The following is a 54,451-nucleotide window of genomic DNA, read 5'->3' on the forward strand; positions in this document are numbered from 1 at the left end:
CCATCACGATCAGCACGAACACCAGCACGACGAGCGTGAACTTGACCAGTTCCTTGCGGGTCGGGGTGACGACCTTGCGCAGTTCGCTGATCACCTGGCGGAAGAACAGGGCGATGCGGCCGAAGAAGCCGAGCTTCGAGTCGCGCAGGGCTCCTGCCCCGGCCGTGACGACCTCGCCGCGCGCTTCGTCCTGATCCATCCTGCGTGTACCTTTCGTGAGTCAGCATCGCGCTGACGCGCAGGGCGGACAGGAATCGAACCTGCAACCTGCGGTTTTGGAGACCGCTGCTCTGCCAATTGAGCTACCGCCCTAGAGATCCGTCGGATCCCTGGGTCCTCATCCTCCTCGCGACCGGATCCCGGGCACGGCGAAAGTATCGGACAACTGCCTGTCCAGTGTACGCCATGCGCACCCCCGCTCCGAACCGAGGCGGCTCCGCGCGCGTTCGCTCTCCGCGTGACGATGCCCAGGCGTGATCCGGATGCCGCGACGCGACGGCGGATGGGCACGGCGGAGCATCGCGCGGTGCCCGCCGCACCTTGACGGTGCGCGGGAACGCCGGAGGGGGCGGATGCCGCGCGGCATCCGCCCCCTCCGGTCCGATCTCACGCCTTGCGGATGAGCTTCTTGTTCACGAACTCGTCGGCGGCCAGCAGACCCAGCTCCCGCGAGGTGCCGCTGCGCTTGACGCCGCCGAACGGCAGCTCGGGGCTGTCGGCGAGGACGAGGTTGACGTAGACCATGCCCGCCTCGATGCTGTTGGCGACGCGCTCGGCCTGCTCCTCATCCGTGGTGAACACGTACGAGCCCAGCCCGAACGGCGTGTCGTTGGCGAGCTTGACGGCCTCCGTCTCGTCGGCGACGCGGTACACGACCCCGGCCGGGCCGAACAGCTCCTCACGGTACACGTCCATCTCCGGCGTGACGTCGGCGAGCACGGTGGGGGCGAAGAACGCCCCGTCGCGGGTGCCGCCGGTGAGCACCGTCGCGCCCTGCGCCACGGCGCGGTCGATCTGCTCCTGCAGGCGCTCGGCGGCGGCGAGCGACGACAGCGGGCCGAGGACGGTGTCCTCCTGGGTCGGGTCCTCCGCCTTCACCGCCGAGAGCGAGGCGACGAACTTCTCCACGAACGCGTCGTACAGCTCGTCGACGACGATGAAGCGCTTCGCGCCGTTGCAGGACTGACCATTGTTGTCCAGGCGGGCGTCGACGGCGGCCTGCACGGTCGCGTCGAGGTCGTTCGTGGAGAGCACGATGAACGGGTCGGAGCCGCCGAGCTCGAGCGCCACCTTCTTCAGGTTGCGGCCAGCCACCTCGGCGACGGCCGCACCGGCGCGCTCGGAGCCGGTGACCGAGACGCCGTGCACGCGCGGGTCGGCGATGATGGCCGCGGCCTGCTCGTTCGTGGCGTACACGTTCACGTAGCCGCCGTCCGGCAGGCCGGCGTCGGAGTAGATGGCCTCGAGGGCGGCCGCGGACTCCGGGCACTGCGGGGCGTGCTTCAGGATGATCGTGTTGCCCACCGCGAGGTTCGGCGCGGCGAAGCGCGCGACCTGGTAGGCCGGGAAGTTCCACGGCATGATGCCCAGCAGTGCGCCCAGCGGCGCACGGCGGATCACCGCGGTCCCCTCGCCGAGGATGTCGAGGGGCTGGTCGCCGGTGATCTTGTCGATGTTGTCCGCGTAGAACTCGACGATGTCGGCGGCGAAGTCCACCTCGCCCAGGGCCGCCGCGATCGGCTTGCCCATCTCGCGGACCATGATCGCGGCGAGCTCCTCGCGGCGCTCCCGGTGCAGCTCCGCGATGCGGCGGATCACCGCAGCGCGCTCGGCGGGGACGGTGGCGCCCCAGGTCGCCGCGGCGGCCGCGGCCCGGGCGACGGCGTCGTCGATCTGGGCGTCGGTGAAGGTGTCGTAGGTCGCCACGGTCTCGCCGGTGGCGGGATTGACGACGGCGTAGTCGGTCATTTTCTCTCCTGTGGTGTGCGTTTCGTCTCGGTCGCTGCGCTCCCTCGCTCAACGACCGGGGGATGGTGTGCGTTTCGTCTCGGTCGCTGCGCTCCCTCGCTCAACGACCGGGGGATGATGTGCGATTCGTCTCGGTCGCCGGTGTCAGCCGCTCCGCGACCGGGACCGCCGCCCGCGACGGAGTCAGCTGTTGGGGATGAGCGTGTACTTGGTGGACAGGTACTCGTGGATTCCCTCGAACCCGCCCTCGCGGCCGATGCCGGACTGCTTGACGCCGCCGAACGGCGCGGCCGCGTTGGACACGACGCCCACGTTGAGACCCATCATGCCGGTCTCCAGCGCGTCGATCATGCGGTGACCGCGGGCGAGGTCCTCGGTGTAGACGTACGAGACCAGCCCGTACTCGGTGTCGTTCGCCAGGCGCACGGCCTCGGCCTCGTCGGTGAACGTGGCGATCGCCAGCACCGGGCCGAAGATCTCCTCGCGCAGGATCGCGCTGCCGGCGACCACGTCGGTGAGCACGGTGGGCTGGTAGAAGGTGCCCTCGCCCTCGAGCGCCTTGCCGCCGGTGAGCAGGGTCGCCCCGCGCTCGACGGCGTCGCCGACCAGCTCGGACGCCTTGGCGACGGCATCCGCGTCGATGAGCGGGCCGATGGCGACGCCCTCCTCGGTGCCGCGGCCGACCTTCATCGCCTGCACGCGCTCGGTGACCTTGCGCGCGAACTCCTCTGCGACGTCCTTGTGCACGATGAAGCGGTTCGCCGCGGTGCACGCCTGGCCGATGTTGCGGAACTTCGCCGCGAGGGCGCCGTCCACGGCCTTGTCCAGGTCGGCGTCCTCGAACACGACGAACGGGGCGTTGCCGCCGAGCTCCATCGACACCCGCAGCACGCCCTCGGCGGCCTGCGAGATGAGCTTGCGGCCCACCTCGGTGGAGCCGGTGAACGACAGCTTGCGCAGGCGCGGGTCGGCGATGATCGGGCCGGACAGCGCGCTGGAGCGCGAGGTCTGCACCACGTTCACGACGCCGGCGGGCAGGCCCGCCTCCTCCAGCAGCGTGGTGAAGTACATCGTGGTCAGCGGGGTCAGCGCCGGGGGCTTGATGACGACCGTGCATCCGGCGGCGAGGGCCGGCGCGATCTTGCGGGTGGCCATCGCGAACGGGAAGTTCCACGGCGTGATGAAGAACGACGGGCCGACCGGTCGCTGCGAGACGACCATCCGGCCGGTGCCCTCCGGGTTCAGGCCGTAACGACCGGTGATCCGGACCGCCTCCTCGCTGAACCAGCGCAGGAACTCGCCGCCGTAGATGACCTCGCCGCGCGCCTCGGCGAGCGGCTTGCCCATCTCCAGCGTCATCAGCAGCGCCAGGTCCTCCTTGCGCTCCTGCACCAGGTCGAAGGCGCGACGCAGGATGTCGCTGCGGGTGCGGGGGGCGGTCGCCGCCCACGCCTCCTGCGCGGCCACGGCGGCGTCGAGGGCGCGGATGCCGTCGGCCGGGGTGGCGTCGGCGATGGAACGGATCACGGCGCCGGTCGACGGGTCGTGCACGTCGAAGGTGCGCCCCTCCTCGGCGTCGATCCACTCCCCTCCGATGAAGAGGCCGGTGGGCACGCGGCTGAGGAGGTCCTGTTCAGTCGATGCAAGTGCAGTGCTCATAATCGTCTCGATTCTGTGGGGATGAGGGTCAGCGGCGGGTGAGGCTGGGCGGCGCTTCCTTGCTCAGCGTCTCACCGCGGAAGAAGGCCGGGCGGCGGACCGCCTGCCAGAACATGATCGCGACGCCCGCCAGGATGATCCCGACACCGAGCACGAACACGAGGCCGACGCCGCCGATGCTGGATCCGCTGCCGTAGGCGGGATCCATCGAGTCGATCAGCGTGGTCACGAACAGCACGGCGAGGATGCCGCCGCCGACGAGCGGGAACAGGAACGTGAAGAAGAAGCTCCGCGCCGAGTCGAACCACTGCCGGCGGAAGTACCACACGCAGGCGAACGCGGTGAGCCCGTAGTAGAAGCAGATCATCATGCCGAGCGACAGGATCGTGTCGGTGAGGACGCTCTCGCTGAGCAGGCGCATCACGGCGTAGAAGACGGATGCCACGACCGCCGACACGATGGTGGCGTAGCCAGGGGTGAAGAACCGCGGGCTCACCTTCGCGAACTTCGGCGGCAGCGCGCCGTAGTAGCCCATCGCCAGCAGCGTGCGGGCCGGGCCCACGGCGGTGGACTGCAGCGAGGCGGCCGAGCTGGACAGCACGGCGAGCGACACCAGGAACGCCAGCGGGCCGAGCACCGGGTCGGACAGCGCGAAGAACACGTTGGCCGAGATGTCCTCGTTCGCCAGCCCCAATGCGCCGGTGCCGACCCCGGCGAACATGATCAGGCCGATCGACAGCAGCAGGTAGAGGCTCACCACGACGACCACGGTCAGCATCGCGGCCCGGCCCGGGGTCTTCTCGGGGTTCTTCGTCTCCTCGTTCATGGTGAGCACGACGTCCCAGCCCCAGAAGATGAAGATGGACAGCGAGAGGCCGGCGGCGAGGGCGCTGAACGTGGGCACCTCGAACGGGTTGAACCACGACCACGAGAACGCGGTCGGCTCCGGCGCCTCGCCGTTGACCACCTTCACGATCGCGACGATCGCGAACAGCACGAGCACGGCGACCTGGAAGCCGACGAGCACGTACTGCACCTTCTGGGTGGTCTGCATGTCGCGGTACGTCACCAGCGTGGCGCCGAGCATGAACAGCAGGCAGACGGACACGTTGATGAGCGGGTTGAAGGCGAGGTCCGCGATGCCGGGGTTGCCGCTGAGCTGGGCGATCAGCAGGAAGAGGAACTCCACCGCGATGCCGGCCAGGTTGGACAGCACGATCACTGTGGCCGCGACCAGGCCCCAGCCGGTCATCCAGCCGATCCACGGGCCGAAGGCCCGCACGCCCCACGTGAACGAGGTGCCGGAGTCGGGCATGACGCGGTTGAGCTCGCGGTATCCGAACGCGGTCAGCAGCATCGGGATGAAGCCGACCAGGATGATGGCGGGCACCTGGGTGCCGACCACCGCGACCGTCGGGCCGAGCGACGCGGTGAGGGTGTAGGCGGGGGCGATGGTGGAGACGCCGATGACCACGGCGCCGAGCACGCCGACCGCCCCGGCGCGCAGGCCCTTCTGCGAGATGCCGGTGGTGACCGGGTCGGACACGTCGTTGTGCGTGAACTGGGACATGGGAAGGTTCAAGCCTCTCCGGCCGCCCGCGTGCGCGGGACGACGATCATGGGTACGGGCAGCTCGTGCAGCATCTTCGCGGCGGTCGAGCCGAGGAAGAGACGACGGGGCTGGGCCAGGCGGCTGGAGCCGACCAGCAGCACCTCGCCGGGCTGCCAGGGCAGGTGGGCGATGGCGACCTCGACGCTCTCGCCCGCGGCGCGCTCGAGCTCAGCGGTGATGCCCTCGGGCAGGGCCTCCCGCGCCTGGGTGAGCACGTCGTCACCGTGCGCGCCCTGCACCAGGGTGATGGTCCCGGTGTCGAGACCGGCGGGCACGTCGAACGGGACGAGGGAGATGAGACGCAGCGAGCCGCCGCTGGCCGTGGTCAGCGCGGCGGCCTCCTCGAGCAGCACGTCGGCGCCGGCTCGGGTGCCCACGGCCGCCGTGACGCGCGAGATCGGGGTGGTCACGTCGGTGTCGCGCGCCGAGCCGGCCGGGGCGAGGGCCACCGGGATCGGCGAGGAGTGCACCAGCTCGGAGGCGACCGAACCCAGGCGATGACGCCCGAACGCGCTGCCGTTGGCGGCGCCGACGACGATCAGCCGGGCGTCGAACTCCTCACCGGCCTGGATCAGCCCCTCGGCGAACGAGTCGCCGAAGCGGACGTGGCCGGTGACGGCCACGTCGTCGGGGACGGATGCCGCGGCGTCCCGCAGCCACTGCTGGGCCTGCCCTCGCACGTGATCCTCGTAGGCGCGCTCGGGCGGCACGGCGGCGCTGCGGGTCCCCTCGGCGGGCAGCACGATCACCAGGTCGAGCGCCATGCCCAGGCCGCGCGCCAGGCGCGCGCCGAGGGCGAGGGCGTCCGCCCCGGCATCCGTCGCCGTGTAGCCGACGACGATCGAGGAGGTCACCGCTCGGCGCTCCCCGCCGCCGCGAGCTGCTCGGCGTCGCCGTTGGCGCGGCTGGCCTCGACGATGTTCGAGGCCACGAGGCGACCCATCCGGATCGCGCCGTCGACGTGCTGGTAGCCGGCGCCGGCCATGTCGCTGCAGGCGAAGTGGATCGGGCCGACCGGGGTGCGCAGGTCCGCGCCGTAGCGGTGCAGACCGCCCAGGTCGAAGCTCGCCGCATACGCGCCGCGGGTCCACTCCTCGCTGCCCCAGTCGCTCTCGTAGTACACGACCGGGTTCTTCGCCTCAGGGCCGTAGTAGTGCGACAGCGACTCGAGGATGCGCTCCTTGCGCTCCTCGGCGGACAGCTGGAACACGCCGTCGGCGTTCTTGTCCGAGACGAAGCCGACCAGGGTGCCGCGCTCGTCGCCGTGGTTGGTGTTGTCGTACGCCTCGTGCGCGAGCTCGTACGGGCTGAACGCGGTGCCGGAGAGGCCGTTGTCGCGCCAGAACGGGCGGTCGTAGACGGCGTGCACCTTGATCACGAAGCCCATCGACAGGTGCTGGTGCAGCTGGTGCTGGCGACGCGGCAGGGCGGGCACGAAGGAGATGCGGTTGTACAGCACCGGGGCGTGCGCGAGGATCGCGAACCGGGCCCGGACGGTGGTGTCGTCGGTGCGGGCGACGACACCGGACGCCGAGCCGGTCGACGGGTCGCCCCACTCCAGGGTGCGCACCGGCTGGTTCAGCAGCACGTCGTCGCCGAGGCGCTCGGCCAGGCGCAGCGGCACCTGCTGCAGGCCGCCCACGACGCGCTCGTCGAGGATGAAGTCCGCGTCGACCAGGTGCGTGAAGCTGCCCGCGGATGCCGCCATCAGCAGCGCCTGCAGGGTGGAGAACGAGTGCGCCGGCTTCGTGAGCATGGCGGGGCCGATGAACAGCGCGATGTTGTCGCGCGCCTCCTGGTCCTCGGTCTCGTTCGCGAGCCACTGCTCGAAGGAGATCGTGTCGAGCGCTTCCGCGTCCGGTGTCTCCCACGGGCGGTCCGGGTCGACCTGCGCGACCATGGCGTCGAGCTTGTCGATCAGGCGGACGAGCTCCTTCTCGGTCTCGGGTGCGACCGGGAAGATGTCCCCGGTGAACCGGGTGAGCTTCCCGTCGCGGCCGATGTAGACGCTGTCGCCCTCGCGGTACCGGGAGTAGGTCTCCAGGCCCAGGTCGGCGAGCGTCTCCTTCAGCGCGTCCTGATCCGGCGAGACCCACTGGCCGCCGATCTCGAGGGTGGCGCCGTCGATGACGTCCGTCCAGAGGCGTCCGCCCACGCGGTCGCGCGCCTCGAGCACGGCCACGGAGAGGCCGGCCTTGCGCAGCTCGTTCGCCGCGGTGAGACCGGCGGCACCGGCACCGACGACGACGACGTCGCGGCTGAGTTCAGTCATGCTGGCTCCTTGGATGCGGAGGATATGGGGGAACAGATGTAACCGGCCGCAACCCGGAATCCCCCGACCCGGGTCGCGGCCGGCGGTCTCAGGCCGAGGCGAGGGCGTCGGCGATGACGTCGAGGCCCTCGTTCAGCAGCTCGTCGCCGACGGACAGCGGCGGCAGGAAGCGGATGACGTTGCCGAAGGTGCCGCAGGTGAGCACGATGACGCCCTGGGCGATCGCGGCCTTGGCGACGGCGGCGGTGAGCGCAGCGTCCGGCTCCCCCGTCTCCGGGTCGACGAACTCGGCGGCGATCATCGCACCGCGGCCGCGGACGTCGCCGATGCGGGCGTCCTTCTCGCGGATCGCGTTCAGACGGCCGACGAGGATCTCGCCGATCTGCTGGGCGCGCTCGAGGAGCCCGTCGTTCTCGAAGGCGTCGATCGCGGCGAGCGCAGCGGCGCAGGCGATCGGGTTGCCGCCGTAGGTGCCGCCCAGGCCGCCGGCGTGCGCGGAGTCCATGATCTCGGCGCGGCCGGTGACGCCGGCCAGCGGCAGGCCGCCGGCGATGCCCTTGGCGGTGGTGATCAGGTCGGGCTCGATGCCGAACAGCTCGCTGGCGAACATCGCGCCGGTGCGGGCGAAGCCGGTCTGCACCTCGTCGGCGATGAAGACGACGCCGTTCTCACGGCACCAGGCGACCACGGCCTCGAGGAAGCCGTCGGCCGGGACGATGAAGCCGCCCTCGCCCTGGAGCGGCTCGATGATGACGGCGGCGAGGTTGCCGGCGCCGATCTGCTTCTCGATCAGGGTGATCGCGCGCTTGGCGGCCTCGGCGCCGGTGAGCCCGTCGCGGAACGGGTACGAGCCGGGCACGCGGTACACCTCCGGCGCGAACGGACCGAAGCCGCTCTTGTAGGGCATCGACTTCGCCGTGAGCGCCATGGTGAGGTTGGTGCGGCCGTGGTAGCCGTGGTCGAAGGCGACGACGGCCTGGCGGCCGGTGTGCTTGCGGGCGATCTTGATCGCGTTCTCCACCGCCTCGGCGCCGGAGTTGAACAGGGCGCTCTTCTTCGCGAAGTCGCCCGGGGTGAGGCGGTTCAGCGCCTCGGCGACGTCGACGTACGACTCGTACGGCGAGATCATGAAGCAGGTGTGCGTGAACTGCGCCGCCTGCGCCGCGACGGCCTCCGCGACCTTCGGGTGCGCGTTGCCGACCGTGGTCACGGCGATGCCGCTGCCGAGGTCGATCAGGGAGTTGCCGTCGGCGTCGACGACGACGCCGCCGCCGGCCGCGACGGTCGCGATGGGCATGGAGTGCGCCACGCCGGATGCCACGGCATCCGCCTTGCGCGCGAGGATCTCGGCCGAGCGGGGGCCGGGGAGCTCGGTGACGAGGCGACGCTCCTGGGGGAGCCCGGGGCCGCCGGAGGGAAGCGAGGTCGTAGCCGCGTCGATGAGGGTCATGCCCCGAGGCTACGTCGACTCCGGCCGGGATGCATTCGCCGGACTGTACAATCGAGACGGCCCTTTCGCCGCACCGTACATCCTGGAGCACCGATGGAACAGCCCACCCTCCGCTCGCTGCTGCGGCGCCGCGATCTGGGCCTGCGGCTGGTGGCGGACGAGTCCGCCCTCGCCGAGGCGGCGCTCGACCACCCGCTGCGCTGGGTGCACAGCTCGGATCTCGCCGATCCCACCCCGTTCCTGGCCGAGGACCTCGTGCTGCTCACGACCGGCACCCAGTTCGCCGACGACGACCCGGCAGGCGTGGACGCGTACGTCGCGCGACTGGCCGGACACGGCGTGCTCGGGCTGGGCTTCGGCACCGAGGTGCACCGCTCCGGCATCCCGGAGGAGCTCGCCGCGGCGTGCGCGGCCCGCGGGATGCCGCTGTTCGAGGTGCCGTACGGCACGCCGTTCATCGCGATCGCGCGCGCACACGCGGAGGCGATCGCGGCACAGGCGTACGCGCGGCGCACGTGGGCGCTGGAGACCCAGCGCGCCCTGGCGATCGCGGCGCTGCGACCGCGGGGCCTGGACGCGACCCTGACCGAGCTGTCCCGCCGGCTGGACGCGTGGGTGGGCATGTTCGACGCCACCGGGGCGCTGGTGCACGAGCATCCGTCCCTCGCGGCCGAGGCCGCACCCGAGCTCTCCGCGCGGGTCGCCGAGCTGCTCGCCCGCGGCGGGCAGGCCAGCCAGTCCCTGGTCGCCGGGGACGCGGTGTTCTCGCTGTTCACGCTCGGGCGCGGCGGCCACCTGCGCGGCGTGATCGCGATCGCCGTGGGAACCCTGGACCCGGAGGCGCGGGCCGTGGTGACCTCGGTGATCGCGATGGCCGGCCTCGCGCTGGAGCAGAACGAGCAGCTGGAGCGGGCCCGGCGCCGACTGCGCAGCCAGGTGCTCGCCTCGCTCCTGCTCGACGACCCGTCGCTGGCCCGGCAGGTGCTCGGCTCGGTGCCGCACGCGCCGGTGGTGGTGGCGGTGGCGGAGCCGGATGCCCCCGTCCCGGCGATCCTGGAGTGGTGGGACCGCCGTCGCACGGACGACGGGGTGGCGGTGTTCGCCGCGGAGTCCGAGGACGGGCTCACGATGTGCGTGAACGCCGACGACGAGCCGCTGCTGGCCGAGCTCGCGGAACGGTTCGGGGTGCGCCTGGGCGTCTCGGAGCCCGAGGGATACGCGGCCTTCTCCCGCGCGCACGCGCAGGCGCTCGCCGCCCTGCGCCGCCGCCGGCCCGGGCTGTCCCGGTACGCGGATGCGGCGACCTCGTTCCTGCTGACGGCGCTCGGCTCGGACGAGGCGCGGCTCGCGGCCGAGGCGCGCCTGGCGCCGCTGCGCCGTCACGACGAGGCGGCGGGAACGGACCTGGAGGGGGCACTGCGCGCGTGGTTGGAGCACGACGCGCGCCTGGAGCCGGCCGCCGCGGCGCTCGGCGTGCACCGGCACACCCTGCGGTCGTGGATCGCGCAGGCCTCGGGCATCCTGTCGGCCGACCTGTCCGGCTTCCCGGCGCGTGCCGAGCTGTGGGCGGCGCTGCAGACCGCCGGCACGCGAGGCGCGACGCGCTGAGGTCCCGCCCGCGTGTTCAGCCCAGCGCGGCGCTCACCTCGAGCAGCAGGGCCGTCTGCCGGTCGTGCCAGGCATCCGTGTCGGGCTCGGGCCACGTCGAGAACTTCACGATCACGCTGTCGGTGACCGGGTCCAGCCACAGGTTCTGCCCGTGGATGCCGATGCCGCTGACGTTGCCGCGGTCGTTGCCGAAGCACCACCACTGGTCGGTGTACGAGCCGCCCGGGAACGTCTCCGCGAACCCGGAGCCGCGCATCGCGGCCGGGTCGCCGCCGCCAAGCACCCGCTGCACCCACTCCTCCGGCACCACCCGGCCGCCCGGCGCGGCGCCGCCGTCGAGCATCACGCGGCCGACCCGGGCGAGGTCGCGGGCCGTGCAGGAGATGCCGCCGTTGGCGAAGCCGAAGCCGGACGGGTCGACGGTGATCACGGCATCCCGGTCGGCGTCGATCTTCTGCCACAGCAGCGCCGACAGCGCCTCGCTGTAGCGCAGCCCGGTGACGCGCTCGACCAGCCAGGCCAGCACGTCGGTGTTCGCGGAGCAGTACTGGAACGCACCGGTCTCGCCGCTCCCGCGCAGGGTGGCGAGGAAGGCGCAGGTGTCCCGCGGATCCCCCGCGCGTCGCGTGCGCCAGCCCGTCGACCGGTCGTGGGTCTGCACCTCGGATGCCGGGTCGAGGTAGTCCTCGCGGTAGTCGATCGCGATCTGCATGTCGAGCACGTGCTGCACCGACGGTCCGTCGTACACCGAGCCGGCGAGTTCGGGCAGGTAGTGCACCACCGGGCGGACCCGGTCGATCGCGCCGTCCGCCGCGAGGGCTGCCACCACGATGCCGCACAGCGACTTCGAGACGCTCATCAGCAGGTGCCGGTCGTCCCGCGCGCAGCCCTCCCGGTGGTACTCGGCGACGACCGATCCGCCCGAGGGCAGGAGGCCCTCGACCGCGACCGCCTCGTGGCCCTCATCGAGGAGGGCGTGCAGTCCGGGGACTTCCGCACCGACGATCCGTTCGCCGCGTGCGTGCGGATCTTCATCGCGATCGACGGCATCGGCGCGTACGCGAACAACCGCAACGCCTTCCCCGAGGGGTCGTACGTGCATTTCGTCGCCGACGTGGCCGAGTGGACCCTCGGCTTGGAGCCGGGCGTGCTGCGCGCCGAGGCGGCGGCCGTCGCCGGCTGACCCCGATCGGCTCAGCGAGGGGCGTGCGCCTCGAGGAACTCGTACACGTCCGTCGTGTCCACGCCCGGGAACGCCCCGGTCGGCAGGGTCGCCAGCAGCGTGCGCGGCGTGCGCACGTTCGGCCACGCCTTGTCGCGCCAGCGCTCCTCGAGCTCGGCCGGGGCCCGCCGGCAGCACACCTCGACGGAGTGCTTCGACACACCGCGGTTGGGGGTGTCGCGCCCGACGAACCACTTCGTGTCGTCGAAGCGCACGCCGACGCTCACCGAGTGCAGCCCCTCGCTGGAGGGCTCGACCCGGGCGGTGCACCAGTAGGTGCCGTTGCCGGTGTCGGTGTACTGGTAGTACGGGTTGAACCGGTCCTCGACGTCGAACACCACCCGGCTGGTCCACCGCCGACAGCACATCTGCCCCTCGATGGCGCCGAGCCGGTCGGTCGGGAAGTTCACGTCGTCGTTCTCGTACGCCTTCGTGATCGTGCCCGACTCGTGCACCTTCAGGAAGTGCACCGGGATGCCCAGGTGCCGGGTCGCGAGGTTGGTGAAGCGGTGCGCGGCGGTCTCGTACGACACCGAGTAGGCGTCGCGGAGGTCCTCGATCGAGATCGCCCGGCGCTGCTTGGCGTCCTGCAGCACCGGGACGAGGTGCGCCTCCGGCATCAGCAGCGCCCCGGTGAGGTAGTTCGTCTCCACCCGCTGCCGCAGGAACTCGGCGTAGCTGCGCGGCTCGGCGTGCCCGAGGATGCGGCTGGACAGCGCCTGCAGCACCGGCGCGCGGGCATCCCCCTTCTCCTGCACGTGGCGGGAGAGGTAGAGCCGGCCGTTCTCGAGGTCGGCGACGCTGCGCGTGGTCTGCGGGAGGTCGGCGGCGTAGTGCAGCGTGAAGCCGAGGTGCGCGGCGATCTCCGAGGCGGTGCGCTGGGTGAGCGGCCCGCCCGGGTGCTTCACGGCGGCGAGGATGTCGGAGGCCGTGCGCTCGAGGTCCTCGAAGTAGTTGTCCTGACGGCGCATCAGGTGCCGCAGCTCGACGTTGGCACGCCTGGCCTCCTCCGGCGTCGCGGCCCGCTCGTCGCGGAGCCGCTCGATCTCCCCGTGCAGGGCGAGCATCGCGGCGAGCGCCTCGGAGGGGATCTGCTTGCCGATGCGGAACGGGGAGATCCCGAGCGCCTGGAACGTCTGCCCCTTCATGGCGCGTTCGAGCGCGATCTCCATGGCGCTGCGCTCATCGAGCGGCTCCCCCTCCAGCAGAGCGTCGATCGTGGCGCCGAGGGCGCGGGCGATGGCCTGCAGCATGCTCAGCTTCGGCTCGCGCTTGCCGGTCTCGAACATGGACATCTGGCTCGGCGCGCGGCCGACCGCGGCGGCGAGCTCCTCGAGCGTCATCCCGCGCGCGGTGCGCAGCCGGCGGATGCGGCGCCCGATGGTCAGCGCGTCGGCCTCGTCCACGTCGTCGATAGTGGTCATGGCCACCAGTCTCTCACAGAAACAGAATTTCGCCTGAACTTCTCCCCGGAATCGGTCTTCGCAGCCGCATGATTTCATGGAAAGTGGATGCAACGCCCCGCCGCATCCGCGGCTCACACCTCACGGAGGAGAGATCGATGACGAACACCGAGAACCGTGCCACCGCCTCGGGCCTGCGCGCCGGGGACCAGGTCCAGACCGCCGCCGAGCTCCGGGAGAGCTGGGAGACCGACCCCCGCTGGGACGGCGTGGAGCGCACCTACACGGCCGAGGACGTCATCCGCATCCGCGGCTCGGTCCGCGAGGAGAACACGCTGGCCCGCCGCGGCGCGGAGAACCTGTGGAATCTGCTGCACGTCGCTGGTGCCGACGGTGAGGAGGACTACGTCCGCGCCCTCGGCGCCTACACCGGCGGCCAGGCGGTGCAGCAGGTGCGCGCCGGGCTGAAGGCCATCTACCTGTCCGGCTGGCAGGTCGCCGCCGACGGCAACCTCGCCGGGCAGACCTACCCCGACCAGTCGCTGTACCCGGCCAACTCGGTCCCCGCCGTGGTCCGCCGCATCAACAACGCCCTGCTGCGGCAGGACCAGCTCGAGCACGCCGAGGGGAACGTCACCCGCGACTGGCTGGCCCCGATCGTCGCCGACGCCGAGGCCGGCTTCGGCGGCCCCCTGAACGCGTACGAACTGGCCCAGTCGCTCATCCAGGCCGGCGCGGCCGGCATCCACTGGGAGGACCAGCTGGCCAGCGAGAAGAAGTGCGGCCACCTGGGCGGCAAGGTGCTGGTGCCGACGCAGCAGCACATCCGCACCCTCAATGCCGCTCGTCTGGCGGCGGACGTGGCCGGCGTCCCGACCGTGATCATCGCCCGCACCGACGCGCTCGCCGCCGATCTGCTCACCAGCGACATCGACGAGCGCGACCGCGCCTTCACCACCGGCGAGCGCACCAGCGAGGGCTTCTACCGCATCCGTCCCGGCATCGAGTCCGTGATCAGCCGCGGTCTGGCCTTCGCCCCGTACGCCGACCTGCTCTGGGTGGAGACCGGAGAGCCGGACATCGCGCTGGCCCGCGAGTTCGCGAACGCGATCCACGCCGAATTCCCGGGCAAGCTGCTCGCGTACAACTGCTCGCCGAGCTTCAACTGGAAGCGTCACCTCTCGGATGCCGAGATCGCCACCTTCCAGCAGGAGCTGGCCGACCTGGGCTACAAGTTCCAGTTCATCACCCTGGCGGGCTTCCACGCCCTGAACTACTCCATGTTCGATCTCGCCCGCGGGTATGCCGAGCGCGCCATGAGCGCCTACGTCGACCTGCAGGAGGCCGAGTTCGCCGCGGAGGCATCCGGCTACACCGCCACGCGCCACCAGCGCGAGGCGGGCACCGGCTACTTCGACGTCATCTCCACCGCGCTCAACCCCGACAGCGCCACCCTCGCCCTCGCCGGCTCCACCGAGACGGCCCAGTTCCACTGAGCCCCCACCCCCATCCCCTTCACTTCCCGGGTTTGGGGCGGATTCTCACCCTTGGGGCGGCGGACACCCGCCCCGAACGCAGGAATCCGCCCCAAAACCGGTTTCAGACAAGGACCGCGATCATGACCACTCCCACCGCACCCCCGACCACCCCGATCGAGACCACCCGGCAGGGGCCGGCGATCACGATCACCGGCCCGATGCGCGACCGCTACGACGAGATCCTCACGCCGGAGGCGATCGCCTTCCTCACCGAGCTGCACCACCGCTTCGCGCACCGCCGGCACGACCGGCTCGCCGACCGGATGCGGCGCCGCTTCGAGATCGGGAACGGCCACGACCCCCGCTTCCGCGACGACACCGCGCACATCCGGCAGGACCCGCACTGGCGGGTCGCCGGCGCCGGGCCCGGCCTGGAGGACCGGCGGGTGGAGATCACCGGGCCGACCGACCCGAAGATGACCATCAACGCCCTCAACTCCGGCGCCCGGGTCTGGCTCGCCGACCAGGAGGACGCCACCAGCCCGACCTGGCAGAACGTGATCGGCGGGCAGCTGTCGCTGCGCGACGCCATCCGCGGCGAGCTGACCTACACCAGCCCGGACGGCAAGGAGTACCGCGTCACCGCCGAGCGCACGCCGACGATCGTGATGCGCCCGCGCGGCTGGCATCTGGTCGAGAAGCACCTGGAGTTCACCGACCGGAGCGGCCGCACCATGGCGGCATCCGGGTCGCTGGTCGACTTCGGGCTCTACTTCCTGCACAACGCCCAGGCGCTCATCGACGCGGGCCGCGGCCCGTACTTCTACATCGCCAAGCTCGAGTCGAGCGAGGAGGCGAAGCTGTGGGACGACGTGTTCACCTTCGCCGAGGAGTACGTCGGCATCCCCCGCGGCACCATCCGCGCGACGGTGCTCATCGAGACGCTGCCCGCCGCGTTCGAGATGGAGGAGATCCTGTACGAGCTGCGCGACCACTGCGCCGGCCTGAACGCCGGGCGCTGGGACTACATCTTCTCGATCATCAAGAACTACCGCGGCCGCGGCGCCCGATTCGTGCTGCCCGACCGCAGCGAGGTGACCATGACTGTGCCGTTCATGCGGGCCTACACCGAGCTGCTGGTGAAGACGTGCCACAAGCGCGGCGCCTACGCGATCGGCGGCATGAGCGCGTTCATCCCGAACCGGCGCGACCCGGAGGTGACGGCGCGGGCGCTGGAGAAGGTCGCCGCGGACAAGAAGCGCGAGGCGGGAGACGGCTTCGACGGCACCTGGGTGGCGCACCCCGACCTGATCCCGGCCGCCCAGGCCGAGTTCGACGCCGTGCTCGGCGACCGGCCGAACCAGCTGGACCGGCAGCGCGACGACGTCCACGTGCGCGCGGAGGACCTGATCGATCTGCACATCGGGCGCCCGATCACGGCTCAGGGAGTGCACGACAACGTCTCGGTCGCGATCCGCTACATCGAGGCGTGGCTGCGCGGCCTGGGCGCCGTCGCGATCGACAACCTGATGGAGGACGCGGCCACCGCCGAGATCAGCCGCTCGCAGGTGTGGCAGTGGATCCACCAGGACCGCACCACCGAGGACGGCACCCCGATCACGGTCGAGTACGTCGAGAATCTCATCGCCGACGTGCTGGCATCCGTCCCGCGCTCCGACGGCGACCGCTTCGACGACGCCGCCGAGGTGTTCCGCGAGGTGGCGCTGCGCGAGGAATTCCCGGCGTTCCTCACCACCGGCGCGTACAGCCGTCACCTCGTCGAGACCGACTGAGCGAGAACCCGCCCGGAAGCCGCCGACCCCGGCCTGGTGTCGGCGCATTCGCCGACCGGCCGGCACCCCCATCCGGGGCCCGCACCACACGCGGGCCCCGGATGCGCGGCGTTACGGCGATGTTTCGCCGTCCTCTCAACCGCGCGCCGCGGCGGTGAAGAACATGTCACCTCGCCGCAACGTCTTCGCCGCATGCCCGGAACATGCCCTGCTTAGCGTGACCGATACGCGCCCCCGCGCGCCGCATCACCCTGAGGAGGCCCGGCATGACGACATCGACCGCCCCCGTACGCACCAGTGGACAGGGAACCGCCGCCCTCAGCGAGCGGCCCGGCCGCTGGCTGGACGGCTGGGACGCCGAGAACGCCGCGCAGTGGGAGTCGCAGGGTCGGCCATCGCGAAGCGGAACCTGGTCTGGTCGATCTTCGCCGAGTTCCTCGGCTTCGTGGTCTGGCAGCTGTGGAGCGTCGTGGTCGTGCTGCTCCCGGCTGCCGGGTTCGTACTCACCACCGGCGAGCAGTTCTGGCTCATCTCGCTGCCGACGCTCGTCGGCGCCACCCTGCGCATCCCGTACACCTTCGCGGTCGCCGCGCTCGGCGGCGTCGGCGGCGGGAACTTCGCCAGCTCCATGGCGAACATCACCTATTACTTCCCGCAGCGCGAGAAGGGCTGGGCGCTCGGCCTGAACGCCGCCGGCGGCAACCTGGGGGCGGCCGTGGCGCAGTTCACCGTGCCCGTGGTGGTCACGCTGGGGGCCGCCGGCACCCTGAATCCGAGCCTCGCGGGATGGGTGTGGGTGCCCCTGATCCTCGTCGCCGCCTGGGGCGCCTGGCGGTTCATGAACAACCTGTCCGCCGCCCGGTCGGACTTCGCCGGGGTGGCCGCGGCGCTGCGCGAGCGGCACCTCTGGATCATGGCGCTGCTGTACATCGGCACCTTCGGCTCGTTCATCGGCTTCGCCGGCGTCTTCCCCAAGCTGATCGCCGACCAGTTCCCGGAGTTCTCCACGCTCGCGGTGGGCGGCGCCACGGTGTCGCTGGCCTTCCTCGGCGCCCTCACCGGCTCCCTGGCCCGCCCGTTCGGCGGCCGCCTCGCCGACCGGATCGGCGGCGCCCGCGTCACCGTCCTCGCGTTCGCCGCCATGACGGCGGTGACCGTGGCGGTGAACCTCACCCTCCCCCTGGCCGGATTCTGGCTGTTCCTCGGACTGTTCCTGCTGCTCTTCCTCGCCTGCGGCGTGGGCAACGGCTCGACCTATCGGATGATCCCGCTGATCTTCGCGGCCCGCGGCGCCGCGCAGGCCGGGGCGGAGCACACCGTCTCGGCGCAGCGGCAGGCGGCCGCGGCCGTCGGCATCATCTCCGCCATCGGCGGATTCGGCGGATTCGTGATCCCGCAGGTGCTGAACGCGTCCCACGGCGCCACCGGCGGCTACGACGCCGCGTTCTGGGGCTTCGCCGCCGGCTACGCGCTGATGGCCGCGCTCACCGCGGCGATCTACCTCGTGCCGCGGGCCGCGCTCGACCGCCGGATCGTCTGAGGCGGCGCCCGTGTCCCCGCACCGAGTGGTCCTGGTCGGCTTCGGCCCGGTCGGCGCGCGCTTCGCGGAGGAGCTGCTGCCTGCCGCCCGGGACGGCCGGGTGGACCTGACGATCGTCGGCGCCGAGAGCCACGATCCGTACAACCGCATCATGATCGCCGAATACGCGGCCGGGCAGATCGACCGGCAGGCGCTGACCACGGCCGTCGCGGAGGACTTCGCCGCCGCGGGCGCGTCGGTGCTCACCGGCCGGCGGGTGGTGCGGATCGACCGCCCGAGGTCGGCCGTCGAGCTGGACGACGGCGAGCGCGTCGCGTTCGACCGGCTCGTGCGGGCCCGGCAGCCGGAGCCCCCGCGCGGCGCGGATCTGAACCTCATCACCGGGCGGATCCTGACCCAGTACCAGTCCGGGGCGCAGACCCGGCGCATCCCCGAACTCCACGCCGCCGCACCCCGGCCGGTCGCGCTGCTGCATCCGGTGACCGCGATGGACCGCGGCATCCGCACGGGCTCGCGGGTGCGCCTGACCAACGCGCGGGGCACGGTCGAGGCGGACGTCGAGCTCACCGACGACATCCGCCCGGACACCGTGTTCCTGCCCTTCCACTACCCGGGCGCGGAGAGCGCGAACCTGCTCACGAGCGCCGCGACCGACCCGCACAGCTCGATGCCGGAGTTCAAGCGCACAGTGGTCGCCGTGGAGCCGATCCCGGACCCGGCGGGTCCCTGACCGGCCGGTGCATGCTCCCCGGTGCATACTCGAAGAACGCGCGCGCCCGTCGCCGGGCCGCCGGATGCACCGAAGGAGCGATCATGACCAGCACCGCCGACCTCTACGACCAGCACGGCGACGACCTGCAGTCGCTGCCGCTGCAGCTGCGCTCCTTCGGCGGGCACCCGGCGTTCGAGGGGCCGATCCGCACGGTCCGCTGCTTCCAGGACAACGCCCTGGTCAAGGAGCTGCTGGCCACCCCTGGCGACGGCGCGGTGCTCGTGATCGACGGCGACGGGTCGCTCGGCACCGCGCTGATGGGCGACATGATCGCGCAGAGCGCGGTGGACAACGGCTGGGCGGGCGTGGTCATCCACGGCGCGGTCCGTGACAGCGTGGCGATCGGCGCGCTGCCGCTGGGCGTGAAGGCGCTCGGGACGAATCCCCGCAAGAGCGGCAAGACCGGCCGGGGCGAGGTGGACGTCGTCGTCGAGTTCGGCGGCGTGAGCTTCCGCCCGGGGGCGCGGCTCTACGCCGACGAGGACGGCATCCTCGTCGAGCGCTGAGCGTCGCGCGGTCGGCGCTCGAGCGGTGAGCGGATGCCGGCCCCGCCGGGCCTTCCCGGGGCGTAGCCTGAGACCATGAGCGACGTGTGGGACGGCGTGGCCGAGGAGTTCCTCCACCTCTACCGTCGGGGCGGGCGGCTGCTCGCGGTGGCCGGGGCGGATGCCGAGCGCTCGCGCACGGCGGCCGATGCCCTCGCCGACGCCCTTGAGGCCCGCGGCGAGAGGGTGACCAGGGTGCATGCGGACACGGCGGATGCCGCCGCGCTGCGCACGGAGATCGTCGCCCCGTTCCGCGAGGACCGGGCATCCGACCGCGTGCTCCTCGTCTCCGGCCCGGCCGGGCTGCTCGACGGCGAGGCGCGCGGGCTGTGGAACTTCACGGTGTGGCAGCTGGCCGGAGCAGAGCGGCCGCATACCGCGGCATCCGCTCTCGTCGATCTCACCGATCCCGGGCATCCGTCCCGCCGGTTCGCGGACTACTGCGCCCTGCCTTCGGCGTACCGCGCCTGAGGCGACATGCGTCGCAGCGCCCGGGCGCGCCCGGGTACTCTCGTATCGTGACCGAACGCGCCCCTCTCTCCCGCAAGCTGTCCGCCATCGCCGAGTCCGCCACCCTGAAGGTGGATGCCAAGGCCAAAGCCCTCAAGGCCGAGGGCAAGCCGGTGATCTCCTACGCCGCCGGCGAGCCCGACTTCGCGACGCCGCAGTTCATCGTGGACGCCGCCGCCGAGGCCCTCGCCGACCCGGCCAGCTACCGCTACACCCCCGCCCCCGGCCTTCCCGCGCTGCGCGAGGCCATCGTCGCGAAGACGCTGCGCGACTCCGGCCTGGAGGTCTCGCCGAGCCAGGTGATCGTGACCAACGGCGGCAAGCAGGCCGTCTACCAGGCGTTCCAGGCGGTCGTGAACCCCGGCGACGAGGTGCTGCTGCCCGCGCCGTACTGGACCACCTACCCGGAGGCGATCCGCCTCGCCGACGGCACCCCGGTCGAGGTGTTCGCCGGCGCCGACCAGGACTACAAGGTCACCGTCGAGCAGCTCGAGGAGGCGCGCACCGACCGCACCACGGCGCTCGTGTTCGTGTCGCCGTCGAACCCGACCGGCTCGGTGTACACCGCCGAGGAGACCGCGGCGATCGCCGAGTGGGCGCTCGAGTACGGCATCTGGATCATCACCGACGAGATCTACCAGAACCTCACCTACGAGGGCGTCAAGGCGACCTCGATCGTCGAGGCCGTCCCCGAGGTCGCGAACCAGACCATCCTCGTGAACGGCGTGGCGAAGACCTACGCGATGACCGGCTGGCGGGTCGGCTGGATGGTGGGACCTGCGGATGCCATCAAGATCGCCGGCAACCTGCAGTCGCACCTGACCAGCAACGTGAACAACGTCGCGCAGAAGGCCGCGATCGCCGCCCTCAACGGGCCGCAGACCGAGGCCCAGCAGATGCGCGAGGCCTTCGACCGGCGACGCCGCCTGATCGTGTCCGAGCTGTCGAAGATCGACGGGATGCGGGTGCCGAACCCGCTGGGCGCCTTCTACGTCTACCCCGACGTCACCGGCCTGCTCGGCCGGACGTGGGACGGCGTGACCCCGACCACCTCGCTCGAGCTGGCCGACCTGATCCTCGACAAGGCCGAGGTCGCGGTCGTGCCGGGTGAGGCGTTCGGTCCGTCGGGTTACATCCGGCTCTCCTACGCCCTGGGCGACGACGCTCTGCTCGAGGGCGTGCAGCGCCTGCAGCGCCTGTTCTCCTGAGCGCCTTCTCCTGAACGACGCGGAAGCGCCGGCGCCCCTCCCGGGGCGCCGGCGCTTCCGCGTGCCGGGCTCTGTTCCCCCACATGCTGAGGGCGAGCTGCGCCACCAGCGCGGAGAGCAGGAACGAGGCGATGATGGCGACCGTGCCGACCGGGATGATCCTCCAGCCGATGTTGCGCAGCAGCGGCAGGTCCTTGCCGAGGGTGAACCCGGCGTTCGTCAGCATCGCGGTGATCATGGCGAGGAAGTCGACGGATGCCGAGACCCCGGTCAGCCAGCCCGCGACCGGCGAGATCGGCGAGGTGAGCAGCGCGCCGATCGTGATCACCGAGATGATCGCGGGGAGCCGGCCGCGGGTCGCCTTCGCCAGCCCGAGGCCGACCAGCACGAGGGCGGCGATGAGGAGGTAGGTCACCACCATCTCCCAGGTGAACGAGCGCGAGGCGATCGCGGAGGTGACCAGGCCGGTGACCGCGAACACCGCAAGCGCCAGCCGGTACAACCTCATCCTCGCGGTCTGGCTGCGCCACATGTCGGACGTGAACCGGTTCGAGATCGCCCTGGAGTCGGCGCTCACCGGCTCACGGATCGGCGATCGCGCGGTCGTGCTGCGCACCGCGCGGCACATGTCCCGCATCCTCGGCCCGGACTCCTGCGCCGTCGAGGTCGTCCCGAGCGAGTGACTGCGCGGCATCCGACGCGGCGACGCGGATGCGGTCAGAGATCCACGCCGATCAGCACCGGCTCCGGCTGCAGCAGCAGCCCGAACTCGGCGTGCACGCGGCTGCGGATGAAGCGGGCCAGCTCGGCGATCTCCGCCGCGGTCGCGCCGCCGCGGTTGGTGAGCGCGAGGGCGTGCTTGCTCGACACGCCGGCCCGCGAACGCGGCAGCTTGAACCCCTTGCGGATGCCGGACTGCTCGATCAGCCACGCCGCGCTGACCTTGACCTCCGCCGGCGATGCGTCCGTGACCGGCACGATCCCGCCGTACGCGGCCAGCGGGATGACGGTGACCGCGTCCAGATCCGGGGTGACCGGCCACCGCGGGCACTCCGGAGGCAGCGCGCGGGCGACGGATTCCGGCACGATCGCGTTCTGGAAGAAGGAGCCGGCGCTGTTCGTGTCCGGGTCGGCGGGGTCGAGCAGCATCCCCTTCGCCGCGCGGGTGGCGAGGATGCGCTCGCGCACCCAGGTCAGCGGCACCGGCTCGTCGCCGTCGATCCCGAGCGCCCGGCGGAGCTGCTCGCCGCGCACGGTGCGGGCGCCGTGCGGGGCGACGGCGAGATCGAGGGTGACCGACAGGATCACCGCGCGGCGACGGGTCGACGCGCCGTAGTGGTGCTTCAGCACCGAGGTGCGGAAACCCAGCCCGAGCTCCTCGGCCGGCACGACCGCCGGCGCGCCCGCGTGCTCGTCGATCAGCTCGACCTCGACGAGCGTCTCCTGGATCTCCTGACCGTACGCGCCGACGTTCTGCACGGGGGCGGCGCCGACCGTGCCCGGGATGCCGGACATCGCCTCGATCCCGGCGTAGCCGCGCTCCACGGCGTAGGAGACGAGGCCGTCCCACGAATGCCCGGCCTGGACACGCAGGCGCACGCGCCCCTCGTGCGGGGACGGCAGTTCCTCGATGCCGGAGGTGAGCACGCGGATCACGGTGCCGTCGAACCCGGCATCCCCCGCGAACAGGTTGGAGCCGCCGCCGAGGACGAACCAGTCGTCGCCGCGCTGCCAGACCTCCTGCAGCGCCTCGATCAGCTCCGCACGCGTGACGGCGTCGAGCATCCGCTGCGGTGCCCCGCCGGTGCGGAGCGTCGTGAGAGCCGAGAGCGGGATCGGCGAGATCTCCGGCATCTCAGACGGCGACCCGCAGCTGGGCCTTCACCAGCACGGTGGTCCCGGCGGAGGTGACCTTGAGGTCGATGCGCGCGGCCTCGTCGTCCACCGCGCCGACCGTGGCGACCACGTGCACGTCCGCGCCGTCGACGGGGTCCACGACGACGGGCTTGGTGAAGCGCACGCCGTAGTCGAGGATCCGCGCCACATCGCCCAGCGCCGAGACGACCACGGACGAGGCGATGCCCATCGTGAGCATGCCGTGCGCGAGCACGCCCGGCAGCCCCACCTGGGCGGCGACGTCGTCGCGGTAGTGGATCGGGTTGAAGTCTCCGGATGCCCCGGCGTAGCGCACCAGGGATTCACGGGTGAGGTGCACGGTGCGCTCGGCGATGACGTCGCCGACGGTGAACGCGGCCATCACGCGGCCTCCCCTTCTTCGCCCGAGCCGACCAGCAGCACGCTGGTCGCGGTGACGACGTGCGCCCCGTCGGCGTCGGTGATCTCCGCTTCGCTCGTGATCATCGCGTTGCCGCCCATGGCACGGATGCCGGTGACGCGGAGCCGCCCGGTCAGCTCGTCGCCGGCGACGATGGGACGCGTGTACTGGAAGCGCTGCTCGGCGTGGATGGTCCGGGCGAGCACGATGCCGGAGTCGGGCTCGGCGAGCAGCTGCTGCAGGGTCAGATCCTGGATGACCATCGCGAAGGTGGGCGGTGCGACGACGTCCGGGTAGCCGAGCGCGCGGGCCGCCTCGACGTCGGTGTGCAGGGGCGCGTCCGCGAAGACCGCGCGGGCGAACTCGCGCACCTTCTCACGGCCGACGAGGTACGGCGGGGTCGGCGGGAACTCGCGGCCGACCAGTTCGGGGTTCACTGGCACCCTCCGATCCTACCCAGGGCCCGGCGCGGCGGTTCCTCGCTCACGGGCATCCGACCGCGCGTCGCGTCCCGGCGGACGGCCTGCCGCCCCCGCCGGGAGCAAATCGCACCCCGCCAGGGCCAGAGCGATGCGGAATGCTCCCCGCGACGAACGCCCGCGCGATCGCCGGGAGGAGAACGCACCCGGGAGCGGCCGCGGAGGTGCAAGAACCTCCCGGCGGCCGGTGTGCAGGTCCGCGTTCAGCCGCGGCGACGCCCGCGGATCGCCTTGAGCGCCATCTGCAGGGCGATCACGACGAGGTAGGCGGCGAAGAGGACGTTTCCGGCGAAGGGGTCGATCAGCGTCGCGAGCCAGGCGCCGAGCGCCGTGGTCGTGCACGCGGAGACGCCGATGATCGCCGCGGCGACGAGGTCGACATTGCGGTGGCGGATGTTGCCGACGGTCCCGGAGACGGCGGTCGGGATCATCATCAGCAGGGACGTGCCCTTGGCGACGAGGTCGCTCGTCCCGAAGACGAGCATCAGCACGGGGACGACGATGACGCCCCCGCCGACGCCGATGAGCCCGGCGACGATGCCCGTGGCGACGCCGACGAGCACCAGTCCGGCGCCGCTCACCCAGGACAGGACCAGCTCGGCATCCCGCGAGGGGATCACGACGAACAGGCTCACGATGACGACGGCGAGGAAGCCGACGAAGCTCCATCGCAGCGCGGTCTGCGAGACGCGGGCCAGCATCCGGATGCCGATCTGCGCGCCCACGACCGCCCCGGCGGCGAGGATGAGCGCGGCGATCCATGCCACGGCATCCGCCAGCGCGTACGAGATCACGCCCACGGCGGCGGTCGGCACGATCGCGGCCAGCGAGGTGCCCGCCGCGCGGCGCTGGTCGAAGTGCAGAATCAGCACCAGCAGCGGGACGATCACGGTGCCGCCGCCGACGCCGAACAGGCCGGAGAGGAGACCGGCCATCAGGCCGATGCCCACGAAGGCGAGGTACGCGCGGGGCCCCCGGGTGATGGCCTGGTCCGCGTTCACCGGACCAGCCTATCCCGGGAGCCCCGCCGGCCCCGGCCCGCAGCCGGGGCCGGGGGCGTCTCAGACCTCCTGATCCGCCTTGATCGGCACCGCGATCGACTGCGTGAGCGCCTGCTCGTAGCGCCGCTGCCGGCGCCGCAGCCAGAGCCCTCCGGCGATGAGCAGCGCCAGTGCGATGTACGCGGCGGCGGCGAACGGCTGCAGGATCAGCGTCGACAGGTCGCCCTGGCTCAGCTGCAGCGCCTTGCGCAGGTAGTCCTCGCCCATCGGGCCGAGGATCATGCCCACCACCAGCGGCGCCACCGGATAGCCGTACCGGCGCATGAAGTAGCCGAGCACGCCGATGACCAGCAGGATCAGCACGTCGACGACGGCGAAGTTCAGCGCGTACGCGCCGAACGCCGCGAACAGCAGGATGCCGGCGTACAGGTACGGCCTCGGGATCTGCAGCAGCTTCACCCACATCCCGACCAGCGGGAGGTTCAGCACGATGAGGATGACGTTGCCGATGTAGAGGCTCGCCACCAGTGCCCACACCAGCGCGGGCTGGTTCCGCCGCCGCATCCACCGCCTCGAGCCGCACCAGATCACGGCGCTGGTGCGCAACCAGGAGACGACGCTGCACGGCCTCAGCGAGGGCGTGGTGACGGTGGATGCCGGCGGCGTGATCACCCTCGCGAACGACGCGGCTGCAGCCTTCCTCGGCACCTCCGCGGATGCCATGACCGGCGCCCGCGCGGCGGACGTGCTCGACGAGGAGCTGATGACGGTGCTGCGCGACGGAGAGGACGCCGGCCGTCCCGTCATCGTCGGGTCCCGTGTGCTCGTCGCCCGCAGCACCGGCTCGCAGCTGGACGGGGAGCGGGTGGAGGCGACGCTGCTGCTGCGCGACCACACCGAGCTGCACGACGTCGTGCGGCGGGTGGAGGCGGCGGACGCCATCATCGCGTTCCGGCAGCGGGCGGCGCTGCCGAAGGGGCTCAGCGCCGAGACGCTCGGACGGGTCGCGGCGGCCCTCGCCGAGCATCCGGATGCCTCCGCAGCCGACATCGGGGAGCGGCTGTCGATCTCGCGGGTGAGCGCCCGGCGGTACCTGGAGCACCTGGCCAGCACGGGCCGCGCGATCCGCCGCCTCGACTACACCACGAAGGGGCGCCCCGGCACCCGGTATCGCGCGAACGAGCCGCTCTCCGGCGAGGTCGCCGTCCCGGGCTGAGCCGGACACGCACGAAGCCCGCCACTCCTCCGGACACGCACGAAGCCCGCCGCTCCTGACGGGGCGACGGGCTTCGTGCGTGCGCGGGTGCTTACTCCGACTTCTCGGCGACGGCGTCCTCGGCGGCGGCCTCAGCGGCCTCGCCCTCGGCCTGCGACTCCGCGCCGGCCTCGGCTGCGGTGTTCTCCTCGGCCGGAGCGTCCTCGGTCGTGGTCTCCTCGGCCTCGGCGGCCTTCGGCTCCTCCGCCGCGGCCTCCTCCGACTCGGCCTTCGGCGCCTCGGCCTTGGCGGCCGGCTTCGCCGACTTCTTCTTCGGGCTGACCGGCTCGAGGACGAGCTCGATCACGGCCATCGGGGCGTTGTCGCCCTTCCGGTTGCCGACCTTGGTGATGCGGGTGTAGCCGCCCTCGCGCTCCGCGACCAGCGGGGCGATCTCGGTGAACAGGACGTGCACGACTTCCTTGTCACCGATCACGGACAGCACGCGACGACGAGCGTGCAGATCACCGCGCTTGGCGAAGGTGATCAGGCGCTCGGCGAGCGGACGCAGGCGCTTGGCCTTGGTCTCGGTCGTCTTGATCGACTTGTGGGTGAACAGCGCCGCGGCGAGGTTCGCGAGAAGAAGGCGCTCGTGGGCGGGGCCGCCTCCGAGGCGGGGACCCTTGGTGGGCTTGGGCATAATCGTCTAGCTCCTGGTCAGAATAGGTCGGGTATCAGAAGGACTCGTCTTCGCTGCCGCCGTAGAAGTGGGCGCCGTCGAAACCGGGCACCGAGTCCTTCAGCGACAGGCCGAGGGAGACGAGCTTGTCGCGCACCTCGTCGACCGACTTCTGTCCGAAATTGCGGATGTTCATCAGCTGCGTCTCGGAGAGGGCGACCAGCTCCGCGACGGTGTTGATGCCCTCGCGCTTGAGGCAGTTGTACGAGCGCACCGACAGGTCGAGGTCCTCGATCGGCATCGACAGCTCGCTGGAGAGCACGGCCTCGACCGGCGCCGGGCCGATCTCGATGCCCTCGGCCTCGACGTTCAGCTCGCGGGCGAGGCCGAACAGCTCGGTGAGCGTCTTCGCGGCGGATGCCACGGCGTCGCGCGGGCTGATCGAGTTCTTCGTCTCGACGTCGAGCACCAGCTTGTCGAAGTCGGTGCGCTCACCGGCACGGGTGGCGTCGACGCGGTAGCTGACCTTGAGCACCGGCGAGTAGATCGAGTCGATCGGGATCTGACCGGCCTCGGCGTACTCGTTGCGGTTCTGCGCCGCCGACACGTAGCCACGGCCGCGCTCGATGGTGAGCTCGAGCTCGAAGCGGGCGGTGTCGTTCAGGGTGGCGATGACGAGCTCGGGGTTGTGCACCTCGACGCCGGCCGGGGCGGAGATGTCCGCCGCGGTCACCTCGCCCGCACCCGTCTTGCGCAGGTAGGCGGTGATGGGCTCGTCGCGCTCGCTGGAGACGACCAGCTGCTTGATGTTGAGGATGATCTCGGTCACGTCCTCCTTGACACCGGGGATCGTGCTGAACTCGTGCAGCACGCCGTCGATGCGGATGGTGGTGACCGCGGCGCCGGGGATCGACGACAGCAGGCTGCGACGCAGCGCGTTGCCGATCGTGTAGCCGAAGCCGGGCTCGAGCGGCTCGATCACGAACCGGCTGCGGTTCTCGGAGATCTTTTCCTCGGTGAGAGTGGGACGCTGTGCGATGAGCACTATGTGTTCCTTTCGATCACATGCCCGCTATATGACATGTGGTGGGTGAGGTCTTGAGTTGTGAAGGCGAATGCTCGCGGCGGATGCCGGTCCGCAGCGAACGGCGGACCGGCATCTCGCGCGGGATCAGACGCGGCGGCGCTTCGGCGGACGGCAGCCGTTGTGAGCCTGCGGCGTCACGTCCTGGATCGAGCCGACCTCGAGGCCGGCGGCCTGCAGCGAGCGGATCGCGGTCTCGCGGCCCGAGCCCGGGCCCTTCACGAAGACGTCGACCTTCTTGACGCCGTGCTCGGCGGCCTGACGGGCCGCGGACTCCGCGGCCATGCCGGCGGCGTACGGCGTCGACTTGCGCGAGCCCTTGAAGCCCACGCCACCGGACGAAGCCCAGCTGATGACGGCGCCGGACGGGTCGGTGATGGAAACGATGGTGTTGTTGAACGTCGACTTGATGTGGGCCTGGCCCAGCGCGATGTTCTTCTTCTCCTTGCGGCGCGGCTTGCGCGCGGCGGCCTTGGGTGCAGCCATGAAAGTTCTCTCCTAGTCCCTGGCCGCTTAGCGGGCCTTCTTCTTGCCGGCGACGGTGCGCTTCGGGCCCTTGCGGGTGCGAGCGTTGGTCTTGGTGCGCTGACCGCGGACCGGGAGGCCACGACGGTGGCGCAGGCCCTCGTAGGAGCCGATCTCGACCTTGCGGCGGATGTCTGCGGCGACCTCGCGGCGCAGGTCACCCTCCACCTTGTAGTTGCCTTCGATGTAGTCGCGGAGCGCGACGAGCTGGTCGTCGGTGAGGTCCTTGACGCGGATCGACTCGTCGATCCCGGTGGCCTTGAGGATCTCGACCGAGCGGGTGCGGCCGATGCCGTAGATGTAGGTGAGGGCGATCACCACGCGCTTGTCGCGCGGGATGTCGACGCCGGCAAGACGTGCCATGCGGATTCTCCTGGAGTTGGTGGAGGTGTGGAGCAGAATCGGTGCCCGGGCCTCCGTCCCGAGGTGTCCCCCTTGCGGGTTCTGACTCTGCCTGTGGCATTTCCGGCTAAGCCCTTCCGGTCGTTGAGCGAGGACGCGCAGCGACCGAGACGAAACGCAGCCGGTCTGTATTGAGTTATCTGGTCGCGTCAGGTTTCGACTCGCTCGCGCCGTGCGCGTGCTCGCTCAACCTTGAGTCATCGCGCGTCAAGCGCCGCTGCGCGGCGCATGACCCGCCGATGACTCAACCCTGGCGCTGCTTGTGGCGGGGGTTGCTCTTGCAGATCACCATGACGCGACCGTGACGACGGATCACGCGGCAGTGGTCGCAGATGGGCTTGACGCTCGGGTTGACCTTCATGATTTTCCTGTTCGCTGTCTTCACCGGGCAGGCGCGGGCGCCTGGGGTGTTACTTCTCGACCGATCAGCGGTAGCGATAGACGATGCGGCCGCGGGTCAGGTCGTAGGGGCTGAGCTCCACGACCACGCGGTCCTCGGGGATGATGCGGATGTAGTTCTGCCGCATCTTTCCGGAGATCGTCGCCAGGACCTTGTGCCCGTTGGTGAGCTCAACGCGGAACATCGCGTTGGGCAGAGCCTCGGACACGACGCCCTCGATCTCGATGACACCGTCTTTCTTAGCCATAGCCTCGCTGACGCTTCTGCAGATCGGCCGATCTGCGGTGGATGGGTGGGTGCGGTGCCGTCCGGGAGGACACGCCGAATCAAGGCGCAAGGCACCAAAGATCTATGATAGACCCTCCGCGCGCCTGCGGCAAATGGGCGCCCGGCGGCCCGATCAGCTGATCAGGTCGGTGAACTTCTTGAAGTCGTCCTGGTTCTGCAGGTCCAGCCGCTCGCCGTTGATCTCGACCGTCGGTGTGCCCTGGATCTCGTGCTTCTCGGCCTGCGCGACGCCGAACTTCTCGTACGTGCCCTCGGTGATGCAGTCGGCCGCGGCATCCGCACCCACTTCGGTCGCGTACTGCGCGAGCTGCTCGTCGGTGAGGCCGGCGGTGTTCTCGGCGGGCTGGTTCTGGAACAGCGTGTCGATGTAGTCGAGCGTCTTGCTCGGCGCCTTCTCGGCGACGCAGAACACCGCGCCCGCGGACCGGGAGGAGTAGTCAGTGCCCTGGGAGAAGCGGTCCAGGATCGAGATCGGGTGGTACTCCAGGGTGATCCGGCCGTCCTCGGCGGCGGTCCGCAGCTGCTCGCCGTAGCTCTGCTCGAACTGGTTGCAGATCGGGCACATGAAGTCGACGTACACGGCGACGGTGTCCTCGCCCTCGCCGAAGCTGATCGCACCGCTGTCGGAGTTCACGATCTCGCCCTTCGGCGCCGCTCCGGGGTCGTTGGCGCGGTTGTTCAGCCACACCACGACGCCGCCGAGGGCGACGAGCACCACCACGACGGCGATGGAGATTCCGATGGCGAACCAGTTGGTCTTGCCCTGCGCAGCGGCCATTGCGTTCCGATCTGTGGAGACTCACACGTGCACATCCATCTTGCCCGCGCGACGCTATGTCCTGCATGTGAGCGCCCGCCCGCGCCGAGAATCAGTTCCGCGCGTAAGAATCGGCGCCATGCACTGATTCTCGCGGCCGCAACCGACTCTGGCGGTTCCCCACATTTCGCGCTCGCTGGCGAGTTGTCCACATCCGCCGGTCCCGGCCGCGTTCGGCCGCAGCCGTGCGGCGACGATGGGGTCATGGGCCAGCTGTTGTCGGACCGGGCGTGCCTGACGTCCCCTCTCCCGTTGTTCACCGCCGACGAAGCACGGATGCTGGGCATCCGCCTCTCTGCATCCGCGCACGTCGCGGTGCGCCGGGGCGTGTACACCTCCCGCCGCGACTACGAAGCGCTCACACCGTGGCAGCGGTATGCCGTCCGCGTGCACGCCTACAGCCGCACCCACCCGCATTCGGTGCTGTGCCTCGAGTCCGCGGCCGTGGTGCACGGCCTCCCGCTCTTCGGTGAATCTCGCGACATCCACGTGTACGACCCGGACCGCCCGTCGTCGACGCGCTACGGGGACGTCGTCGTGCACACGAGTCGCGACGACCGTGCGGTGCAGCGCACTGATGGCATCCTCGTCACCGCCCTCGGCGAGACGGCAGTCGATCTGGCGCGGCTGCTCGCCCCTGCACAAGCCCTCGCTGTCACCGACGCCGCGATCTCGCCGGCTCAGGGCGGGATGCTGCGGCTCGCGGACCTTCGGGAGATCGCCGACGGGCAGTCGACGGCCCGCGGCACGAAGCTGCTCGAGTGGGTGTGGGCACATGCGGACGGCCGTGCCGAGTCCCCGGCGGAAAGCGTCAGCCGTGCGGTGATCGAGTGGAGCGGCTATCCGGAACCGGAGCTCCAGCACGAGTTCCACTATGAAGGCGTGCGGGACCGCGTCGACTTCTATTTCCCCGGATGCCGCGCCATCGGCGAGGCGGACGGCTGGCAGAAGTACGCGCTCGAGGACCCGCAGACGGCCGGCAAGCGGCTGGCCGACGAGAAGCGCCGCGAGGACAGGCTGCGACGCCACACGCATCCGTTCGCACGGTGGGATCTCTCCGACGCCTGGCGCGTGGCCCCGATGTGCCATGCGCTGGACCTGGCAGGCGTGCCGCGCGTCAGGCCACTGCAGCGCGGGATGCTGGCGACTCTGCGCCGGCGACACCGTGAAGTCGCACGAGAATCAGTTTCGCGCGCGAGAATCAGCGCGCAGAGCTGATTCTCGCCCCCGGAACTGATTCTGGCCGCCCCCGCGCGCCCCGCGCTACGCGAGCGGCGCCGGCACCACCCCGAACGGCGCGAGCCCCGCCGCGCCGCCGTCGGGCGCGGTGAGCACCCAGATCCCGCCCTCGTGCCGGGCGACGCTGTGCTCCCAGTGCGAGCCGTCGGTGCCGTCGACGGTGGAGACGGTCCAGTCGTCGTCCTCGACCAGGGTGGCCTCTCCCCCGGCGGTGACCATCGGCTCGATCGCGAGCACCAGGCCCGGACGGACCTCGGCCCCGGCATCCGGAGTGCGGTAGTTGAACACGCTGGGCGCCTCGTGCATCTTCCGGCCGATCCCGTGGCCGACGTACTCGCGCAGGATGCCGTACGGCTCACCCGACACCGCCGAGACGCCCTGCGCCTCGATGTAGTCCTGGATCGCGGCGCCGATGTCGCCGATGTGCGAGGCCGTCGCCATGGCGGCGATGCCCGCCCACATCGACCCCTCGGTCACCCGGGAGAGCTCCTCCCGGCGCGCCACGACCTCCGGCCGGGACGGGTCGGGCACGACGATGGTGATCGCGCTGTCGCCGTTCCAGCCCTGGTACTGCGCCCCGCAGTCGATCGACACGATGTCGCCCGGCGCGAGCACGCGGTCCCCGGGGATGCCGTGCACGACCTGCTCGTTCACCGAGATGCAGGTGGCGTGGTGGTAGCCGCGCACGAGCTTGAAGTTGGACTCGGCGCCGCGCTGGGTGATCACCCGCTCCGCGGCCGCGTCCAGCTCTCCCGTCGTGACACCAGGACGCACCAGTGCGCGCACGGCGTCCAGCGCGGCGGCCGTGATCAGCCCCGGCTCGACCATCGAGCGCAGCTGCGCCGGGGTCTTGTAGATCGACTTGCGGAACACGTCAGACCAGCTGCGCGAGCCCGCGGGCCGCCAGCGCCGCCGAGATGCGCTCGGTGATCTCGTCGAGCGTGCCCACGCCGTCGATGCGGTCGACGATGCCGCGCTCCCGGTAGATCGCGAGGATCGGCGCGGTCTCCTTCTCGTAGATGTCGAGCCGGTGCGCGATCGCCTCCTCGGTGTCGTCCGAGCGGCCCTGCTCGACGGCGCGCAGGCGGAGGCGCTCGATGCTCTCCTCGCGCGGGACGTCGAGCAGGATCACGGCGTCCAGGGTCTCGCCGCGACCGGACAGGAAGTCGTCGAGGTCGTGCACCTGGTTCGCGTTGCGGGGGTAGCCGTCCAGGAGGAAGCCGTTCGCGGCATCCGGCTGCGAGAGCCGGTCGCGGACGATCTCACCGGTCAGCGCGTCGGGCACGAGGTCGCCGGCGTCGAGGATCGCGGTGACCCGCTTGCCGAGCTCGGTGCCCTCCTTGATGTTGGCGCGGAAGATGTCGCCGGTGGAGACGACCGGGATGCCGAAGGCGGCGGCGATGCGCACCCCCTGGGTGCCCTTGCCGGATCCCTGCGGCCCGACGATCAGCAGGCGTGCGGATGCGGTCATCGGAGGAGCCCTTCGTAATGGCGCTGCTGAAGCTGCGCGTCGATCTGCTTCACCGTCTCGAGACCGACGCCCACGATGATGAGGATTGAGGCGCCGCCGAACGGGAAGTTCTGGTTGGCCTGCACCGTGGACAGCGCGATCAGCGGGATCAGCGCGACCAGGCCCAGGTAGATCGAGCCCGGGAACGTGATGCGGGTGAGCACGTAGTCCAGGTACTCGGCGGTGGGACGCCCGGCACGGATGCCCGGGATGAACCCGCCGTACTTCTTCATGTTGTCGGCGACCTCGACGGGGTTGAACGTGATCGCGACGTAGAAGTAGGTGAAGCCGATGATCAGCAGGAAGTACACCGCCATGTACAGGGGATGGTCTCCGCTGGCGAAGTAGGTGGAGATCCACGCCACCCACGCGGGCGGCTCGCTGCCGTCCGGCGGCGTGTTGAACTGCGCCACCAGCATCGGGATGTAGAGCAGGGACGAGGCGAAGATGATCGGGATCACGCCCGCCATGTTCACCTTGATCGGGATGTAGGTGTTCGTGCCGCCGTACGTGCGCCGGCCGACCATGCGCTTGGCGTACTGCACCGGGATGCGCCGCTGCGACTGCTCGACGAACACGACGAGCCCCATCACGACGATGCCGATGGCGAGCACGAGGAGGAACGTCTCGAAGCCGCGGGCCTCCCAGATGGTCCACATCGCGGAGGGGAACGTGGCGGCGATCGAGGTGAAGATCAGCAGCGACATGCCGTTGCCGATGCCGCGCTCGGTGACCAGCTCGGCGAACCACATGATCAGGCCCGTGCCGGCGGTCATCGCGATGATGATGAGCAGCTGCGCCCACCAGACGTCGTTCGTGAGCAGCTGCTGGCAGGCGGCGATGTCGGTGGTGCCGAACAGCTGGCCGCTGCGGGCCACCGTCACCAGGGTGGTCGACTGCAGCAGCGCGAGCGCGATGGTCAGGTAGCGGGTGTACTGCGTCAGCTTGCTCTGCCCCGCCTGCCCCTCCTTGTGCAGGGTCTCGAAGTGCGGGATGACCACGCGCAGCAGCTGGGTGATGATCGTCGCCGTGATGTACGGCATGACGCCGAGCGCGAAGATGGACAGCTGCAGCAGCGCACCGCCCGAGAACAGGTTCACCAGTCCGAGCAGGCCCTCGGTGCCGGCGTTGGCGGCGAGGCACTCCTCCACGTTCGGAAAGTGCACGAACGGTGCGGGAACGTTCGACCCCAGGCGGTAGAGCGCGATGATGCCGATGGTGAAAAGGATCTTGTGCCGCAGGTCAGGCGTGCGGAAGATTCGCGCGATGGCGCTAAACAAGGTCGTTCCTCCTGAAGGGATTGCCGATCCGCGGGGGACGGCCGAAAGTCAAGGGTAACGCAAAGGAGGGGCCGGAAATCTCCGACCCCTCCTCGCGTGTGTCACTTGACGGATCCGCCAGCGGCGACGATCTTCTGCTCGGCGCTGCTCGAGACCTTGTCGACCGAGACCGTGAGCTTGACGGAGATGTCCCCGTCGCCCAGGACCTTGACCTTCTCGTTCTTGCGGACCGCTCCCTTGGCGACCAGGTCGCTGACCGTGACCTCGCCGCCCTGCGGGTAGAGCTCGGCGAGCTTCGCCAGGTTCACGACCTGGTACTCGACCCGGAACGGGTTCTTGAAGCCGCGGAGCTTCGGGGTGCGCATGTGCAGCGGCATCTGCCCACCCTCGAACCCGGCGCGAACAGTGTTGCGGGCCTTGGTGCCCTTGGTGCCGCGACCGGCGGTCTTGCCCTTGGAGCCCTCACCGCGACCCACGCGGGTCTTCGCGGTGTTGGCGCCGGGGACCGGACGCAGGTGGTGCACCTTCAGCACGCCGGGGCGCGAGGCCGCGGCATCCGCCTTCTTGGCGGCCGGCTTCGTGGCGGCCGCGGTCGACTTGCGCGTCGCGGACTTCTTCTTCTCGGCCTTCTCGGCCTCGACGACCTCGACGGCTTCCTTCTTCTCAGCCATTAGTCGATCTCCTCAACCTTGACGAGGTGAGCGACGGTCCGGACGTAGCCGCGCGTCTGCGCGTCGTCGGGACGGACGACCGAGTCGCCGATCCGCTTGAGACCGAGGCTGCGCAGCGTGTCGCGCTGGTTCTGCTTCTCACTCACCTTGGACTTGATCTGCGTGACCTTGAGCCGTGCGGCCATCAGGCACCTACCTTCTGCGCAGCGGCGGCGGCCGCAGCGGCCCGCGCCTCGTTGCGGATGATGATCTCCGGCACGACCGCGTCGTAGTCCAGGCCACGGCGAGCGGCGACGGCGCGCGGCTCCTCCAGGCCCTTCAGAGCCTCGACGGTGGCGTGCACGATGTTGATCGTGTTCGACGAGCCGAGCGACTTCGACAGCACGTCGTGGATGCCGGCGCACTCCAGGACCGCACGGACCGGACCACCGGCGATGACACCGGTACCCGCGGCGGCCGGACGCAGGAGCACCACGCCCGCAGCGGACTCGCCCTGCACCGGGTGCGGGATGGTCGAGCCGACGCGCGGCACGCGGAAGAAGTTGCGCTTGGCCTCCTCGACGCCCTTCGAGATCGCCAGCGGCACCTCGCGGGCCTTGCCGTAGCCGACGCCCACCATGCCGTTGCCGTCGCCGACGACCACGAGCGCGGTGAAGCTGAACCGGCGACCGCCCTTGACGACCTTCGACACGCGGTTGATGGTGACGACGCGCTCCAGGAACTGGTTGTCGCCGCGGTCGCGCGAGTTGCGGTCACGGCCCTGGTTGCGGTCGCGACCGCCCCGGCGGCCTTCGCGCTGCTCGCGCTGGGGCTCGGCCTGAGCCTCGGCAGCAGCCTGCTCGGTCACTTCGTTGTTCTCCTTGATGTCACTCACAGTGCCAGCCCCCCTTCGCGGGCGCCATCGGCGATGGCGGCGACACGACCGGCGTAGCGGTTGCCGCCACGGTCGAACACTGCCTCGGAAATGCCGGCGGCCTTCGCGCGCTCGGCGACGAGCTCGCCCACCTTGCGGGCCTTGGCGGTCTTGTCACCGTCGAAGGAGCGCAGGTCGGTCTCGAGCGTGGAAGCGGATGCCACGGTGTGGCCCTTGCTGTCGTCCACCAGCTGCACGAAGACGTGACGTGCGGAGCGGGTGACGACCAGACGCGGACGCGTCTCGGTGCCCACGATCTTCTTGCGAAGACGGGCGTGACGACGCGCGCGGGCGTCGGACTTCGACTTCACAGCCATGGTTTACTTACCAGCCTTTCCGGCCTTGCGACGCACGACCTCGCCGGCGTAGCGCACACCCTTGCCCTTGTACGGCTCGGGCTTGCGGATCTTGCGGATGTTGGCGGCTGCCTCGCCGACAGCCTGCTTGTCGATGCCGCTCACGGTGAGCTTGTTCGTGCCCTCGACCGTGAACGTGATGCCCGCGGGCGGGTCCACCTGCACCGGGTGCGAGAAGCCGAGCGCGAACTCGACGCCGCTGCCCTTCTGCTGCACGCGGTAACCGGTGCCGACGACCTCGAGGCCCTTGGAGTAGCCCTGCGTGACGCCGATGATGTTGTTGTTGATGAGGGTGCGGGTCAGGCCGTGGAGCGACCGCGACTCGCGCTCGTCGTCGGGACGGGTGACCAGGACCTGGTTCTCCTCGACGACGACCTCGATGGGGCTGGCCACCTGCAGGGTGAGCTCACCCTTGGGGCCCTTCACCGACACCTCGCGGCCGTTGACCGTGACGGTCACGCCCGCGGGGATGTCGATGGGAAGACGTCCGATACGCGACATGTCAGATCACCACACGTAGGCGAGAACTTCTCCGCCCACGCCCTTCTGCTCAGCCTGACGGTCGGTGAGGAGACCGGAGGAGGTGGACAGGATGGCAATGCCGAGGCCACCGAGGACCTTGGGCAGCTCGGTTGACTTCGCGTACACGCGGAGACCGGGCTTCGACACGCGCTTGATGCCGGCGATGGAGCGCTCGCGGTTGGGACCGTACTTGAGCGACAGGGTGAGGTTCTTGCCGACGCGGGCGTCGGTCACCTCGAAGCCGGCGATGTAACCCTCCTGCTGGAGGATCTCGGCGATGTGCGCCTTGAGCTTGCTCGACGGCATCGTCACGGAGTCGTGGTGCGCCGAGTTCGCGTTGCGCAGACGGGTCAGCATGTCTGCGACCGGGTCTGTCATTGTCATTGTTGTCTTCTTTCGATCATGGGGTTCCGGCTGCCGTTACACGACAGACGGCCTTCCTGAACACACGCAATCTTCAATTGTACGGCACGCGGGGAGGGATGCCTTCCGGCATCCCTCCCCGCGTCTCCGATCAGGCCGGGGCGTCGGCGGCCTTGAACGGGAAGCCCAGGTGGCGCAGGAGCGCGCGGCCCTCGGCATCCGTCTTGGCCGACGTCACCACGGTGATGTCGAAACCGCGGACGCGGTCGATCTTGTCCTGGTCGATCTCGTGGAACACGCTCTGCTCCTGGAGACCGAAGGTGTAGTTGCCGTTGCCGTCGAACTGGTTCGCCGACAGGCCGCGGAAGTCGCGGATGCGCGGCAGAGCCAGGTTCACCAGGCGGTCCAGGAACTCCCAGGCGCGGTCGCCGCGGAGGGTGACGTGCGCGCCGATGGGCTGGCCCTCGCGCAGCTTGAACTGCGCGATCGACTTGCGAGCCTTGGTGACGACCGGCTTCTGGCCGGTGATCCGGGTGAGGTCGTCGACCGCACCCTCGATCACCTTGCTGTCGCGAGCGGCCTCGCCGACGCCGGTGTTCACGACGACCTTGACCAGGCCGGGGATCTGCATGACGTTCTTGTAGCCGAACTCGTCCTGCAGAGCCTTCTTGATCTCGTTGTTGTACTTCGCCTTCAGGCGCGGCTGGATCTTGCCAGCCTGCGCGGCGTCAGTCGCTGCCATCAGAGGTCCTTACCTGACTTCTTCGCGTAGCGCACGCGGACCGTGCGCTTGACGCCGTCCTTGACCTGCTCCTCGACGCGGTGGCCGACGCGGGTCGGCTTCTTGGTCGAGGGGTCGACGAGGGCGACGTTGGAGATGTGGATCGGCGCCTCGACGGTCTCGATGCCACCGGTCTTGGTGCCGCGCTGGGTCTGGCCGACGCGGGTGTGCTTGGTGACGTAGTTCACGCCCTCCACCACGACGCGGTTCTGCTCGACGAGGACCTCGAGGACCTTGCCCTGCTTGCCGCGGTCGCCGCCCTTGTCCTGCTTGCGACCGGTGATGACCTGAACCAGGTCGCCCTTCTTGATCTTCGCCATGATCAGATGACCTCCGGGGCCAGGGAGACGATCTTCATGAACTTCTTGTCGCGAAGCTCACGACCGACCGGCCCGAAGATGCGGGTGCCACGGGGCTCCCCGTCGTTCTTCAGGATCACGGCGGCGTTCTCGTCGAACTTGATGTACGAGCCGTCGGGACGACGCGTCTGCTTGACGGTGCGGACGATGACGGCCTTGACCACATCGCCCTTCTTGACGTTGCCGCCCGGGATCGCGTCCTTGACCGTCGCGACGATGGTGTCGCCCAGACCCGCGTAGCGGCGGCGCGAGCCACCGAGGATGCGGATCGTGAGCAGCTCCTTCGCGCCGGTGTTGTCGGCGACCTTGAGGCGGGACTCCTGCTGAATCACTTGGCCTTCTCCAGAATCTCAACCAGACGCCAGCGCTTGGTGGCGCTCAGCGGACGGGTCTCGTTGATGAGAACCAGGTCGCCGATGCCGGCGGTGTTGTTCTCGTCGTGGGCCTTCACCTTCGAGGTGCGGCGGATGACCTTGCCGTAGAGCGGGTGCTTCACGCGGTCCTCGACCTCGACGACGATGGTCTTGTCCATCTTGTCGCTGACGACGTAGCCACGACGCGCCTTGCGGTAGCCGCGGGCGTTGACGTCGCGGACGTCGTGCTCGGCGGACTCGTGGCCGGCCTCTGCAGCCTTCTTCTCAGCCATTACTCGGCCTCCTCCTTCGGCGCCTCGGCCTCATCGGCCTTCCTCGCCTTCGACTTGGACGCCTTCTTGGCCGGAGCCTCGACCGGAGCGGGCGTCGCACGGATGCCCAGCTCGCGCTCGCGGATCACGGTGTAGAGGCGCGCGATGTCGCGCTTGACGGCGCGGATGCGGCCGTGGCTCTCCAGCTGGCCGGTGGCCGACTGGAATCGGAGGTTGAACAGCTCCTCCTTGGCCTTGCGCAGCTCCTCGACGAGGCGCTGGTCTTCGAACGTGTCGAGCTCGGCGGGTGCGAGCTCCTTGGTGCCGATCGCCATTACGCGTCGCCCTCCTCGCGCTTGATGATGCGTGCCTTCAGAGGCAGCTTGTGAATGGCCCGGGTGAGCGCCTCACGAGCCAGCTGCTCGTTCACGCCCGCGACCTCGAACAGGACGCGGCCCGGCTTGACGTTTGCGACCCACCACTCCGGCGAGCCCTTACCGGAACCCATGCGGGTCTCGGCCGGCTTCTTCGTGAGCGGACGGTCCGGGTAGATGTTGATCCACACCTTTCCACCACGCTTGATGTGACGGGTCATCGCGATACGAGCGGACTCGATCTGACGGTTCGTCACGTAAGCGGGGGTCAGGGCCTGGATGCCGAACTCACCGAAGGTGACCTTGGTGCCGCCGGTCGCCTGGCCCGAACGCTTCGGGTGGTGCTGCTTGCGGTACTTGACCTTGCGAGGGATAAGCATCAGGCAGACGCTCCTTCTGCGACGGGAGCCTCGGTGCGCGGGGCGCGACGACGGTCGCCGCCACGGTCACGCGAAGGCTTCTGGTTGGCCTGCTCGCGAGCAAGCTCCTTGTTGGTGAGGTCGCCCTTGTAGATCCAGACCTTCACGCCGATGCGGCCGAAGGTGGTCTTCGCCTCGTAGAAGCCATAGTCGATGTTCGCGCGGAGCGTGTGCAGCGGCACGCGACCCTCGCGGTAGAACTCGGAACGGCTCATCTCCGCGCCGCCGAGACGGCCGGAGACCTGGATGCGGACGCCCTTGGCGCCGGCGCGCTGCGCGCCCTGCAGGCCCTTGCGCATCGCGCGGCGGAACGCCACGCGCGCGGAGAGCTGCTCGGCGATGCCCTGCGCGACGAGCTGAGCGTCGGCCTCGGGGTTCTTCACCTCGAGGATGTTCAGCTGGATCTGCTTGCCGGTGAGCTTCTCGAGGTCACCGCGGATGCGCTCCGCCTCGGCGCCGCGGCGGCCGATGACGATGCCCGGACGAGCGGTGTGGATGTCCACACGCACGCGGTCGCGGGTGCGCTCGATCTCGATGCGGCTCACGCCGGCGCGGTCGAGCTGCGTCTGCAGGAGCTTGCGGATCTTGATGTCCTCGGCCACGTAGTCGGCGTAACGCTGGCCCGGCTTCGTGGAGTCGGAGAACCAGCGGGACACGTGGTCCGTGGTGATGCCGAGGCGGAAGCCGTAGGGGCTGACTTTCTGTCCCATTACTTGCTCGCCTTCTTCGTCTTGGCAGCCGGGGCCGCCTCAGCGACCTCGGGGGTGGCCAGCACGACCGTGATGTGGCTCGTGCGCTTCTTGATCTGGAATGCGCGGCCCTGAGCGCGGGGCTGGAAACGCTTGAGCGTCGTGCCCTCGTCGACGTACGCGTTCTTCACGTACAGGTCCTGCTCGTCCAGGAACTCGCCGTCGCGATCGGCCTTGACCTGCGCGTTCGCGATGGCGGCGTGCACGAGCTTGTAGATCGGCTCGCTGGCACCCTGCGGCGCGAACTTCAGGATGGCCAGCGCCTCCTGGGCCTGCTTGCCCTTGATCAGGGCGACGACACGACGAGCCTTCTGAGGGGTCACGCGGATGTGTCGCACGCGTGCGATGGACTCCACCATTTCTCTCTCCTCTATCGCCCCCGCGTCAGCGGCGGCGGCCCTTCTTGTCGTCCTTCTCGTGGCCGCGGAAGGTGCGGGTGGGCGCGAACTCGCCCAGCTTGTGGCCGACCATGGTCTCGGTCACGAACACGGGGATGTGCTTGCGACCGTCGTGCACGGCGATGGTGTGACCCAGCATGGCCGGGATGATCATCGAGCGACGCGACCAGGTCTTGATGACGTTCTTGGTACCGGCCTCGTTCTGACCGACCACCTTGCGAAGCAGGTGCTCGTCGACGAAGGGGCCCTTCTTGAGACTACGTGGCATCTTCCTCTACTCCTACTTGCGCTTCTTGCCAGTGGTGCGGCGACGGACGATGTACTTGTCGCTTTCCTTGTTGGCGTGACGGGTGCGTCCCTCGGCCTGGCCCCAGGGGGTGACGGGGTGACGACCACCGGAGGTCTTGCCCTCACCACCACCGTGCGGGTGGTCGACCGGGTTCATGGCGACACCGCGGACGGTCGGGCGGACGCCCTTCCAGCGCTTGCGGCCGGCCTTGCCCCAGTTGATGTTGGACTGCTCGGCGTTGCCGACCTCGCCGATCGTCGCGCGGCAGCGCGCGTCGACGTTGCGGATCTCGCCCGAGGGGAGACGCAGCTGCGCGTAGGGGCCGTCCTTCGCGACCAGGCGCACCGAGGCGCCGGCCGAACGAGCCATCTTCGCACCGCCGCCGGGACGGAGCTCGATCGCGTGGATCACCGTACCGGTGGGGATGTTCTTCAGCGGCAGGTTGTTGCCGGGCTTGATGTCCGCGGCGGGACCCGACTCGACGATGTCGCCCTGCTTCAGCTTGTTCGGGGCGAGGATGTAGCGCTTCTCGCCGTCAACGTAGTGCAGCAGCGCGATGCGCGCGGTGCGGTTGGGGTCGTACTCGATGTGAGCGACCTTGGCGTTGATGCCGTCCTTGTCGTTGCGACGGAAGTCGATGACACGGTACTGGCGCTTGTGGCCACCGCCGATGTGGCGGGTGGTGATGCGGCCCTGGTTGTTGCGGCCACCGGTCTTGGCGAGCGGGCGCAGCAGCGACTTCTCCGGCGTCGATCGGGTGATCTCGGCGAAGTCGGCCACAGACGAACCGCGGCGACCCGGGGTCGTGGGCTTGTACTTGCGAATAGCCATGTTCTGTCCTTATCCCCCGGTCAGCCGACTGCCGTGAAGATGTCGATGGAGCCCGACTTCAGCGACACGATGGCGCGCTTGGTGTCCTTGCGCTTGCCGGTGCCGAAACGGGTGCGGCGGGCCTTGCCGACGCGGTTGATCGTGTTCACCGAGGCGACCTTCACGCCGAAGATCTTCTCGATGGCGAGCTTGATCTCGGTCTTCGAGGCGCGCGGGTCCACGAGGAAGGTGTACTTGCCCTCGTCGATCAGACCGTAGCTCTTCTCGGAGACGACCGGGCCCAGGATGATGTCGCGCGGGTCCTTGTTCAGGGCCGTCGCGAGGATGTTCTGCTCGCTCATGCCGAGACCTCCTCGGTTGCGCCGGTCTTCGAGGCGATGAAGCCCTCGAGAGCGGCCTTGGTGAAGACGATGTCGTCGGAGACGAGCACGTCGTAGGCGTTCAGCTGGTCGTAGCTGAGCACGTGGACGTTCGGAAGGTTCCGGACGCTCTTCACGGTCAGCTCGTCGTTGCGCTCGGTCACCACGAGGACGTTCTTCGACGGGGCGACACCGGCCAGCAGGCCCGCGGCGGACTTCGTCGAAGGGGTCTCGCCGGCGACGAACGCCTCGACGGCGTGCAGGCGCTCACCGCGGAAGCGGTCGCTGAGCGCGCCCAGGAGGGCGGCGGCGATCATCTTCTTGGGGGTGCGCTGCGAGTAGTCGCGCGGCTTCGGGCCGTGCACGATGCCACCGCCGGTCATGTGCGGCGCGCGGATCGAGCCCTGACGGGCGTTGCCCGTGCCCTTCTGCTTGAAGGGCTTGCGGCCGGCGCCGGAGACCTCACCGCGACGCTTGGTCGAGTGGGTGCCCTGGCGCGCCGCGGCGAGCTGCGCGACGACGACCTGGTGGATCAGCGGGACGTTGGTCTTGACGTCGAAGATCGCGGCGGGCAGCTCGACAGAGCCGGCCTTCTTGCCGTCGACCGCGATGACGTCGAGCGCGAGAGTCGAGTCGGCCATGGTCAGGCACCCTTCACTGCGTTGCGGACGTAGACGATGCGGCCGCGCGCGCCGGGGACGGCGCCCTTGACGAGCATGAGTCCCTTCTCGGCGTCGATGGCGTGCACCGTGAGGTTGAGGACGGTCACGCGCTCGCCGCCCATGCGGCCGGCCATGCGCATGCCCTTGAAGACGCGGCTCGGGGTCGCCGAGGCGCCGATCGAGCCGGGCTTGCGGTGGTTGCGGTGCGCACCGTGCGAGGCGGAGACGCCCTTGAAGTTGTGGCGCTTCATGACACCGGCGGTGCCCTTGCCCTTGCTGGTGCCGACGACGTCGACCAGCTGGCCGGCCTCGAACAGGCCGTCCACGGTGAGCTCCTGACCGAGTGAGTAGTCAGCAGCATCCGCGGTGCGGATCTCGGTGACGTGACGACGCGGCGTGACGCCGGCGGCCTCGAAGTGCGCGGTCAGCGGCTTGGTGACCTTGCGCGGGTCGATCTGGCCGTAGGCGATCTGCACGGCGTTGTAGCCGTCCTTCTCAGGGGTGCGGATCTGGGTGACGACGTTCGGCGCCAGCTCGATGACGGTGACCGGGACGAGCTTTCCGTTCTCGTTCCACACCTGCGTCATGCCGAGCTTGGTGCCGAGCATGCCCTTGGAAATCTTTGCGTTGATGTCAGCCATGTCGAACCTCAGAGCTTGATCTCGATGTTGACGTCGGCCGGAAGGTCAAGGCGCATCAGCGAGTCGACGGCCTTGGGCGTCGGGTCGACGATGTCGATCAGACGCTTGTGGGTGCGCATCTCGAAGTGCTCGCGGCTGTCCTTGTACTTGTGGGGCGACCGGATGACGCACACGACGTTCTTCTCGGTCGGAAGCGGCACGGGGCCGACGACAGTCGCGCCCGCACGGGTCACGGTGTCGACGATCTTGCGCGCCGACGTGTCGATGACCTCGTGGTCATACGACTTCAGGCGAATGCGGATCTTCTGTCCCGCCATTTGTCTGCTCACTCTCTTTAAGGCGTCTTACCGTCCTGGGCCGGGTGACCCTGGGGCATTGGACGCACGTCGGCGCTGTTCACGCCTCGGCACTGGACTTCGCGGATCCGGGACCGTACCGGTCCCTGAGCCCGTCGAAGGGGCACCACTGTTCTGCTGTCAGCCGCACGCCGGAGCGCACGGATGCCGACCCCCGCCGTGCAGGCACGCCGGGATCCCGTTCGGGAGGTGTCGGATTTTTGTGTTCTGCTGCCCGCGGCCTAGAACCCTGCACCCGGAGGGGCGCCGTCTATGCACTGCCCTGGCAGTGATCCCGCGCAGGGCGCAGGAATGTGGAACCTGTCTATTCTGCCATGCGGGTTTTCGGTTGCGCAAACCCGGGCGTGTCGCGCGTGATTCCGCGGTTCCGCGGCATCCGTCGGGGAGACGCGGGTGGGGCATCCCCATGCCCCACCCGCGCTGGGGGACGCCCGGCGCGAGGGGGCACGCCGGGCCGGAGGCGTCGGGCATGGAGGGACGCCGGACGCCTCGTCCGCGGGCGCTCCACGAGTCGCAGGCGCATGGTGATGCCATCGCGGACTCCCCGCGCGCTCGGCACGCTGTTCCCCAAGATGCAATCCCCAATGTCCTCGACGCATCGGATGCGCCGGAGCGGGAGCTTCCCCGCTCCCGCCGTGCCGCTTTTCCCCAGGCGGCGATCCTCAGTGTAGGGGACGGGCGCCGCGCGCGGCCAGCATCCGCCCCCGCGTGCCGCGGACCCGGGACACGGAAGAGGCGGTGCACCCGCCGGGGATGCACCGCCTCTTCGCGCTCAGCGCGGCGTCACTCGTTGCCGACGGCCTTGTCGATGTTGTCGCGGACGCCGTCGATGTGGTCGGACGCACCCGGCGCGATCTTCTTGGCGAAGTCGGAGACGCCGTCGAGCACCTTGTCGCTGATGCCCTCGGCCTGCTCGCTGTGGATCGCCTCGTCGACCTTCTCCTTGTTCTGCTCGAAGATCTCCTTGCCCTTGTTCAGTGCGTCTTCGATGCCCATGGGTTCCTCCCCCGTTCCGTGTCGGTGCGCAGTCGCCGCACCCAGGTTCCTTTCTACGCGATCCCCGTCCGCGCGGACAAGAGCCGGGTTCCGCCACCGCGCCGTCGCCGCGCCGCCGGGACGCCGCCGGGAGGATCCCGCATCCCCCAGGCCCTCCCCCGTGCGTTTTCCTCCTGGCGGCCGGTCCCGCCCGCGCCGCCGGGAGAATCCCGCATCGGAGACGGGCCTCCCGGGTGCAGGATCCTCCCGCCGCACGTGTGACGCCTCGTCCTCCACAGATGTGGCCCCTCGACGAGTTCTCCACGGATGCCGGGAATCGCGCATCCCGGTGAGGTGAACACTGCGCATCCTTGACGGATGCATCATCGTGTTCTCCTGCCACCGGCACTCATCCCGGCGTTCCACCTGCGACAGGCCGAGGAGCACGGCATCGGCCGCGGCCGTTGCAATGCTCCGGACCTGGCACGGCCTTTCCCGGGCATCCGCTCCGTCGCGGTGCCCGACACCTTCCTCGCGCGCGTGCGCTACTACGCGCCCAGACTGCGCGAGGGGCAGGCGTTCTCCCGGCGCACTGCCGCGCGCCTGCGGGGCCTTCCGCTCCCCTGGTTCTGGACGCCCCATGAGCTCCTGGACATCGCGGTGCCGGAGGGTGCCGCTCCGCCGAAGGTCGCCGGCGTCGCCGGCCATCGGCTGAGCACGGTGCGGATGCGGGCGGCTCTGCTCGACGGCGTGCCCGTGCTCGATCCGGTGGCGACGCTCTTCGTGCTCGCCGCCGAGCTCACGGCGACACAGCTGCTCGTGCTGATCGAGGCGCTGATCACCCCGTCAGGGAAGTACCCGAACCTGGTCGGTCCGCGCCCGTTGACGGATGCGGGCGAGATCGACATGCGCCTGGCCGAATGGGGCTCGTTTCCGGGCGTGGGCCGGGTCCGCACCGCATTGACACGCGCACGGGCCGGCGTCGACTCCCCCAAGGAGACCGAAGCGCGGGTGGTGATCATGGCGGCCGGCCTGCCCGAACCCGAGGTCCAATACGTCGTCCACGAACGGGGACGCAAGATCGCGACGGTCGATCTCGCGTATCCCGAGTGGAAGATCGCGATCGAGTACGAGGGCGACGGCCATCGCACCGACCCGGAGCAGTGGCGTGAGGACATCCGGCGGCAGCGCGAGCTCGAGGAGCGGGGATGGCTGGTGCTCCGGATCACCCAGCTCGACCTCGCCGATGGCCGCGCGGCCTTCCTCGCCCGCCTCCGCCGCGCCGTCGCGCAGCGCAGCGCCGCCTGACCCGGCATCAGCCGGGAGAAGAACGCACCGCGCAGCACCTCCGCGGAGGCGGAAAGCTCCCGGGCGACGGCGGACAGCCGCGAGGCATGCCGCCGCTGGGAGAAGAACGCACCCCACAGCACCTCCGCGGATGCAGGAACCTCCCCGCGACCGAAGGCGCCCGCGCGGCATCCCGCCGCCGGGAGAACAATGCACCGCGCAGCGCCGCCGCGGATGCGAGAAGCTCCCGGCGACCGCGGACGACCGCGAGGCATCCCACCGTCGGGAGAAGAACGCACCGCGCAACACCCCCGCGGATGCGAGAACCTCCCGGCGACCGCGGACGACCGCGAGGCATCCCGCCGCCGGGAGAAGAACACACGGCACAGCACCCCCGCGGATGCGGAAAGCTCCCGGCGACCGCGCCGCGCCGCGCCGGGCGGCACCGCGCCGCCCCGCCCCACGCGCATCAACGACAGAGGGGCCGGACCCGAAGGTCCGACCCCTCTGCGAGAAGCAGTGCTTACTTGACGATCTTCGTGACCGTGCCGGCGCCGACGGTGCGGCCACCCTCACGGATCGCGAAGCCGAGGCCCTCCTCCATGGCGATCGGCTGGATCAGCTCGACCGACATGTCGGTGGTGTCACCCGGCATGACCATCTCGGTGCCCTCGGGCAGCGTGATGACGCCGGTGACGTCGGTGGTGCGGAAGTAGAACTGCGGACGGTAGTTCGTGTAGAAGGGGTTGTGGCGGCCACCCTCGTCCTTGGAGAGGATGTACGCGGTGCCCTCGAAGTGGGTGTGCGGGGTGATCGAACCCGGCTTCACGACGACCTGGCCGCGCTCGACGTCCTCGCGCTTGGTGCCGCGGAGGAGCAGACCGCAGTTCTCGCCGGCCCACGCCTCGTCGAGCTGCTTGTGGAACATCTCGATACCGGTGACGGTCGTCTTCTGCGTCGGGCGCAGACCCACGATCTCGACCTCGGAGTTGATGGCCAGGGTGCCGCGCTCGGCACGACCGGTGACGACGGTGCCACGACCGGTGATCGTGAAGACGTCCTCGATCGGCATCAGGAACGGCTTGTCGCGGTCACGCACCGGGTCCGGGATGTTCTCGTCGACGGCCTCCATGAGGTCGACGATCGACTGCACCCACTTCTCGTCGCCCTCGAGAGCCTTCAGGCCCGAGACGCGCACGACCGGAACGTTGTCACCGTCGAAGTCGTTCTTCGACAGCTGCTCGCGGACCTCCATCTCGACGAGCTCGAGGATCTCCTCGTCCTCGACCATGTCGGCCTTGTTCAGGGCGACGAGCAGGTACGGCACGCCGACCTGCTTGGCGAGGAGGATGTGCTCCTTCGTCTGAGCCATCATGCCGTCGGTGGCGGCCACGACCAGGATCGCGCCGTCCATCTGGGCGGCACCGGTGATCATGTTCTTGATGTAGTCAGCGTGACCCGGGGCGTCGACGTGTGCGTAGTGACGCTTCGGGGTCTCGTACTCGACGTGCGAGATGTTGATGGTGATACCGCGCTGACGCTCTTCCGGAGCCGAGTCGATCGACGAGAAGTCGCGCACGACGTTGACATCCGACGGGTACTTCTCAGCAAGCACCTTCGAGATCGCTGCGGTGAGCGTGGTCTTGCCGTGGTCGACGTGACCGATCGTTCCGATGTTCACGTGCGGCTTGGTCCGCTCGAACTTGGCCTTAGCCACTGGGTCCTCCTCAGGACGGTCATGTAGCGACAGCGGGCACTGGTTTGCGACCGCTTCTCTACGGGTTAGGTTCTCAGTCTAATAGAGAGGGAAGTGTGAAGTTGTGGGGTACCGGATGCCGCGGACCGGGCGTTCGTCTCGGCCCTGCGGGCCTCGCTCGACGACCGGGCGCTGCGACGGGCTCAGCGTCCGCGGCATCCGACAGGGCTTACTCGCCCTTGGCCTTCTGGACGATCTCGTCGGCCACGGCCTTCGGGACCTCCGCGTAGCTGTCGAACTCCATCGAGTAGACCGCGCGGCCCGAGGTCTTCGAGCGCAGGTCGCCGATGTAGCCGAACATCTCCGACAGCGGCACCAGAGCGCGCACGACCTTGACGCCCTGGGCGTCCTCCATGGACTGGATCTGGCCGCGACGCGAGTTCAGGTCGCCGATGACGTCGCCCATGTACTCCTCCGGCGTACGCACCTCGACCGCCATCAGCGGCTCGAGGAGCACCGGGTTCGCACGGCGGGCGGCCTCCTTGAAGCCCATCGAGCCCGCGATCTTGAACGCCATCTCCGAGGAGTCGACGTCGTGCGCGGCACCGTCGACGAGGGTCGCCTTGACGCCCACCATCGGGTAGCCGGCCAGCACGCCGACGTTCATCGCGTCCTGGAAGCCCGCGTCCACCGACGGGATGTACTCGCGCGGCACACGGCCACCGGTCACCTCGTTGACGAACTCGTAGGTCTTGTCCGCGGTCACCTCGAGCGGCTCGATGGTGAACTGGATCTTCGCGAACTGACCCGAGCCACCGGTCTGCTTCTTGTGGGTGTAGTCGTGCTTCTCGACGGCCTTGCGGATCGTCTCGCGGTACGCCACCTGCGGCTTGCCGACGTTCGCCTCGACCTTGAACTCGCGCTTCATGCGGTCCACGAGGATGTCGAGGTGCAGCTCGCCCATGCCCTTGATGGTCGTCTGACCGGTCTCCGGGTTGAGCTCGGTGCGGAAGGTCGGGTCCTCCTCGGCGAGCTTCTGGATCGCGAGACCCAGCTTCTCCTGGTCGGCCTTGGTCTTCGGCTCGATGGCGACCTCGATCACCGGCTCCGGGAAGGTCATCGACTCCAGCACGACCGGCTGGTTGATGTCGGCGAGGGTGTCACCGGTGGTGGTGTCCTTCAGGCCGATCACGGCGTAGATGTTGCCCGCGGTGAGCTTGTCGACCGGGTTCTCCTTGTTGGCGTGCATCTGGAAGATCTTCCCGATGCGCTCCTTCTTGCCCTTGGTCGAGTTGACGACCTGAGCGCCCGACTCGAGCTCGCCCGAGTAGACGCGCACGTAGGTCAGACGACCGAAGAACGGGTGGACGGCCACCTTGAACGCCAGCGCCGCGAAGGGGTCCTTCGCGTCGGGGTGACGCTCGATGATCTTCTCCTCGTCCTTCGGGTCGTGGGCCTCGATGGCGGGGATGTCCAGCGGCGACGGCAGGTAGTCGATGACCGCGTCCAGCATCGGCTGCACACCGCGGTTCTTGAACGCGGAGCCGCACAGCACCGGGTAGATCTCGGAGGCGATCACGAGCTTGCGGATCGCGCCCTTGATCTCGGCGACGGTGAGCTCCTCGCCGCCGAAGAACTTCTCCAGAAGCTCCTCGTCCGACTCGGCGACCGTCTCCAGCAGCTGCTGACGGTACTCCTCGGCCTTGTCCTTCAGGTCGGCCGGGATGTCCTGGATCTCGTACTGGGCGCCCATGGTCACGTCGCCCTTGGCGTCGCCCGGCCACACCAGGGCGCGCATCTCGATCAGGTCGACGACGCCGACGAAGTCGTTCTCGGCGCCGATCGGCAGCTGCAGCACGAGCGGCTTCGCGCCCAGGCGGTTCACGATGGTGTCGACCGTGTAGTAGAAGTCGGCGCCCAGCTTGTCCATCTTGTTGACGAAGCAGATGCGCGGGACGTTGTACTTGTCGGCCTGACGCCACACGGTCTCGGACTGGGGCTCCACGCCCTCCTTGCCGTCGAAGACGGCGACCGCACCGTCGAGCACGCGGAGCGAGCGCTCCACCTCGACCGTGAAGTCCACGTGACCGGGGGTGTCGATGATGTTGATCTGGTTCTTGTTCCAGAAGCAGGTCACCGCGGCGGAGGTGATGGTGATGCCGCGCTCCTTCTCCTGCTCCATCCAGTCGGTCGTCGAGGCGCCGTCGTGCGTCTCGCCAAGCTTGTGGTTGACACCCGTGTAGAACAGGATGCGCTCGGTGGTGGTGGTCTTGCCGGCATCGATGTGGGCCATGATGCCGATGTTGCGGACCTTGCTCAGGTCGGTGAGCACTTCTTGTGCCACGGGGGTTCCTCCGGGATGGTTCAGGAACGAATCAGAGAGTGGGAGCGGATGCCGCGGTGGCGGCATCCGCTCTGCCCCTTACCAGCGGTAGTGGGCGAAGGCGCGGTTCGACTCGGCCATCTTGTGGGTGTCCTCGCGGCGCTTGACCGCGGCACCCAGGCCGTTCGAGGCGTCGAGGATCTCGTTCTGCAGGCGCTCGGTCATCGTCTTCTCACGACGGCCCTTCGCGTAGCTGACGAGCCAGCGCAGAGCGAGCGTGTTCGCGCGGTGCGGCTTGACCTCGACCGGAACCTGGTAGGTCGAGCCGCCGACGCGGCGGCTGCGGACCTCGAGGGTGGGGCGCACGTTGTCGAGCGCCTTCTTGAGCGTGGCGACGGCGTCCTGGCCGCTCTTGGCCTCGACGCCGCGGAGGGCGCCGTAGACGATCGACTCGGCGAGCGACTTCTTGCCGTCGACGAGGATCTTGTTCACGAGCGAGGTGACGATCGGCGCGCCGTAGACGGGGTCGTTGACGACCGGGCGCTTCGGGGCGGGACCCTTACGAGGCATCTATCTCAACCCTTCTTCGCGCCGTAGCGGGAACGAGCCTGCTTACGGTTCTTGACGGCCTGGGTGTCGAGCGCACCGCGGACGATCTTGTAGCGGACACCGGGGAGGTCCTTCACACGACCGCCGCGGACGAGCACGAGCGAGTGCTCCTGCAGGTTGTGGCCCTCGCCCGGGATGTAGGCAGTGACCTCGGTGCCGTTGCGGAGCTTCACACGGGCGACCTTGCGCATCGCCGAGTTCGGCTTCTTCGGGGTGGTGGTGTACACACGGGTGCACACGCCGGCCTGCTGCGGGTTCGACTTCAGCGCCGGAGCCTTGGTCTTCGAGACCTTAGGCGTACGGCCCTTGCGAACCAACTGCTGAATGGTTGGCACGTTCTCTCCTCATAGTGCTGCACGGTGACAGCGTGATGGATTTCACATCATGACCCACCGGCACGACGGATCCGCCGTGCTGTCAGGTGGTGGGTATGCCGTGGGGGCGAACCGGAGGTACCGGCGCCCTGCATGAGCGCACAGGCGTGCGCACACCCGATCAAGTGTAATGCGGCGTAACGGCGCCGGTCAAATGAGCGGATGCCGCGGGGCGCGATCGTCCGGCGCCGCCGCGCGGGTCCTCCCCGCGCCGCCCCGGTCCGGCCGCCCCGGCCTCACCGCTCAGGCGCGCTCGCGCCGCCGGGACGCCATGTGCAGCGCGCCGGCGAGCAGGATCAGGGTCGCCCCGCCGATGCTCAGGCCCAGCAGGGAGTCCGGGTCGGCGCCGGTGGTGGCGAGGTCGCCGAACGGCGGCGCCGGCGGCTGCTGCCCGGCCGGCGGCTGGCCGACGGGCGGCTGCGGGCCGGTCGGCGGCTGCGGACCGGTCGGCGGCTGCGGCGCGGGAGCCGGCGCCACGGTGAAGCGGCTGGCGGCGGCCGGGCCGGTCGCGCTGTTCACCGTCTGCTCGGCGGAGACCGTGTGCTCGCCGACGGCCGGGGCCGGCTCCAGGGCGAGCGACCAGGTGCCGTCCGCGCCGACGATGGCCGTGCCGGCGGCCTCGCCGTCGAGGAAGACCTCCACCACCGCGCCGGGGACGCCGGTCCCGGAGATCGCGTTCGGGGCATCCGTGGTCGACGAGCCGTCCGCCGGGCCGATGATGGCCGGGGCCGGCGGCAGCACGGTGAACGTGCTCTGCGCGGTCTGCACGTCGTCGCCCGCGGTCTGCGTGACGGTGTAGGCGACCGGGCCGTAGGGTGCCGCGACCGTCAGGGACCAGGAGCCGTCGGCGCCCACCTCGGTCGTCCCGGTGACGTCGCCGGAGAGGGCGATCGCAGCGCCGGGCTGGCCGGTGCCGGTGATGGTGACCTCGCCCGCGGGGAGCACGGCATCCGTCTCGGGTGCGGTGATCACGGGAGCGGCGATCGGCGCCTCCTCGACGGTGAGGCCGAACGGCACCGGCTCGGAGCGGTTGTACCCGCCGTCGGACACCTGCAGCACGTACTCGACGAGCCCCTCGATCACCGGAACCGGGAAGCTCCACAGCCCGGCCGCATCGATCGGGACCGGCGTAGTGATGCCGTTCAGGGTGACCAGCAGGGTGTGCCCCGCGGGGCCGGTGCCGCTCACGCTGTCGCCCGGGTGGGCCGTGGATCCGGCCTGGTGGGAGGTGACGGTCGGCTCGGCGACGTCGAGCATGATCGTGTACCCGCCGGTCCGCTCGAGGCCGCTGAGCAGGTCGGTCGCGATGGAGAAGTCGCCGATCTGGGGATCCGTGCCGCCCCCGGAGAGCACTCCGACCGCGGTCGTGCCGCGCAGGAACGCGCCGCCGGAGTCCCCGTGGTCCGACAGCGCCGTGGTCAGGAAGCCCTTGACCCAGTGGCCGGTGCCATTGGTGTCGTTGACCTCGTACCACCCGGTCTCGAGCACCTCGCCGGTGTGCTGTCCCGTGGTGCGGCCGCTGCGCAGGATCTGGTCGCCCGGCTGTGCGGTGCCGACGGCGGTGACCGGGGTGCCGGAGGCGGACAGGTCGTCGCCGGCCTCGGTGGTCCAGTCGGTCACGAACGGCTTCAGCGTGAATCCGGCGGCGGTCACGTCGATCGCCGAGATGTCGGTGCTGGCCGGGTCGTTGTTCGCACCGGACGTGCCGCCGGGGCCGCCGAACTGCGAGAACGCGAAGGTGCCGAGAATGGTGCCGCCGTCGAGCAGGCCGGGCGAGAAGGTGGGCGGGGCCGGGTAGGTCGCGGCGTCGTCCTGGCTGGGACGGGTGCGCTCCACCGTCTCGCCGGCCGTGCCGCAGTGCCCCGCGCTGATGATCGCGGGGTCGCCGTCGGGGGTCCAGGCCGAGAAGCCGAAGGAGCAGAGCGAGCCCTGCCCGGTGGCGCGGTCGATCACGGCGTAGCCGGCGCCGCCGACGACGTCGCTCGTGGCGTGCGCCGTCGCGGGTTCGCGGTCGGCGAGGACGACGTTCCCGAAGGAGTCCAGCCAGGCCTGCGTCGCGGCCTGCAGCCGGTCGACCTCGGCGGAGACGACGATCTCGCCCTCGGCGTTGCGTCCGATGCCGTTCACGGCCTCGTCGCTGGTGATGACGTCTTCGGCGAAGGAGGCGTAGGCGCTGCCTTCGGTCGGCGCGGTGTCCTCCTCCGCGGCCGCTGCCGGCCCGGCGAGCAGGGCGCCGGCGGTGGTCGCGGCGACGAGGGATGCGGGGAGCAGGCGGAGCGCCTTCTTCACGGATGTCTTCACGTTGTCCTCTGCAATGCGGCCGTGGCGGCCGATGCACCATCGGACACCCTTCGCGCCGTGCTCGGCGTCGAGCCCGGCGGTTCGCATGCTATCCGATATGCCGGAATGCACGCATCATCCTTCCGGTGAACATTTCGGAACACGACGTCCGTGATCGGCAGGCGTCGGTCGTCCCGAGCCGGGCGCGGGTCAGGGGGTGTCCGGGTCGAAGGGCGAGTCCAGCGCTTCGCTGAGCTCCGCGAGCAGAGCTTCGATCTGCGGTTCCACGTACTGCGAGATGGCGGCCTGCACGCGCAGCCGGTGACGCAGCAGGATGCCGCAGATCTCCCGGCCGATCATGTTCGCGTACTCGTCGGCCAGCGCGACCTCCTGCCGCAGCGCCGCCTTCGCCTCCTCGCTCAGCGGGGGCAGGGGCGGCAGATCTGGTGCGGACTCGTCGGCGAGCCCGGCGACGGTGAACAGGAACGGCGCCCCCGGGACCGGATCGGGATCCAGCGGCATCCCCTCGAACTCGGGATCCAGGCCCTCCGCCGGCCGGTAGCTCCGGGCCCGGTTGCGCTCGGCCTGCTGGTCGAGCTCGGCCTGGAGCATCGGCAGGTTGCGTGCCGTGTACTCGGCGACGGCGTGGTCCACGATCGCCTTGATGCGGGTGGAGAGTCCGTGCTGCACGGCGTGCGGGACGTTCGCGCCGATGCCGGCCGCGGACAGGATCGGCGAGCCCAGACAGCGCCGGCAGGGGGCGACCCGGCCGCGGTGCGTCGCCGGGGCCCAGCGCGGTACCCAGCGCAGCCACGCCTCCACGGCCTGACCGACCTGAGTGTCCAGCGACCTCTCCACGGTTACAGGGTACGACCGCGGCGCCGCCGCGGCGCGGATCCGGGCGCCTCCCGCGGGGCGCGCGGCGACGCGGCACCCTGCACCGGCTCACTCCTCATCGGCGGCACGCTCCCACGGCCAGTGCGGCGGGCGGGCGCGGGTGCGGCGCAGCGCCACGGCGATCCAGG

The 54,451-nt window shown here is 70.0% G+C and carries 64 protein-coding genes, 1 tRNA gene and 2 pseudogenes (2 of these 67 running past the window's edge); 14 read left to right on the forward strand and 53 right to left on the reverse strand.

Translation table 11 applies throughout. The features are described from left to right. From secE to gabT, 8 genes are all read right to left on the reverse strand, one after another. Window positions 1-199, reverse strand: the 5' portion of a protein-coding gene (gene secE / locus JRG78_RS10200) for a preprotein translocase subunit SecE (RefSeq protein ID WP_259606564.1). It extends 71 nt beyond the left edge of the window; 199 of the gene's 270 nt are visible here — the first part of the coding sequence; the start codon lies at window positions 197-199; the stop codon falls past the left edge of the window. A 40-nt stretch (window positions 200-239) separates the two neighbouring features. Continuing rightward, window positions 240-312, reverse strand: a tRNA-Trp gene (locus JRG78_RS10205). A gap of 294 nt (window positions 313-606) precedes the next feature. Continuing rightward, window positions 607-1,968 (reverse strand): NAD-dependent succinate-semialdehyde dehydrogenase, encoded by a 1,362-nt coding sequence (locus JRG78_RS10210; RefSeq protein ID WP_272653362.1) that lies wholly within the window; start codon window positions 1,966-1,968, stop codon window positions 607-609. A 183-nt stretch (window positions 1,969-2,151) separates the two neighbouring features. Next, the gene (locus JRG78_RS10215) at window positions 2,152-3,627 is read right to left on the reverse strand and encodes an NAD-dependent succinate-semialdehyde dehydrogenase (protein ID WP_259606566.1); all 1,476 of its coding nucleotides are present in this window, start codon (window positions 3,625-3,627) and stop codon (window positions 2,152-2,154) included. 28 nt (window positions 3,628-3,655) lie between these two features. Continuing rightward, window positions 3,656-5,197, reverse strand: coding sequence for an APC family permease (locus tag JRG78_RS10220; protein WP_259606567.1), 1,542 nt, complete (start codon window positions 5,195-5,197; stop codon window positions 3,656-3,658). 8 nt (window positions 5,198-5,205) lie between these two features. Continuing rightward, window positions 5,206-6,093, reverse strand: a complete 888-nt coding sequence (locus tag JRG78_RS10225) for a universal stress protein (protein WP_259606568.1) — start codon at window positions 6,091-6,093, stop codon at window positions 5,206-5,208. After that, the gene (locus tag JRG78_RS10230) at window positions 6,090-7,511 is read right to left on the reverse strand and encodes a flavin monoamine oxidase family protein (protein WP_259606569.1); all 1,422 of its coding nucleotides are present in this window, start codon (window positions 7,509-7,511) and stop codon (window positions 6,090-6,092) included. The genes JRG78_RS10225 and JRG78_RS10230 overlap by 4 nt, the downstream gene beginning before the upstream one ends. Window positions 7,512-7,599: 88 nt before the next feature. Next, the gene (gene gabT / locus JRG78_RS10235) at window positions 7,600-8,961 is read right to left on the reverse strand and encodes a 4-aminobutyrate--2-oxoglutarate transaminase (protein ID WP_259606570.1); all 1,362 of its coding nucleotides are present in this window, start codon (window positions 8,959-8,961) and stop codon (window positions 7,600-7,602) included. A 93-nt stretch (window positions 8,962-9,054) separates the two neighbouring features. On the opposite strand from gabT, the gene JRG78_RS10240 reads away from it, so the two are divergent. After that, the gene (locus JRG78_RS10240; RefSeq protein ID WP_259606571.1) at window positions 9,055-10,569 is read left to right on the forward strand and encodes a PucR family transcriptional regulator; all 1,515 of its coding nucleotides are present in this window, start codon (window positions 9,055-9,057) and stop codon (window positions 10,567-10,569) included. Between the two features lie 16 nt (window positions 10,570-10,585). Here the strand turns inward: JRG78_RS10240 and JRG78_RS10245 are convergent. Further along, window positions 10,586-11,485, reverse strand: a pseudogene (locus JRG78_RS10245) (serine hydrolase domain-containing protein); the annotation flags it as partial. Between JRG78_RS10245 and JRG78_RS10250 the strand changes: the two are divergent. Next, entirely contained in the window at window positions 11,435-11,752 is a 318-nt protein-coding gene (locus tag JRG78_RS10250) for a hypothetical protein (RefSeq protein WP_259608259.1), read from the forward strand. The pseudogene JRG78_RS10245 and the gene JRG78_RS10250 overlap by 51 nt on opposite strands. A gap of 11 nt (window positions 11,753-11,763) precedes the next feature. Here JRG78_RS10250 and JRG78_RS10255 read toward each other — a convergent pair whose 3' ends face one another. Next, a complete protein-coding gene (locus JRG78_RS10255; RefSeq protein ID WP_259606572.1) occupies window positions 11,764-13,215 on the reverse strand; it encodes an XRE family transcriptional regulator in 1,452 nt (483 codons plus the stop codon). Between the two features lie 137 nt (window positions 13,216-13,352). Between JRG78_RS10255 and aceA the strand changes: the two genes are divergently transcribed. The 9 genes and pseudogenes from aceA to JRG78_RS10300 all read left to right on the forward strand — a co-directional run bounded on the left by aceA (window position 13,353) and on the right by JRG78_RS10300 (window position 21,723). Continuing rightward, window positions 13,353-14,690, forward strand: a complete 1,338-nt coding sequence (gene aceA, locus JRG78_RS10260) for an isocitrate lyase (RefSeq protein WP_259606573.1) — start codon at window positions 13,353-13,355, stop codon at window positions 14,688-14,690. Between the two features lie 122 nt (window positions 14,691-14,812). Continuing rightward, complete coding sequence (aceB, locus tag JRG78_RS10265) at window positions 14,813-16,465, forward strand: malate synthase A (protein ID WP_259606574.1); 1,653 nt, start codon at window positions 14,813-14,815, stop codon at window positions 16,463-16,465. 266 nt (window positions 16,466-16,731) lie between these two features. Then, window positions 16,732-18,005 (forward strand): annotated as a pseudogene (locus JRG78_RS10270) (MFS transporter). 10 nt (window positions 18,006-18,015) lie between these two features. Further along, the gene (locus JRG78_RS10275) at window positions 18,016-18,735 is read left to right on the forward strand and encodes a molybdopterin dinucleotide binding domain-containing protein (protein ID WP_259606575.1); all 720 of its coding nucleotides are present in this window, start codon (window positions 18,016-18,018) and stop codon (window positions 18,733-18,735) included. An 83-nt stretch (window positions 18,736-18,818) separates the two neighbouring features. Further along, on the forward strand, window positions 18,819-19,283 hold the full coding sequence (rraA, locus tag JRG78_RS10280) for a ribonuclease E activity regulator RraA (protein WP_259606576.1): 465 nt from the start codon (window positions 18,819-18,821) through the stop codon (window positions 19,281-19,283). Between the two features lie 75 nt (window positions 19,284-19,358). Then, window positions 19,359-19,793 carry a hypothetical protein gene (locus JRG78_RS10285; protein WP_259606577.1) on the forward strand — a complete coding sequence of 145 codons (435 nt, stop codon included), beginning with the start codon at window positions 19,359-19,361 and terminating at the stop codon, window positions 19,791-19,793. Between the two features lie 47 nt (window positions 19,794-19,840). Beyond that, complete coding sequence (locus JRG78_RS10290) at window positions 19,841-21,040, forward strand: pyridoxal phosphate-dependent aminotransferase (RefSeq protein ID WP_259606578.1); 1,200 nt, start codon at window positions 19,841-19,843, stop codon at window positions 21,038-21,040. 83 nt (window positions 21,041-21,123) lie between these two features. Next, on the forward strand, window positions 21,124-21,450 hold the full coding sequence (locus tag JRG78_RS10295) for a hypothetical protein (RefSeq protein ID WP_259606579.1): 327 nt from the start codon (window positions 21,124-21,126) through the stop codon (window positions 21,448-21,450). An 18-nt stretch (window positions 21,451-21,468) separates the two neighbouring features. Then, window positions 21,469-21,723 (forward strand): hypothetical protein, encoded by a 255-nt coding sequence (locus JRG78_RS10300; protein ID WP_259606580.1) that lies wholly within the window; start codon window positions 21,469-21,471, stop codon window positions 21,721-21,723. A 34-nt stretch (window positions 21,724-21,757) separates the two neighbouring features. On the opposite strand, the gene JRG78_RS10305 is transcribed toward JRG78_RS10300, so the two are convergent. From JRG78_RS10305 to JRG78_RS10325, 5 genes are all read right to left on the reverse strand, one after another. Continuing rightward, window positions 21,758-22,894, reverse strand: coding sequence for a UDP-N-acetylmuramate dehydrogenase (locus JRG78_RS10305; protein ID WP_259606581.1), 1,137 nt, complete (start codon window positions 22,892-22,894; stop codon window positions 21,758-21,760). Between the two features lies 1 nt (window position 22,895). Further along, a complete protein-coding gene (locus tag JRG78_RS10310; RefSeq protein WP_259606582.1) occupies window positions 22,896-23,297 on the reverse strand; it encodes a MaoC/PaaZ C-terminal domain-containing protein in 402 nt (133 codons plus the stop codon). Continuing rightward, window positions 23,297-23,758: a MaoC family dehydratase N-terminal domain-containing protein gene (locus tag JRG78_RS10315; RefSeq protein WP_259606583.1), complete on the reverse strand. Its 462-nt coding sequence runs from the start codon at window positions 23,756-23,758 to the stop codon at window positions 23,297-23,299. The genes JRG78_RS10310 and JRG78_RS10315 overlap by 1 nt, the downstream gene beginning before the upstream one ends. Window positions 23,759-23,997: 239 nt before the next feature. Then, a complete protein-coding gene (locus JRG78_RS10320; RefSeq protein WP_259606584.1) occupies window positions 23,998-24,795 on the reverse strand; it encodes a sulfite exporter TauE/SafE family protein in 798 nt (265 codons plus the stop codon). A 60-nt stretch (window positions 24,796-24,855) separates the two neighbouring features. After that, a complete protein-coding gene (locus JRG78_RS10325) occupies window positions 24,856-25,359 on the reverse strand; it encodes a tripartite tricarboxylate transporter permease (RefSeq protein WP_336297686.1) in 504 nt (167 codons plus the stop codon). Between the two features lie 34 nt (window positions 25,360-25,393). Between JRG78_RS10325 and JRG78_RS10330 the strand changes: the two genes are divergently transcribed. Next, window positions 25,394-26,011, forward strand: coding sequence for a PAS domain-containing protein (locus JRG78_RS10330; protein WP_259606586.1), 618 nt, complete (start codon window positions 25,394-25,396; stop codon window positions 26,009-26,011). Between the two features lie 91 nt (window positions 26,012-26,102). On the opposite strand, the gene rplQ is transcribed toward JRG78_RS10330, so the two are convergent. The 7 genes from rplQ to JRG78_RS10365 form a co-directional block, all read right to left on the reverse strand. After that, complete coding sequence (gene rplQ, locus JRG78_RS10335) at window positions 26,103-26,690, reverse strand: 50S ribosomal protein L17 (RefSeq protein ID WP_259606587.1); 588 nt, start codon at window positions 26,688-26,690, stop codon at window positions 26,103-26,105. 34 nt (window positions 26,691-26,724) lie between these two features. Continuing rightward, window positions 26,725-27,714, reverse strand: coding sequence for a DNA-directed RNA polymerase subunit alpha (locus tag JRG78_RS10340; protein WP_259606588.1), 990 nt, complete (start codon window positions 27,712-27,714; stop codon window positions 26,725-26,727). A gap of 126 nt (window positions 27,715-27,840) precedes the next feature. Continuing rightward, window positions 27,841-28,239, reverse strand: coding sequence for a 30S ribosomal protein S11 (gene rpsK, locus JRG78_RS10345; RefSeq protein ID WP_071644012.1), 399 nt, complete (start codon window positions 28,237-28,239; stop codon window positions 27,841-27,843). A 27-nt stretch (window positions 28,240-28,266) separates the two neighbouring features. Beyond that, on the reverse strand, window positions 28,267-28,641 hold the full coding sequence (gene rpsM / locus JRG78_RS10350) for a 30S ribosomal protein S13 (protein WP_259606589.1): 375 nt from the start codon (window positions 28,639-28,641) through the stop codon (window positions 28,267-28,269). A 283-nt stretch (window positions 28,642-28,924) separates the two neighbouring features. Next, a complete protein-coding gene (gene rpmJ, locus JRG78_RS10355) occupies window positions 28,925-29,041 on the reverse strand; it encodes a 50S ribosomal protein L36 (RefSeq protein ID WP_071644008.1) in 117 nt (38 codons plus the stop codon). A 64-nt stretch (window positions 29,042-29,105) separates the two neighbouring features. Further along, window positions 29,106-29,327: a translation initiation factor IF-1 gene (gene infA, locus JRG78_RS10360; RefSeq protein WP_005050493.1), complete on the reverse strand. Its 222-nt coding sequence runs from the start codon at window positions 29,325-29,327 to the stop codon at window positions 29,106-29,108. 153 nt (window positions 29,328-29,480) lie between these two features. Further along, on the reverse strand, window positions 29,481-30,146 hold the full coding sequence (locus JRG78_RS10365; RefSeq protein ID WP_259606590.1) for a DsbA family protein: 666 nt from the start codon (window positions 30,144-30,146) through the stop codon (window positions 29,481-29,483). A 291-nt stretch (window positions 30,147-30,437) separates the two neighbouring features. Between JRG78_RS10365 and JRG78_RS10370 the strand changes: the two genes are divergently transcribed. Beyond that, window positions 30,438-31,403 carry a hypothetical protein gene (locus JRG78_RS10370; protein WP_272653363.1) on the forward strand — a complete coding sequence of 322 codons (966 nt, stop codon included), beginning with the start codon at window positions 30,438-30,440 and terminating at the stop codon, window positions 31,401-31,403. Window positions 31,404-31,448: 45 nt separating this feature from the next. Here JRG78_RS10370 and map read toward each other — a convergent pair whose 3' ends face one another. The 24 genes from map to JRG78_RS10490 all read right to left on the reverse strand — a co-directional run bounded on the left by map (window position 31,449) and on the right by JRG78_RS10490 (window position 44,878). Next, window positions 31,449-32,297 carry a type I methionyl aminopeptidase gene (gene map, locus JRG78_RS10375; RefSeq protein ID WP_259606592.1) on the reverse strand — a complete coding sequence of 283 codons (849 nt, stop codon included), beginning with the start codon at window positions 32,295-32,297 and terminating at the stop codon, window positions 31,449-31,451. A 1-nt stretch (window position 32,298) separates the two neighbouring features. Then, window positions 32,299-32,895 carry an adenylate kinase gene (locus tag JRG78_RS10380; protein WP_259606593.1) on the reverse strand — a complete coding sequence of 199 codons (597 nt, stop codon included), beginning with the start codon at window positions 32,893-32,895 and terminating at the stop codon, window positions 32,299-32,301. Continuing rightward, window positions 32,892-34,214, reverse strand: a complete 1,323-nt coding sequence (secY, locus tag JRG78_RS10385) for a preprotein translocase subunit SecY (RefSeq protein WP_259606594.1) — start codon at window positions 34,212-34,214, stop codon at window positions 32,892-32,894. The genes JRG78_RS10380 and secY overlap by 4 nt, the downstream gene beginning before the upstream one ends. 101 nt (window positions 34,215-34,315) lie before the next feature. Continuing rightward, complete coding sequence (gene rplO, locus JRG78_RS10390) at window positions 34,316-34,885, reverse strand: 50S ribosomal protein L15 (protein WP_259606595.1); 570 nt, start codon at window positions 34,883-34,885, stop codon at window positions 34,316-34,318. Next, a complete protein-coding gene (rpmD, locus tag JRG78_RS10395) occupies window positions 34,885-35,070 on the reverse strand; it encodes a 50S ribosomal protein L30 (protein WP_106816569.1) in 186 nt (61 codons plus the stop codon). The genes rplO and rpmD overlap by 1 nt, the downstream gene beginning before the upstream one ends. Next, window positions 35,070-35,759, reverse strand: coding sequence for a 30S ribosomal protein S5 (gene rpsE, locus JRG78_RS10400; protein ID WP_259606596.1), 690 nt, complete (start codon window positions 35,757-35,759; stop codon window positions 35,070-35,072). Before rpsE ends, rpmD begins: the two co-directional genes overlap by 1 nt. Further along, entirely contained in the window at window positions 35,756-36,115 is a 360-nt protein-coding gene (rplR, locus tag JRG78_RS10405; protein ID WP_259606597.1) for a 50S ribosomal protein L18, read from the reverse strand. The genes rpsE and rplR overlap by 4 nt, the downstream gene beginning before the upstream one ends. 3 nt (window positions 36,116-36,118) lie before the next feature. Beyond that, entirely contained in the window at window positions 36,119-36,655 is a 537-nt protein-coding gene (gene rplF, locus JRG78_RS10410; RefSeq protein WP_259606598.1) for a 50S ribosomal protein L6, read from the reverse strand. A 6-nt stretch (window positions 36,656-36,661) separates the two neighbouring features. Next, window positions 36,662-37,060 carry a 30S ribosomal protein S8 gene (gene rpsH / locus JRG78_RS10415; RefSeq protein WP_259606599.1) on the reverse strand — a complete coding sequence of 133 codons (399 nt, stop codon included), beginning with the start codon at window positions 37,058-37,060 and terminating at the stop codon, window positions 36,662-36,664. A 130-nt stretch (window positions 37,061-37,190) separates the two neighbouring features. After that, window positions 37,191-37,781, reverse strand: a complete 591-nt coding sequence (gene rplE / locus JRG78_RS10420) for a 50S ribosomal protein L5 (protein WP_259606600.1) — start codon at window positions 37,779-37,781, stop codon at window positions 37,191-37,193. Then, window positions 37,781-38,140, reverse strand: coding sequence for a 50S ribosomal protein L24 (rplX, locus tag JRG78_RS10425; protein ID WP_259606601.1), 360 nt, complete (start codon window positions 38,138-38,140; stop codon window positions 37,781-37,783). Before rplX ends, rplE begins: the two co-directional genes overlap by 1 nt. Before the next feature lie 2 nt (window positions 38,141-38,142). Further along, on the reverse strand, window positions 38,143-38,511 hold the full coding sequence (gene rplN, locus JRG78_RS10430; protein WP_067194525.1) for a 50S ribosomal protein L14: 369 nt from the start codon (window positions 38,509-38,511) through the stop codon (window positions 38,143-38,145). After that, on the reverse strand, window positions 38,508-38,825 hold the full coding sequence (gene rpsQ, locus JRG78_RS10435; RefSeq protein WP_259606602.1) for a 30S ribosomal protein S17: 318 nt from the start codon (window positions 38,823-38,825) through the stop codon (window positions 38,508-38,510). Before rpsQ ends, rplN begins: the two co-directional genes overlap by 4 nt. Then, the gene (gene rpmC, locus JRG78_RS10440; RefSeq protein ID WP_272653364.1) at window positions 38,825-39,139 is read right to left on the reverse strand and encodes a 50S ribosomal protein L29; all 315 of its coding nucleotides are present in this window, start codon (window positions 39,137-39,139) and stop codon (window positions 38,825-38,827) included. The genes rpsQ and rpmC overlap by 1 nt, the downstream gene beginning before the upstream one ends. Beyond that, window positions 39,139-39,558, reverse strand: coding sequence for a 50S ribosomal protein L16 (rplP, locus tag JRG78_RS10445; RefSeq protein WP_259606603.1), 420 nt, complete (start codon window positions 39,556-39,558; stop codon window positions 39,139-39,141). Before rplP ends, rpmC begins: the two co-directional genes overlap by 1 nt. Further along, the gene (rpsC, locus tag JRG78_RS10450; protein ID WP_259606604.1) at window positions 39,558-40,307 is read right to left on the reverse strand and encodes a 30S ribosomal protein S3; all 750 of its coding nucleotides are present in this window, start codon (window positions 40,305-40,307) and stop codon (window positions 39,558-39,560) included. Before rpsC ends, rplP begins: the two co-directional genes overlap by 1 nt. Beyond that, a complete protein-coding gene (gene rplV / locus JRG78_RS10455) occupies window positions 40,307-40,705 on the reverse strand; it encodes a 50S ribosomal protein L22 (protein WP_259606605.1) in 399 nt (132 codons plus the stop codon). Before rplV ends, rpsC begins: the two co-directional genes overlap by 1 nt. Window positions 40,706-40,730: 25 nt before the next feature. Continuing rightward, window positions 40,731-41,012, reverse strand: coding sequence for a 30S ribosomal protein S19 (gene rpsS, locus JRG78_RS10460; RefSeq protein WP_223170705.1), 282 nt, complete (start codon window positions 41,010-41,012; stop codon window positions 40,731-40,733). Window positions 41,013-41,024: 12 nt separating this feature from the next. Next, complete coding sequence (rplB, locus tag JRG78_RS10465; protein WP_259606606.1) at window positions 41,025-41,864, reverse strand: 50S ribosomal protein L2; 840 nt, start codon at window positions 41,862-41,864, stop codon at window positions 41,025-41,027. Between the two features lie 20 nt (window positions 41,865-41,884). Continuing rightward, window positions 41,885-42,205 (reverse strand): 50S ribosomal protein L23, encoded by a 321-nt coding sequence (gene rplW / locus JRG78_RS10470; RefSeq protein ID WP_259606607.1) that lies wholly within the window; start codon window positions 42,203-42,205, stop codon window positions 41,885-41,887. Beyond that, window positions 42,202-42,864, reverse strand: coding sequence for a 50S ribosomal protein L4 (rplD, locus tag JRG78_RS10475; RefSeq protein WP_259606608.1), 663 nt, complete (start codon window positions 42,862-42,864; stop codon window positions 42,202-42,204). The genes rplW and rplD overlap by 4 nt, the downstream gene beginning before the upstream one ends. A gap of 2 nt (window positions 42,865-42,866) precedes the next feature. Then, window positions 42,867-43,526, reverse strand: coding sequence for a 50S ribosomal protein L3 (gene rplC, locus JRG78_RS10480; protein ID WP_259606609.1), 660 nt, complete (start codon window positions 43,524-43,526; stop codon window positions 42,867-42,869). An 8-nt stretch (window positions 43,527-43,534) separates the two neighbouring features. Then, complete coding sequence (gene rpsJ / locus JRG78_RS10485) at window positions 43,535-43,843, reverse strand: 30S ribosomal protein S10 (protein WP_017201594.1); 309 nt, start codon at window positions 43,841-43,843, stop codon at window positions 43,535-43,537. Window positions 43,844-44,665: 822 nt separating this feature from the next. After that, the gene (locus JRG78_RS10490) at window positions 44,666-44,878 is read right to left on the reverse strand and encodes a hypothetical protein (RefSeq protein ID WP_259606610.1); all 213 of its coding nucleotides are present in this window, start codon (window positions 44,876-44,878) and stop codon (window positions 44,666-44,668) included. A gap of 357 nt (window positions 44,879-45,235) precedes the next feature. Between JRG78_RS10490 and JRG78_RS10495 the strand changes: the two genes are divergently transcribed. Next, window positions 45,236-46,165, forward strand: a complete 930-nt coding sequence (locus tag JRG78_RS10495) for an endonuclease domain-containing protein (RefSeq protein WP_259606611.1) — start codon at window positions 45,236-45,238, stop codon at window positions 46,163-46,165. A 502-nt stretch (window positions 46,166-46,667) separates the two neighbouring features. Here the strand turns inward: JRG78_RS10495 and tuf are convergent. The 7 genes from tuf to JRG78_RS10530 form a co-directional block, all read right to left on the reverse strand. Continuing rightward, window positions 46,668-47,861 (reverse strand): elongation factor Tu, encoded by a 1,194-nt coding sequence (gene tuf, locus JRG78_RS10500; RefSeq protein ID WP_259606612.1) that lies wholly within the window; start codon window positions 47,859-47,861, stop codon window positions 46,668-46,670. A 208-nt stretch (window positions 47,862-48,069) separates the two neighbouring features. Further along, the gene (fusA, locus tag JRG78_RS10505; protein ID WP_259606613.1) at window positions 48,070-50,184 is read right to left on the reverse strand and encodes an elongation factor G; all 2,115 of its coding nucleotides are present in this window, start codon (window positions 50,182-50,184) and stop codon (window positions 48,070-48,072) included. A 78-nt stretch (window positions 50,185-50,262) separates the two neighbouring features. Further along, window positions 50,263-50,733 (reverse strand): 30S ribosomal protein S7, encoded by a 471-nt coding sequence (rpsG, locus tag JRG78_RS10510; RefSeq protein WP_179410053.1) that lies wholly within the window; start codon window positions 50,731-50,733, stop codon window positions 50,263-50,265. A gap of 5 nt (window positions 50,734-50,738) precedes the next feature. Then, complete coding sequence (gene rpsL / locus JRG78_RS10515; protein WP_029145644.1) at window positions 50,739-51,107, reverse strand: 30S ribosomal protein S12; 369 nt, start codon at window positions 51,105-51,107, stop codon at window positions 50,739-50,741. 282 nt (window positions 51,108-51,389) lie between these two features. Further along, window positions 51,390-53,534: a S1 family peptidase gene (locus JRG78_RS10520; protein WP_272653365.1), complete on the reverse strand. Its 2,145-nt coding sequence runs from the start codon at window positions 53,532-53,534 to the stop codon at window positions 51,390-51,392. Window positions 53,535-53,636: 102 nt separating this feature from the next. Beyond that, complete coding sequence (locus tag JRG78_RS10525; protein WP_272653366.1) at window positions 53,637-54,284, reverse strand: spermidine/putrescine ABC transporter substrate-binding protein; 648 nt, start codon at window positions 54,282-54,284, stop codon at window positions 53,637-53,639. 87 nt (window positions 54,285-54,371) lie between these two features. Continuing rightward, on the reverse strand, window positions 54,372-54,451 hold the end of the coding sequence (locus JRG78_RS10530; RefSeq protein ID WP_259606616.1) for a hypothetical protein. The gene runs 415 nt beyond the window's last position; only the last 80 of its 495 coding nucleotides appear in the window; its start codon lies beyond the right edge, outside the window; its stop codon occupies window positions 54,372-54,374.

It is taken from the genome of Microbacterium sp. EF45047 (genome assembly GCF_028472845.1).
GTDB lineage: Bacteria > Actinomycetota > Actinomycetes > Actinomycetales > Microbacteriaceae > Microbacterium > Microbacterium neungamense.

Bases quoted from the DNA above. Each gene is read 5' to 3' on its own strand.
- rpsQ (WP_259606602.1), bottom strand. From the start codon at position 38,825: ATGGCTGAGAAGAAGGCTGCAGAGGCCGGCCACGAGTCCGCCGAGCAC.
- rplX (WP_259606601.1), bottom strand. From the start codon at position 38,140: ATGGCGAAGATCAAGAAGGGCGACCTGGTTCAGGTCATCACCGGTCGC.
- rpsJ (WP_017201594.1), bottom strand. From the start codon at position 43,843: ATGGCGGGACAGAAGATCCGCATTCGCCTGAAGTCGTATGACCACGAG.
- rpmC (WP_272653364.1), bottom strand. From the start codon at position 39,139: ATGGCGATCGGCACCAAGGAGCTCGCACCCGCCGAGCTCGACACGTTC.
- JRG78_RS10520 (WP_272653365.1), bottom strand. From the start codon at position 53,534: ATGCGAACCGCCGGGCTCGACGCCGAGCACGGCGCGAAGGGTGTCCGA.
- rraA (WP_259606576.1), top strand. From the start codon at position 18,819: ATGACCAGCACCGCCGACCTCTACGACCAGCACGGCGACGACCTGCAG.
- rpsM (WP_259606589.1), bottom strand. From the start codon at position 28,641: ATGGCACGTCTTGCCGGCGTCGACATCCCGCGCGACAAGCGCGTGGTG.
- JRG78_RS10255 (WP_259606572.1), bottom strand. From the start codon at position 13,215: ATGACCACTATCGACGACGTGGACGAGGCCGACGCGCTGACCATCGGG.
- JRG78_RS10325 (WP_336297686.1), bottom strand. From the start codon at position 25,359: ATGCGGCGGCGGAACCAGCCCGCGCTGGTGTGGGCACTGGTGGCGAGC.
- rpmJ (WP_071644008.1), bottom strand. From the start codon at position 29,041: ATGAAGGTCAACCCGAGCGTCAAGCCCATCTGCGACCACTGCCGCGTG.
- gabT (WP_259606570.1), bottom strand. From the start codon at position 8,961: ATGACCCTCATCGACGCGGCTACGACCTCGCTTCCCTCCGGCGGCCCC.
- JRG78_RS10310 (WP_259606582.1), bottom strand. From the start codon at position 23,297: ATGGCCGCGTTCACCGTCGGCGACGTCATCGCCGAGCGCACCGTGCAC.
- rplP (WP_259606603.1), bottom strand. From the start codon at position 39,558: ATGCTTATCCCTCGCAAGGTCAAGTACCGCAAGCAGCACCACCCGAAG.
- rplO (WP_259606595.1), bottom strand. From the start codon at position 34,885: ATGGCTGAGAAGAAGGAAGCCGTCGAGGTCGTCGAGGCCGAGAAGGCC.
- rplE (WP_259606600.1), bottom strand. From the start codon at position 37,781: ATGGCAGCGACTGACGCCGCGCAGGCTGGCAAGATCCAGCCGCGCCTG.
- rplF (WP_259606598.1), bottom strand. From the start codon at position 36,655: ATGTCGCGTATCGGACGTCTTCCCATCGACATCCCCGCGGGCGTGACC.
- rplW (WP_259606607.1), bottom strand. From the start codon at position 42,205: ATGAGCGAGCAGAACATCCTCGCGACGGCCCTGAACAAGGACCCGCGC.
- rpsH (WP_259606599.1), bottom strand. From the start codon at position 37,060: ATGACAATGACAGACCCGGTCGCAGACATGCTGACCCGTCTGCGCAAC.
- JRG78_RS10305 (WP_259606581.1), bottom strand. From the start codon at position 22,894: ATGCCGGAGATCTCGCCGATCCCGCTCTCGGCTCTCACGACGCTCCGC.
- rplR (WP_259606597.1), bottom strand. From the start codon at position 36,115: ATGGCTGTGAAGTCGAAGTCCGACGCCCGCGCGCGTCGTCACGCCCGT.
- JRG78_RS10240 (WP_259606571.1), top strand. From the start codon at position 9,055: ATGGAACAGCCCACCCTCCGCTCGCTGCTGCGGCGCCGCGATCTGGGC.
- JRG78_RS10380 (WP_259606593.1), bottom strand. From the start codon at position 32,895: ATGACCGCATCCGCACGCCTGCTGATCGTCGGGCCGCAGGGATCCGGC.
- rpsK (WP_071644012.1), bottom strand. From the start codon at position 28,239: ATGGCTGCACCCAAGGCCGCCGCGCGCAAGCCGCGCCGCAAGGAGAAG.
- rpsC (WP_259606604.1), bottom strand. From the start codon at position 40,307: ATGGGACAGAAAGTCAGCCCCTACGGCTTCCGCCTCGGCATCACCACG.
- JRG78_RS10365 (WP_259606590.1), bottom strand. From the start codon at position 30,146: ATGGCCGCTGCGCAGGGCAAGACCAACTGGTTCGCCATCGGAATCTCC.
- rplQ (WP_259606587.1), bottom strand. From the start codon at position 26,690: ATGCCCAAGCCCACCAAGGGTCCCCGCCTCGGAGGCGGCCCCGCCCAC.
- JRG78_RS10490 (WP_259606610.1), bottom strand. From the start codon at position 44,878: ATGGGCATCGAAGACGCACTGAACAAGGGCAAGGAGATCTTCGAGCAG.
- JRG78_RS10210 (WP_272653362.1), bottom strand. From the start codon at position 1,968: ATGACCGACTACGCCGTCGTCAATCCCGCCACCGGCGAGACCGTGGCG.
- JRG78_RS10285 (WP_259606577.1), top strand. From the start codon at position 19,359: ATGAGCGACGTGTGGGACGGCGTGGCCGAGGAGTTCCTCCACCTCTAC.
- JRG78_RS10495 (WP_259606611.1), top strand. From the start codon at position 45,236: ATGCATCATCGTGTTCTCCTGCCACCGGCACTCATCCCGGCGTTCCAC.
- rplD (WP_259606608.1), bottom strand. From the start codon at position 42,864: ATGGCCGACTCGACTCTCGCGCTCGACGTCATCGCGGTCGACGGCAAG.
- aceB (WP_259606574.1), top strand. From the start codon at position 14,813: ATGACCACTCCCACCGCACCCCCGACCACCCCGATCGAGACCACCCGG.
- JRG78_RS10215 (WP_259606566.1), bottom strand. From the start codon at position 3,627: ATGAGCACTGCACTTGCATCGACTGAACAGGACCTCCTCAGCCGCGTG.
- aceA (WP_259606573.1), top strand. From the start codon at position 13,353: ATGACGAACACCGAGAACCGTGCCACCGCCTCGGGCCTGCGCGCCGGG.
- rplC (WP_259606609.1), bottom strand. From the start codon at position 43,526: ATGGCTGACATCAACGCAAAGATTTCCAAGGGCATGCTCGGCACCAAG.
- rplB (WP_259606606.1), bottom strand. From the start codon at position 41,864: ATGGCTATTCGCAAGTACAAGCCCACGACCCCGGGTCGCCGCGGTTCG.
- rpsS (WP_223170705.1), bottom strand. From the start codon at position 41,012: ATGCCACGTAGTCTCAAGAAGGGCCCCTTCGTCGACGAGCACCTGCTT.
- JRG78_RS10230 (WP_259606569.1), bottom strand. From the start codon at position 7,511: ATGACTGAACTCAGCCGCGACGTCGTCGTCGTCGGTGCCGGTGCCGCC.
- infA (WP_005050493.1), bottom strand. From the start codon at position 29,327: ATGGCTAAGAAAGACGGTGTCATCGAGATCGAGGGCGTCGTGTCCGAG.
- JRG78_RS10220 (WP_259606567.1), bottom strand. From the start codon at position 5,197: ATGTCCCAGTTCACGCACAACGACGTGTCCGACCCGGTCACCACCGGC.
- rplV (WP_259606605.1), bottom strand. From the start codon at position 40,705: ATGGTGGAGTCCATCGCACGCGTGCGACACATCCGCGTGACCCCTCAG.
- rpmD (WP_106816569.1), bottom strand. From the start codon at position 35,070: ATGGCCGCACGGCTCAAGGTCACGCAGATCAAGTCCAAGGTGAGTGAG.
- JRG78_RS10295 (WP_259606579.1), top strand. From the start codon at position 21,124: ATGCTGAGGGCGAGCTGCGCCACCAGCGCGGAGAGCAGGAACGAGGCG.
- rpsG (WP_179410053.1), bottom strand. From the start codon at position 50,733: ATGCCTCGTAAGGGTCCCGCCCCGAAGCGCCCGGTCGTCAACGACCCC.